This window comes from Pseudomonas sp. 14P5.3.2 (assembly GCF_057799175.1).
In genome coordinates, this window is the sequence record NZ_JBYOKU010000012.1 from 1 (window position 1) to 57,671 (window position 57,671).

The following is a 57,671-nucleotide window of genomic DNA, read 5'->3' on the forward strand; positions in this document are numbered from 1 at the left end:
CTGCAAACTGGCGAGCGCCTGTACCTGATCATCAGCGCAGCGAGCGATGCCGACGCGCTGAAAACCCTGTACCTGACCGAACCCACCGCCCAGCTCCTGCCAATCTGGGGCGGCACGCCCTACTCCACTTGGCAACCAGTGATGCCCTACGTCACCGAACTCAAACCGAACTCGGCATTCCTGCCGTGGATCGCCGAAACCGACGCTCTCGACTGGGGGTGGATGGCGGTCTCACGCGCCGAACCGAACGAGGTGTTCGAACACCTGCGCAGCCTGACACAGGTGAAGATGCCGGACGGGACCGAGGTGTTTTTCCGCTTCTGGGATGGGCGGCATATCTACCCGATTCTAAAGGGGCTTGGGGAGAAGGCTGGGGAAGTACTGCCGGTGTTTGAGCGGTATTTGATTAATGGGCAGACGCTGGAGGTTGGGACACGGGTTTTGCCGAAGGTGAAGGATTGGCCGTGGTGGGAGGTGCCGAAAGAGTTGCTGGATGGCTTAGCCAAAGAGAACCCGACGACACTGATCAGCAACCTGATGCAGTGGCTGGAAGAAGATCGCCCGGACATTTACAACGCTTGGCCTGAGCACAACCTGAAGCTGAAAGTCAGCCGTTTCGTGCGCCGCCCGGATGCGCCGAAAAACCTTAAAGAAGCACTGTTAAACCACCTGATTCTGGAGCAAGGCTGATGGATCGCGTTGCCTTTGTTGACAACCAACTGAACACCTTCAAGGACAGTCTGAAGCTGTATCAGGAACAAACCAAAACCTGGTACGCAAGGGCCGCCGACAAGGCCAGTCGAGCCGCAGACCTGCCCTCCCTGCTAGGCATGGAGCGTGTGATCAAGGTTGGCGACACCAGTAAATCGGTGAGCATGACCGACGGTGATTTCTCCTCGAACGTGGCTCAGTGTCCTCTCAAAGGTCCATTGCTGATCGAAAGTAAATTCGAATCGGTCTACGACATCCCGATTGGCGAGATCGAAGTCGAGATCGTCGCGGTGGAAGGTGGTGCGGTCAGCAAAGTCAAACTCGACGCTCAAGGCAAGGCTGAGTGGACCGGAGGTATTCCCGGCAAGTTCTATCAGATCCGCGTTCACAACGAAGTGACACCGGCGCAGATCGACGCCCTCTTCAGCTCCTACAGCGGCGTGACCGCTGATCTGGAAGGTTTCCTGCGTAGAGAGTGGGCCGGGTTCAAGCCGCAATGGTCGAACCTGTCAGCTTCGGGCACCGCGATGGCCATCGGCAATGGCATTCTTGAAGGTGGCTGGGAGGCCATCAAGGGTGTGTGGGATGGCATCAGTCTAGTGCTCGATATCCTGCAAGACCCGAAGAAATTTGCTAAGGATCTTGGGGCTGGTGCTGATGAGCTGATCAAGGTCGCCAAAAGCTCGCCAGATGTCATGAAAAAGGCCATGTTGCTAGCCAGTGACGAAGCCGCACTGTTCCTGCTGGTGCGCAGTGCAGTGATCTGGCTGGCCGGTTTGCCACCCATGAAGATGGCAGGCGACGTGGCGAAAATGACCACAGCGATCGTCGTCGGCATCGCGATCGACATCGTGATTGGTGTGGTACTGACCATCGCAGCCGAAGGCACCGGGATCATCTATCTCGCTGCCCGACTGAAGAAGTACGGTGAGTTGGTTCTCAACGCCGTCATCGGTTTCGTGAAGTCGTTGTTCAAGATCATCAACGGCTTTATGGAATACGTCGCGAAGTACACAGCGGTTGCGGCGCGGGGTGTGACGGCCAAGGTGAGGAATGGTATTTCAGAGTTGCGTTTTGACGGGAAGAAAAACGCCAAACTCGCGGATGGCAAAATAGCCGACGATGCCTCCAAACAGGCAAAAACGCCCGCCGACAAAAGCGCGGAACCGGCAGCCGACACTTGCACCAACGGATGCCCGGTTTCCATGGTTACCGGCGAAGAGCTGTTGACACTGACTGACGGCCAGCTTGACGGTCTGCTGCCGTTTGAATGGACCCGTCTCTACCGAACCAGTGCAGTGGAAATCGATTGTGGTCTGGGTTATGGCTGGAGCCATGCGCTGGCGCATCGCCTCGAGATCAATGGCGGCGAAGTCATCTGGACCGACCACGAAAACCGTTCGACCCCCTTCCCCCTCCCAAGCGAACAACGTCCGGCAATTACCAACAGCCTCTCGAAGGCCGCAATATTTCTTGGAGACGATCCGTCAGAACTGGTTCTGGCGCAGGCGGGCAAACGCCCATCGTTCTACCACTTCCGCTTCAACAGCAAAGGCACAACTCTGATTGCCATCAGCGACAGCTATGGCAATCGGCTGCACGTCACGCGCGATATTCACGGTCGAATCAAGCGCCTCGATAATGGTGCCGGTCGCGCCCTGCTGCTGCGCTACGACCGCAAACACATTATCGCTGTGGACTATCAACAGTTCCTGCCGGCGGACAACCTGGAAGATGCCTGGAACACCGTTCAAACGCTGGTGACATACAGCTATGACGCACAGCACCGTCTGATCGAAGCGAAGAACGCGGCCGGCGAAGCCGAGCGCTATCGCTACAACGAACAGCACGTGATTCTGGAGCGCCAACTGGCGGGCGGCGCAGCCTTCTATTGGGAGTGGGAGAACGAAGGCAAACTGTCTCGCTGCATCCGTCACTGGGCCAATTTCTCGCAGATGGAAGCGCACTACGCCTGGGACGATAAAGGCAGCGTAACGGTAACCAACGCCGACGGCAGCGAAGAGGTCTACACCCACGACGACCAGGCACGGCTGATCAGCAAGGTCGACCCGGACGGCGCCGAACACCTCAAGGCCTATAACGACAAAGGCCAGTTAATCGCGGAAAAGGATCCGTTGGGTGCCGTCACCGAATACCGGTACGACGACAACGGACTGATGACTGCCGTTATCCCGCCGGAAGACGAAGCCACCACGTATGAATACATCAATGGTTTCGTCAGCGATGTTCATCGCGGCAAAGCCAGTTGGAAGTACCAACGCAACCGTCAGGGCGACATCACCCAGCAAATCGACCCGGACGGCAATGCCACGCTATACAGCTACGACGCCCAAGGTCGCCTGCTGGAGATCCGCCACCCCGACGGCAGCCGCCATCAACTCGGCTGGAACAACCTCGGCCAGTTACTGGAAGAGCGCCTGCCGGACGGCGGTCAACGCAAGTATCGCTACGACGCACTGGGTCGGCAAATCACCCGCCAGGAAGAATCCGGCGCCATCACCCAATACCAATGGGATGCGGCCAACCGCCTTGCACAAGTCACGCTGCCGGGCGGTGCAACACGTGCCTTCACCTACAACGCCTATGGCAACGTCACCGCCGAACGCGACGAACTCGGCCGCATCACTCGCTACGAATACGCCGACAACCTTCACCTGGTCAGCCGCCGCATCAATCCGGATGGCAGCCAACTGCGCTACCGCTACGACAACTCGCGTCTGTTGCTCACCGACATCGAAAACGAGCGCGGCGAGCATTATCAACTCGATTACTACTCGAACGGCCTGGTCCAACAGGAATCCGGCTTCGACGGTCGTCGCACGGCCTACGAATACGACCTCAACGGCCAGTTGCTGAAGAAAACCGAGTTCGGTGATGACGGCAGCGAACTCGTTACCGAATACCAACGCGATGCCGCTGGCCGTTTGCTAGTCAAAACCCTGCCCGACGGCGAAGAAATTCACTACAGCTACGACTCCCTCGGTCGCCTCGTAAACGTTGACGACGGCCACTGGCCGCTCGCCTACAAGTACGACCTGCAAGACCGCCTCATCGAGGAACACCAAGGCTGGGGCACCCTGCGCTACGAGTACGACAGCGTTGGCCAGCTTAGCCACTGCCGCCTCCCGGATGGCAGCAAACTCGACTACCGCCACCTGTCCGGCGGACGCCTGAGCAGCATCGACCTCAACGGCTCACGTCTGACCGCTCACCAGTTCAGCGCCGGTCGCGAACAACAGCGTCAACAAGGCCTGCTGCTCAGCCAATACCAGTACGACGAACAAGGCCGACTGCAAGCACACACCGTCGGCCAGCGTGATAAAAACCTGTTCCAGCGTCGCTACAACTACGACGTCAACGGCAACCTCGCCGGCATTGATGACAGCCGCAAGGGCAATCGCAGCTACCATTACGACCCGCTCGATCGGCTCATCAGCGTACGCGGCACGACACCGGAAAGCTTCGCCCACGACCCGGCGGGTAACCTGCTCGGTCAGAACAACGAAGGCACGGCCAACCTCGCCAACGTCAAAGGCAACCGTCTGCTGATGCAGGGCGACCGTCATTACGACTACGACGCCTATGGCAACCTGATCCGCGAACGTCGCGGCACCGGCCAGAAACTCGTCACTGAATACCGCTACGACTGCCAGCACCGCCTGATCGGCGTCAGCCTGCCGGGCGGCAGCACCGCGTCGTACAAATACGACGCTTTCGGCCGCCGTATCGAGAAGACCGTCGATGGCCAGACCACCGAGTTTCTGTGGCAAGGCGAACGCCTGATCGCTGAAAGCGCCGAAAACCGCTACCGCAGCTACATCTATGAGCCCGGTAGCTTCCGTCCACTGGCGATGCTCGATGGCGAAGGCCCGCGCAAAGCCACGCCGTTTTACTACCAACTCGATCATCTGGGCACACCGCAGGAACTCACCGACTACAGTGGCGAGATCATGTGGTCCGCGAAATACCGCGCCTACGGTAACCTCGCTGCTTTGGACGTCAGCGAGATTGATAACCCGCTGCGCTTCCAGGGTCAGTATTTCGATGCAGAGACGGGCCTACACTACAACCGGCACCGCTACTACAATCCGAGCACTGGGCGGTTTTTGACGCCGGATCCGATCAAGCTTGCAGGCGGTTTGAATAGCTACCAGTACGTGCCTAACCCGACAGGTTGGGTGGATCCATTGGGGTTAAATAGCACTAATTGCCCCAAGAAGGTTGATACAAGCGACTATCAAACACGTAAAGACCTAAGAACAGATGTTTATGATGCAAAGCGCCCAGAAGGTAGGCATGCCACAAAGCACACAAATGCGCAATCGGCAGAACAAGCGAAATCGCTCAGCCTAGGTCAAGGGAGTCGTGACGGAAAACCAGAAGCCTCTTATTTACCGGATATCGCGAATAACGTCAGCGGTTTTGAGAAGCAGGCGGCTTATTCAGCGGTACGCGATGGGAATGTATTTGATCATGGGGGTTCAAGATATATGTTTTATAGATCGGAAACCCCCGTTGGATACAACAATGGCGAACTAACAAACTGGGTTAGGATTGAACTTTCCAAAGCTGGCGAACCTGTCATACACAGTTTCCCGGCCTCACCCGATCAAGTTAAAAAATACATGGGCAATGTAAAATGAGACCAAAACTCAAATATGAACTTCAACCAATTCGAGTGCCAAGCGGTTGGACAGTAACAATCAACAACCTTTTTGAAGTTGAATTAACGCCAGAAACTAGCGACTGGTTCACTTGTTCAGTACTATTGGGCGGAGTGCGTCGAAGTAGCGGGCACTGCTTCGATTCTAGAGTAGAACCAGAGGGCGACCCCAACGGAGAGTTTGTAATTGATTTCCTGAAAATCGATTATGACCAAAAAGGAAAACCAGTTAAAAACTCCGAAGTTTTTCTTGGTGAGTTCAGAACCAAAAGCAAAATTGAATTCATTAAAAAAATAGAATCATTCATGATCGAATCGTGAGATACAGACATTTAAAACCCAGCACTCACCAATACAGCCAAAGCAAATAAAGCAAGAGGGAAAATTTATTTTTCACACCTTACAAAAGACACTGAAAATAAATCCACTCCCTTTTTTTAAAATGCCCTTCTGCTATCCAACCTGAATGGGTAAAGACCTGTAGATACGGCACAACAGATCTTACGACCAAAGGAAATGTGACGCTTTAAACCCCACATTTAATCGGTGGAAATAATGTTAGAAACCAACAAAAAAATAGTACTTAACGGAGAAGATGCTCTCGAAGTCCTTGCAGATATCGAGTTCATATTAATTTCACTGCACAAGATGGGCAGCTATTACTCTGACAAACCAATCGAAGACTACCAAAAAGCCACCACTGACTTCATTGATAACGAAGGAGTCACCCAACGCCTTGCCAGAGTAAGAAAAATTATAAGCAAGAATTTTGATTCGACACTAGGGGATGATGATATGGATGACATTGAGCGCCACATGGAAGGGATTAAATTTTTGAAACCTTAAATAAATTTTCAAACACATAATTCTCAGCAGATTTTTATAGATATAATCCGCAGCGGAGTCCCCATACGCTTATATCTATAATGACAGCGATCAAGGAGACAGATTATTTTCCACAGCACCCATAGATATTGAAAAACAAATCTGTCACAGCTTTAGTCAAAGTATGAAAAATGAAACTTGAACCCAGCCTCGACATACTACCTTCACTGTTATTTCCTATTGACGTAAACAGCGAACAAGATGACACCACAGCAACATTTATAGCGAATATAGACACAAGCAGTGAAAATGAACTAGTCAAACTATTTGACACACTCATTGAGCCAGAATTCAAATGCCGTATAGCGAGTGAACAGCAGTGGTATATCGACACACTCACTTTTTATCTAAATAAAAATGAAAAATTTAACCGAGTACTCTCGGATATCACCACATATCTTGCTGAGGAACCAGCTGATAAGCGCCAATTCATGTCGATTCTTCTAAACTGCCTAAAAAAATACAAAGAAAAAAATTGACGAAAAAACTGGGAGTATTGTTATAAATGGCGTTCGCCCAATTTTCCAAAAACGCCTATACAAATAATGCTGCTGAATGGTGCAACATGCACTCTAGCGACCAAAGGGGACAAGACCAAAGGAATAGATTTATTTTCCGGCTTGCACCTTTTCCTAGCCCAGTTTTTTCAGAAAATAAATCCGTGCCCTTTTTCCCACCGACATTACAGCAATGGGATCACACACTCAAAGGACTGTCCCCTTGAAATACCTGACTCGCCCTCTAACCCTTCTTCTCGCCCTAACCTTCTCACTCAGCGCCACCGCATTATCCCTTCGCTCCGAACAACGCCCAGACGGAACGACGGCCCTGCTACTCACCAATGACCCAGCCCCGGACAGAGCGCCAAAGCTCAACAAGGACCCAGCCATTCGTTCGGCGCTAGTTGATTTCTTTGGCTACCAAACAGGTAGCTACACCAACGACAAAACAATGATCGTGCAACAAGTTCTGGAAGCGCTCGATTCAGAAATGTCGATGTTTGAACAGGGTGTGCCTGCCGGCAGAAAAATGATCACCGCCATGGATGATGGCAACAACGGGTTCGACCGTGGGGCTTTGTTACTGGATGACAAGGGTCAACTGATCGCTGTCGGCTTGGTGAATGGTCATTGCACGGTGAAGTCTCGTGACGAGGCTTTGACCTGTAATGATGCGCCGGACACGGTGCTGACGATCTTCCAGCCGCAAGGCGCGAAAAAAGCTGACGCAGAACCCTTGATTGGCTGGAGCAAGCAGTTGCCACCGCTGTTGGCCATGTGGGCGGAAAGCGATAATCCGGAGCGACGGGCGGCCGCGCAGAAAATTGCGACCATTGAATACGCTGCCACTAACCCGAACCAGGGTTCCTGGACGGCGGCTCAGTTACCCTCCGATTTCCCTAAAGCAATGCTGGCGATGCTGCCGCAACGGGCGCATCTGATCGGTGCGGGTGCTCACGGCGTATTCACCACGCCGGGGATGGAGGGTTCTCCGATTGAGGGTGATTGGGACAAGATTGCCGGACGTCCTCAACATGAGTTTGAGGTCATTCTTCGTACCTTTACCGAATATGCAGATGTCATCGATTTCTATCAGCAGCATGCGAAGGACGCCGAAATCAGCGGCAACCAACAAAAAGCGCTGGTCGAGGGTTACGTCGATGGCGGTACTTACAAAATCGAAATAAGCAATAGAGAAGACGAAGGAACGGTCATCACGCTCTCAGCCTGGAATCAAGAAGTCTGATTCATTCAGTCAGAAGGAGGCGATTTTAATCGCCTCCTTCTTGTATCTCAGAGCTTTTCCAGTTCTTCCTTGGCTCCAGGCGCATAACGACCCACTGCCTTGAGCATCCAGAACTCTGCTTTGGATCGGCTCTTGGGCAGTCCGCCCCGCCCTTGTGCATACATCTTGCCTAATGCCAACTGAGCGTTGCCAAAGTCTGCGTCCGCTGACTGGCGGTAAAGTTTCGCAGCTTCGCGTTCATTGCGTTCAGTTCCACGCCCCTGCTCCAGCATCTGTGCCAATTCATATTGCGAGTACTTGTTACCTTGCAAAGCCGATTTGCGATACCACGCGACAGCGAGCTTTTCATCCTTTTCCACACCGCGCCCGGTGGCCAGCATTTCGGCATAATTGTTTTGACCAGATGCGTCCCCTGCCTCAGCGGCCTTAAGAAACCACCTTGCCGCGGTTACATCGCTCTGTGGAACTTCGTCACCCTCTTCGTAGATGTGAGCCAGTAACATATAGGCCATGACATAACCTCCCTCCGCCGACTGGTTGTAGTACGCCAACGCTTTGTCCATATCCTTGAGATTTTTGATTGATCGGCCGCCGCGATGGTAGATCTGCGCCAGACTGAACTGTGCTTTGGCGTTACCCTGCTCCGCCGCTTTCAGATCCCAATAAACACCTGCATCTTCACCCTCAACACTTCGATCCCAACTTAGTTCCTCAGCAAGTCCGACTTGCGCCTCGGCATTTCCTTGCTCTGCTGCCTTGCGAAACCACTCTTCCGGCATGCCAGGCGACCACTGCTCTACCACCCCGCAAAGGTTCTCCTGAATGGCTTTGCCAAACTGCGTCTGCGCTTCGAGATCACCTGCAACCGCTTGCTCATGCAGATGTTCCGAATTCGGTGTGCACTTCCCTGCCTTCATCCCGTCGTAGAGCTCACGTGGTTCTTGTGCCCATGTATTACATGCGATGAACATAGAAAAGAGGGCAGTACCCACTGCACCAATAGTTTTGAAACTGTTGCTCATTTGTTACTTCCTTGTCGCTTAAAAAATCCAAGAAAAACCGGCGGAAAACACTAGGTCGCTTCAATCATCTGATCTGCAACCTCATACTTAACCACCACCCGATTTCGATACAACCTCACCCTCTCCACCAATTCCCCCACCTGCCCCTTCTCCCGCACCTCCCGCCAGATCTCATTCTCCCGATACACCCGCTCCCCCTCCCGCACAAACCGGTGCTTTTCCTGAAACACGTGATACCGATACGCCCGCGCCTGATCGCACAACAACTCCCCCTCCAACTGTGTGTCCCCCACGTTCAACTTCAACTGAAAACTCCGATCCGTCGGGTTGTGCAGTACCAGGTCAACGTAGTTGTAGAAAATCGCCGCGCCGGAACCGAATGGCAGTACTCGCCCCTCGTCCGGGAATGGGTCGAAGCTGTGGTTGGAGCGTTCAACGACTATCAGCGGTGAGTGGATCGCCATCCAGTGGATCAGGTTACTCAGTTGGCAGATTCCTCCGCCGATACCGCGTCGCGCTTCGCCGAAGGACAGTTCCATGCCTTCGACGTAGCCGCGTTTGCGGGTTGGGCGGCCGACGAGGCGGCAGAAGGAGAAGTGTTCGCCGGGGGCGATGATGAGGCCGTCGATGGCGGCGACGGCGAGTTTCAGGTTGATGACTTTGTTGTGTTGCAGGGCGAGGTCGGAGTCGCCGAGTTTGCGGATGAGTTTCGAGGTGTGTTTGAGGTAGCGGAATGGCAGGCGATCAGCGCCGGCAACCAGGCGTGCGTAGCGTTTGCTGGAGCAGTGCCAGGCGATCTGGCGGAACAGTCTTTTTTGCCACACGCGCAGCCAATACAGGGCCGGGTGGTAGAGGGAAAGTGGTTTCATCCGTGAGGCGACGGCAGGTGCCGCTTCTTCCTTGAAGCATCTGAGGGGCGCGCAGTTTAGCCTGTGGGACGGCTTGCGTCGTGCGCGAGATGTCATGCCTCGAAACACCTCGCCTCACCTCCTGAACGGCAAATTAAGCTTCAACTAAGCTTGCGTCGCTAGCATCCCGGCCCGAGAGACACCTGTCGCCGATCAACCGCGGATGAGCTTCCCGAATGAGCCAGTTTGATTTACCAGCCGTTACGCAGCCGAATTTCAGTCTTGTATTGGTAAATTACAAAACCCCGGACATCACCCGGATGTGCCTGGAGTTGTTGCGTCAGCACGTTCAGGCGCAGCGCATTCCGGTTTGGGTGGTGGACAATGATTCGGCGGATGCCAGTCTGGATTATTTGCGTTCGCTGGACTGGATCAATCTGATCGAACGTCCCTCCCCCGGCAAAGAAGCGGGACATATTGCGCATGGCAAGGCGCTGGATCTGGCGCTGGAAAAAGTTGAAACCGACTATCTGTTTCTGCTGCACACCGACACCTTTGTCTACGACAAGGAAGTCTTTGCAATGATGCTGCGTGAGTGCATAAAGTCTGCGGACGTCGCCGCAGTCGGGTGTGTCGAACAAATCAATCGTGGGATTGTGAGAGACACCTGGCGGTTAACTTCGCGATTTTGCAAACACTATATTCGCCGAGCGAAAACTGCGTTGGGTTTGCGCAGTAAAGAGCCGAAACCTTATCGGGAAACTCACCTCAAGAGTTTCTGCACTTTGTGGAACGCCAAGTTGATGAAGTCTCGCGGACTGCACTTTTGCATGGATGACCGGGTGCCCGGTTATACCCTGCAGGATCGAATGACAGCGTTGGGCTACGGCATCAATCTGTTGGCGCCGCGCAAGATTTTCCGCTATCTGGATCACATCCAGGCAGGAACCGTCGCAGCCGCTGGAACCTACGGCAAAAACCACCGCCGCACCAAGATGTATGAAGCCACCCTCAAACGCTTTGAGGGGCAGGCATCGGCATAATCGCGAACACAAAAAAGGGCGACTTGAAAGTCGCCCTTTTTTATCTGAAATTGTATACATCCGCTCCGAGGAGGTGTTCGCCCAGTGTAATGGCCTGGCAATCCATGCACCGGTAAAGAGCCCTGACACTGGGCGAACGGGAAGGATTTTAATAGAAGTTGGCGGATATGTCGTCATACATAAAGGTAAATTTTATGTACGAAAAAGTTAATAGATATTTATCGACGAAATCCTTTCACGAAACTTTCAAAGCACGGCTCAACTCCTTTTAGATGATTGTTCTCATACAATAATCTGTACAAGAACAACCATCTTGTAGAGTTAATGCTCAGCTTTCATGCTGACTGGTCACTTTTAATACATCGGTATAAGTGACAACTACGCTCTGCCCGACTTTCAGATCTTTCAGCTTGGCTTGAATTTCAGGCTTTTTAACGTCGAGGACTTTCGACTGGCCCGCCGGATTTTCCAGCGTCACCTGATTTTGCTTCAAATCAATTTTGGTGATTTTCAATTGCACCTGAATCTGCCGGTAGGCTTCGCCGCCCGGGTTTTCAGTGCCTGGAGCGTTGCGCAGCTCGCCGCTACGCTCGACCGTGCCAGGCAGACCTTTATCCACATCGGTATCGAGGTAGGCCGCCACGGAACGCTGCACTTCGACTTTTACCAGATCACCGACCTTGAGGTTGGCGAGGTTTTCCGCCTTGTCGCTGAGCTGAACATGGACTTGACGACCTTCCGCGCCTTCCAGCACGACCTGGTGGTTGGCCGCATCGACGGCCAGCACTTTGGTCGTGACTTGATCGGCCTCGACAGTGGCAGACAGCGGAATATCGGCCGCCATTGCGCCGAAGCTGGTGGCGGACAGAACGGTTGCGAGGGTGATGGCCTTGGCCAGAGCGTGGAGCTTCATAAGCGGTACTTTCCCTGTAATGAATGGCAGCACCCGGCGCCGACAAGTGGTTGACGGCGGATGTGCCACTGAGCATAGACGCTGTTCAGGGCTTGGCTGTTGTTTGTGACGGTTCGTCAGGCTTCGGGGTCATCCAGTTCATTGGCGACGTTCACGGCTGGCGAATTCTTATGCAGGTCATCGGCCTTGGCGCGCAGGATCTGCCACTGCTCCAGATCGATCGCGCCCTGGGCGAGCAGGTCGTCGGCGATGTGTTGCAGGTCGAGGTAGTGAGCGTCGGGGGATTGCTGCCAGTAGGTCTGATCGTCGAACAGGCGCTGCCACGTGGTGAGGTCGGGGGGTTGCAGGTCGTCGCTCATGGGAGGAGTCCTCGCCGGGGCCTCGAAATGGGCCGGGATTGATCGGTAGAGGATGGTAGACGGGGCGGAGTTCCGGGCAATTGCTCTGCGGGTGACTGTACCGGCGCCTTCGCGGGCAAGCCCGCTCCCACAGGGGTTTGTGTACGAAACTCAGTACCCGGTCATCTCCAGATAGCCGCGCCCGCCATGGCTGCCGTTGATCCGCACCGGCCCTTCCCAGTAAGGGATGCGCAGGTTCATCCAGGCATTGGGATTGAGTGCGTCGAGGCTGATGTCGAGGTGTTTGTCCGGTATGCTGATCGACCAGCGCACCGGCATCTTGCGTCCGGCGACTTTGGCGGTGTCCTGCGCGGTCAGTTTGATCTGCTCGCCGTGCAGGGTTTCGGTCTGCCCGTCGGCGCTGATCCAGGTGCCGGTCAGATAGGGCGCACCATCGGTTTGCCGGGTGCGAAACAGCATCAGCGATTCACCGCTGTCCAGGTGCAGGGAAAACCAGTCCCAGCCGGTCTGATTGGCTGCCAGCGGCTGACTACTCCACTCACGATCCAGCCACGCCGGGCCGCTGACGGTGTAGGTCTGGCCGTCGATTTGCAGGGTGCCGTTGGCCTGAAAAAACGGCTGACTGTAGTAGTACGAGGCCTGGCCCTGTTCGGATTTGCGGCTGAAACCGTTGTCACCTTGCAACACCAGCGGACGACTGGAGGTGAGGTGCAGTTGATAGCTGAAATCTTTATCTCGGGCACTGAGTTGCAGATCCGTCAGCGGATCCTGCGTCTGACTGGCGAAGCGCCAATCATCGATCCACGCCTCGAACGGCGCGACGTTCACCCCGGCCTGCCCCACTCCGCCTCGGGCATAGCGCTCGGCGGCATGATGCGCGGTGGCTGAAGTCACTGCGGCGTGCCCGAGCCAGATCGTCTGGTTGGCCCAGCCCGATTGTTGCGCCACCGGTTTCAAGGCGCTGCGAAACAACGTCCATTGCACGCCGAAATCGTGGCCCTGCTGATCCTTGAGATTGGCGGTAACGTACCACCATTCGATGCGAAAACCTTCGTGCGCGCCGTGATCCGCCGGGAAGCTGAATACCCGCCCCGGCACCACCGGTGTGAACTGCGCGGCCTGATCGCCGAGCCCGGCAAAACCCTTCTGCGCAGGCACAGGCTGATCGCAACCGCCCAATAGCAACAGCGCGAACAGCAGCGCAACCAGGTTAATCCTCATGGGCAAACGTCCTCAACAGATCCGCCGGTTGCGTGCGGTACAACGAATACAGCGGCCACGCCGAGGCCAATAGCGTCGCCAGCAACGCCAGCCCGAGCAACTGCAGCAGTTGCAGCGGAAAGATCCGCAACGGCAAGCGCCAGCCGAACGCCTGCACGTTGATCACCGCATCCAGACACCACGCCAGCGCGATCCCCAACGGCAACGCCAGCACCAGCGTCAGCACCGCCAGCAGCCAGGTCTGGCCGAGGTTAAGCAGCATCAACTGACGGCGCGTCACACCCAGCGCCCACAGCGGCGCCAGTTGCCCGAGGCGGCTCTGGCTCTGGGTCAGCAAGCTGATGAACAGCGCCACACCGGCCACCGCCAGGGTCAGGCTGTTCAGTGCGGCGGTGGCGGCGAAAGTGCGCTCGAATACTTGCACCGACCAACCCTTGAGCCGCGCCTGATCGACGATGCGGCTGTCATCGAGTTGAAAGCGCGTTTGCAGTGCGCGCAAAAACGGCGGGATGTCGGGCGGCGCGATGCGCAAGTTGAAACGGTTCGGCGTCAGTGACGGCCATAACCGCAGCAAATGATTGCTGTTGACCAGCAGGTGGCCCTTGGGATTGCCGTAGTCGGCGTAGATCCCGACGATTCGCGGTGACCACGCACCGCCCGGTGTCGGCAGGCTCAGGTGATCCCCTGCGCGAACCTTCAGGCGTCGCGCCAGTTGTTCGCTGAGCATCACCGCATCGTCCGTCGCCAGATGCGCCCACGGATCGCCGGCAATCGCCTCGAGCAACGGCCAGTGTTGGCGATAATAGGGATGATCGATCACCCCGAATACATCCGTCGGCCACCCCTGCAGGGTCACCGCCACTTGCCAGTTGGGCAGCACCGCGCTGACGCTCGGCTGTTGTTTGAGCCAGGCGTACATTTCGCGGGACTGCGCCGGATTGACCGGGTTGAGGTATAGCTCGGCACTGAGACGTTGTTCGAGCCAGTCGTCGAAGGTCTGGCGAAAACCGGCGGTCATGCTGCCAGCACCGATGTTTGCCGACAGCGCCAGCAGCAACGCCATCAGCGCCAGACTGAGTGCCGGCAGTTGCTGGCGGCAATCGGCGAGAAACCACTGACCGAGCACCGAGCGACTACGCCCGAGCAAAGGAGTAAGCACTGCGCTGAGCACCACCGGCAACGCCAGCGCAGCGCCGAGCAGCAACCCGGCCATCAACACAAAACCACTGCTCAGACTGTCGCCCCAGACCAGCGCCAGCAGCGCGATCAGTCCCAGCACCGCCGCCAGCCAACCCTGACGGCGCAACCAGCGCGCATGTTGCTGATGCCAGGCCTGCGGATCCGCCACCGCCAACAGCGGCAAGCGTGCCGCACGCAGCAGACTGTTGGCACCGGCCAGCAACGCGCCGAACAGGCTCAAACCAATACCGCTGAACCACCACCACGGGCTCAGGCGCAGCTGGCCCGCCACTTCCGCGCCGTACAGACCGCGCAGACTGGCGGCGACATCCGGCAGCAACGCGCTCGCCAGCCAGTATCCGCTGATGACCCCGAACACCCCGCCAACCAACGCCAGCACACCGAGTTCGACGATCAGACAGCCGATCAACATCCGCGCACTGACCCCGCAGGCGCGCAACGTGCGCAGCAGACCACGACGCTGTTCCAGCGCCAGACCGATGGCCGCGTGCACGATGAACAGCCCGACCAGAAACGAGAGAAAGCCCAAGGCATCGAGGTTGAGGTGAAAACTCTCGGTCAGGCGCGAAAGATTGTTTTCCTCGGCGCTGCTTTTAAGCTGCAACCGACCAATGAACGCGGCCGGCAGTTCGGCATGAAAATCCTTGGGCAATAACAGGCGTGACAGTTGCCCGGGCTGTTCGAGCAGGGTTTGCGCGACACCGATGTCCACCAGCAGCACGCCCGGCGCCATGTCCTTTTGTGCGTGCAGCGGCGGCAGGGTCTGACCGTTGGCGGTTTGCGGCGTGGCGCCTTCGCTGAGGTTCAAGGCCTGTAAAGTTTCCGGGGAAATCCACGTGCTGCCCGGCGGTGAGAAGAACTCGACGATGCGCTCGATCGGCATCGCCTGCCCGGCCACCGCAGCGTCCGTCGGCAGCGACACCGGTTCGATGCCCATCAGTTGCAGCCGCTGATCCGGGTGATCCTTGAGCATCAGCCGGCCTTGCAGCAGCGGCGAGACTGGCCAGCCCGCGCGGCGTAGATCAATGAACCACTGCTGGGTAAACGTCGCCCCACTGGGCGCAACAAGACTGGCCTGCGGTTCGCCTCCAATCATCTGACTGGCCCGGGCGTAACTGTCGCGGGCCTGACTGTTCAGCGCTTCGACCCCGGTCAACAGACTTGTAGCCAGCCACAACCCGGTCAGCACACTGAAAAACTGCACCGGGTGCCGCCGCCAATGACTGAGCAGCGCGCGCAGGGTTTGCCAGAAAACGTTCACGTCAGATGGCCGTTGGACAACACCACGCGCCGCGCCAGGCGTGCCGCCACGCGTGGGCTGTGCGTGACCATCAGCAGCGTGGTCGGCGTGTCATCAAGCAGCTCCAGCAACAGACGCAGCACTTCATCACTGGTGGCTTCGTCGAGACTGCCGGTGGGTTCGTCGGCGAGCAGCAATTTTGGCCGTGATGCCAAGGCCCGGGCCAGCGCAACCCGCTGCTGCTGGCCGCCCGACAACTGCTCGGGATAACGCGTGAGCAAATCGCCCAGACCCAGACGCTGCACCAGATGCGCCTGCCAGCGCGGCTCATGCCGTCCGGCCAGACGCGCCTGAAACGCCAGATTGTCCTCGACCCGCAGACTGCCGATCAGGTTGAACTGCTGGAACACCAGGCCGATTTCAGTGCGCCGCCAGTCGGCCAGTTGCGCCTCGTTCATCTGCTCCAGCCGATGCTCGCCGCTGTGGATGCTGCCGCGATCGACCTTGTCGAGGCCGGCGATCAGGTGCAGCAAGGTGCTTTTGCCGCTGCCGGATTCGCCCATCAGCGCCAGACTGCTGCCGGGTTCGAGCGTCAGGTCGACGCCTTGCAGCACCGGGAGCGGGCCTTGGGGGGTGAGGTAACTTTTGAAGACGCCTTGAACCTGAAGCATGCCGCCATCCGTTGGGTCAGTGTGGGGCAAGGATAGCGGATAGCGACCTGATTGGATCAGAGGTGTTCGTACTGGCCTCATCGCTGGCAAGCCAGCTCCCACAGGGATTGAGGTTGCTCGCAGATACTGGACTCACCATCAAACACTGTGGGAAGTATCTTCAGGTCAGTGGTGTTTGAACTGGCCCCATCGCTTGCAGGCAAGCTCCTACAGGGGTTGAGGTTGTCCGCAAATACCGGGTTCACTGAAACACTGTGGGAGCTGGCTTGCCAGCGATGAGGCCATTGAAACCGACACAAATCTCACTCCCCGGTTGCCACACTGGTCGCAGCCTCCCCCGGCGTGACAATCGTCTTCAGATCAATGTGCTTCCACTCAGGCTTGGCCCCCAACCGCGCATTGAAGCGATAGTTGAAGGTGAAATCGTCCGCGGTCGGCAGCGTCAGCGGTTTGCCATACACCGCTTCGATACCCGCCAGGTCGTAACCCATCAACTGCAGCAGCGTCGGGAAGATGTTGTAGTGGCTGGAGCGATCCTTGTTCTGCGCCAATGCCTGCGCCCAGTCCGGGCCGTGCACCTGATCGCCCTGAATCACCACCAGCGGCACCAGCCCTTCTTCCTCGACCGGATCGCCGCCGCAGTGGGTGTTGAGCCCGGGATTGCCGCGCTCATGCAGGTCCTGGCCGTGATCGGAGGTGTAGATCAGCAGTGCATTGTGCAAATTGGCCTGGGCAAAGACACGGGCGAAAAACTCGCCGACGTTCCACAGCACGGTGTTTTTGTAGGCGTTGCGGTACAGCACCCAGTCATCCGGCTGGCCGTTGAAACCGTCGCGTTTACCGGTGTCGGCCACTTCGGTGAACTGCCCACGCGGCAAGGTCGGACGATACGCCATGAAGGCGTCGGGGTATTTGTCGTGCACCGGGAAATGCGCGCCGACCTTGTTGATCACCACCAACTCCGGCTGATCATCGTTGAGCAGTTCGATCAGTTTCGCGGCGGCGGCCATGTCGCGATCACGCACACTGGTCTGGTCAAACTGGACGAATTCGTCGATGTCCTTTTTTTCGGTGTCGGTCATCAGATTCTGCAAATTGCCGCCGGTGCGCTGGGCGTCGATGTACACCGTTCGCAACCCGGCTTTTTTCGCGTACTGCCAGATCGACGGCAGCGTGCTGTTGATCCGCATGTAATCGGCGCGGGTACCGCCGTAGCGCAGGGTGACGTTGGTGTCGGCGCTGCAGTTGGCGATGGACGCGGCGTAGCCGTAGTTGAAGATGTCGACACCCGGATGCGCCTGCTTGAGGTTGCTGTGCACCCCGAACGGCGCGTTGATGTCGAGGTAATTGCCGGAAATGCTTTCGTCGATGATCAGCACGATGTCGTGATTGATCGCCACGGTGTTGCGCGCCAACGTCACCGGCTCACGCGGGCCGACCGTGTTGTGCAGCGCTTCATAGGCAAACAGGTTCAGATAGGCCAGCGGCGTGTACATGATCGGCAAGCCGCGCGCGCCCTCGCCCGCCCGCAGGAACAACACCGTACTCAACAGCAACACGCCACATACCGGCGCTGCCACGCGCAACGCATTGGGCACCACCAGTGCATGACGCGGCTTGAGACCGATACCGAACAGCAACAGCAGCCCGCTGAGCGCGCCATGAATGATCGCATCGCGATACTGGTAGGCGGCTTCCTGGATGAAGCCGCCAGAGTACACCAGCGACACAAAGCTGCTGTAGCTCAGGTAATCCGCGGTGACCCGGGTATAGACATCAAAAAATACGGCTGAGACAAACAGTGTTATTGCGAACAAGTGGCGAATGAGAGCCTGACGAATATAAGCCGTTAGATATAACGCTAAAGTAAGCGCCAAAAACATCGCGCCAAAAAGAAGTACAGCAAAACCGACACCGATAGCATTTAACCGCTCAATGTAATATTCGGAATAAAGCAGCAAATAAACAATCAAAAGTAATTCTTTGGCATATCTGAACATGGCGATACCGCTCGTGCAAAACGGCAGAGAGTCAAAGGTTTGTCGGTCAGAACCTGACACTAGCACCCAGCCATCAAAGCGCAAGAATTGACTGTTTTCTTTAGAAAGCGTCAAAAAACCGGTGACTCAAATCTGACACACGCAAAACGCTAGAAGCCTTTAAATTAAAGACTTACAACCGTTTATCGCTTATTTTAAATCTGAACAAATCTGCAGAAAAACAACAAATCCAATCGCAGCAATGACTTGATGGCCAATCGCCAAAAAGCGCTCAAGTGTTATACAGGTGCAACATGTCATTTTGCTGACACGCTTTCCAAACCCTGCGCTATACCCCTTTTACAGTCTTCTTCCGAACTTCTTCTTTTCGCTCTATCGAGGGTGCGCAGATGGACGTGAGCGTATTTGGCACCGGCTACGTCGGATTAATTCAAGCCGCCGCACTTGCAGATGTAGGGCATCGGGTTTTATGCGTTGATATTGACCCCAACAAGATTAAACAACTGCAACAAGCCGTGCCGCCTATTAGTGAGCCGGGGTTATCCGCTGCGCTGGAAGAAAACATCAAGGCCGGGCGTCTGCTGTTCAGTACCCAGGCCAGCGACGCGGTAGAACATGCCGAACTGATTTTCATCGCCGTGGGCACGCCGGCCGATGAGGACGGTTCCGCCGACCTCAGCCATGTGCTGAACGTGGCCCGGCAGATCGCCTCGCACATGGAGGCTGATCGCACCCTGATCATCAAGTCCACGGTGCCGGTCGGCACGGCGGACCAGGTTGCCGCCAAGGCCAACGAAGAGCTGCAACGTCGTAGCCGCAGCAGCCTGAAGGTACGGGTGGTGTCCAACCCCGAATTCCTCAAGGAAGGCAGCGCCCTCGCCGATTGCATGCGTCCGGACCGGATCATCGTCGGCACCCGCGATGACGCAGCCCGCGAGCAGATGAGCGAGCTGTACGCGCCGTTCTGCCGCAACCACGAAAAACTGATGTTCATGGACAACCGCAGCGCCGAGCTGACCAAGTACGCGGCCAATGCAATGCTCGCCACGCGTATCAGCTTCATGAACGAACTGGCCAACCTCACCGAACTGCTGGGCGCCGACATCGAGGCTGTGCGCAAAGGCATCGGCTCCGACCCGCGCATCGGCTACCACTTCATCTACCCCGGTTGCGGCTTCGGCGGTTCGTGCTTCCCCAAGGATCTGCGTGCCCTGTTGCACACCGCCGAACACAACGGCATGCCGCTGAAATTGCTGCGCAGCGTCACCGACGTCAATGACAGTCAGCGGCACATTCTGTTCAGCAAACTCAAGGCGCAGTTTCCGCAGGGTCTGGCCGGCAAGTCGATCGCGATCTGGGGCCTGGCGTTCAAACCCAATACCGATGACATGCGCGAAGCGCCCAGCCGCTACCTGATGGACGCACTGTGGGCCGAAGGCGCCAGCGTGCAGGCCTACGATCCGGAAGCCATGTCCGAATGCCGGCGCCTCTACGGCTATCGCAACGACCTGCATCTGTGCGCCACTCGCGACGACACCCTGGAGGATGCCGATGCGCTGGTGATCTGCACCGAGTGGAAGAACTTTCGCGTAGTGGATTTCGAGTTGCTGGCGAGCAAGCTGCGTTCGAAGGTGATCGTCGACGGTCGCAATCTCTACAACCCGGAACACGTAGCGGCGGCCGGCCTGCATTACAGCGGTATCGGCCTGCGCCACATTACGCCGGAAGGATTGCGCCCATGAAAATCCTGGTCACCGGCGCAGCCGGCTTCATTGGCGCCCATTGCGTGTTGCGGCTGATGCGCGACGGGCATGCGGTGGTCGGCCTGGATAACTTCAACGGCTACTACGACCCGCAGCTGAAACACGATCGGGTGCAATGGATACGTAATCAGGTCGGGCATTTCCCGATCGCGCGGATTGATCTGGCCGATGCCGCGGCGATTGAAGCGCTGTTTGTCCGCGAGCAACCGCAAGTGGTGATCCACCTCGCGGCGCAGGCCGGCGTACGCTACTCGCTGGAAAACCCAAAGGCCTACCTCGACAGCAACCTCAGCGGTTTCCTGAATATTCTCGAAGGCTGCCGGCACCATCCGGTGGAGCACCTGATCTATGCCTCGTCGAGCTCGGTCTACGGCGCCAACCAGCACACGCCTTATTCGGTGCATGACGGTGTGAATCACCCACTGTCGCTGTACGCCGCGACCAAAAAAGCCAACGAGCTGATGGCTCACAGCTACAGCCATCTGTTCGGCATCCCGAGCACCGGCCTGCGCTTTTTCACCGTGTACGGGCCATGGGGTCGGCCAGACATGTCGCCGATTCAGTTCGCCCGGGCGATCACCGATGGCACCCCGCTGAAACTGTTCAACTACGGCGAGCACCAGCGCGATTTCACCTACATCGACGACATCGTCGAAAGCATCGCCCGGCTCACCGACCATCCGCCGCACAACCACCCGGAGTGGGATCGCGAACACCCCGATGCCGGCAGCAGCATGGCCCCGTGGTGCCTGTTCAACATCGGCGGCCACCACCCGGTGGAACTGAAAACCTACCTGGCGTTGATGGAAAAACACCTCGGCCAGAAAGCCATTGTCGAGCTCTTGCCCCTGCAACCGGGCGATGTGCTCAACACCTGTGCCGAAACCGATGATCTGGCCCAGGCCACCGGGTTCCAGCCCCGGATCGAGCTGGATGAAGGCCTGGGGCGTTTCATCGCCTGGTTTCGCGACTACTACCCCACTGCCTGTCGCCCACGCGCCGCTCGCGGCTGAACTTCAGCGGAGGTTCTCATGACTGGACATGAACAAGGTGTACCGATCAATCAGATGCGTCGTGACAAGCGCATGGATCCCGAACACCGAATGCGCCTGGATACCGCCATCCACAGGCAGGGTCGTGGCTGGTTGACCGGTCGCGACGGTGGCCGGCCATGGACGCTGTCACGCACCAACCGGGTGCTGGCCTGCTTCGGTGCGCTGATGATCCTGGTGGTGTTTTCGCCGCTGCTGCTGGGCCTGGCACTGACCATCAAATTCACCAGCCCGGGACCGGTGATGTTCGTGCAAAAACGCACCGGCTATCGCGGCCGCACGTTCGGCATGTACAAGTTCCGCACCATGGTCTGCAACGCCGAAGAACTGAAGGAATCGCTGCGCCACCTCAACAAGCACGGGGTCGACGCCATCGATTTCAAGATCGACAAGGACCCGCGCATCACCGGGATCGGCGGTTTCCTGCGGCGCACCAGCCTCGACGAACTGCCCAATCTGTTCAATGTGGTGAGCGGTGACATGCGCCTGGTCGGCCCGCGTCCGACCTCGTTCAACGCCTACCGCTACAAGGACCGCCACCTCGCTCGCCTGAGCATCTACCCCGGCATGACCGGCCTGTGGCAGATCTCCGGGCGCAGCAACATCGACTTCGACCAGCGCGTTGAGTTGGACCTCAGCTACATCGCCGAGCAAAGCCTTTTGCTTGATCTGAAGATCCTGTTGAAAACCCCCTTCAAAGTATTCAGCGGCCACGGAGCAAGCTAATGGACGGTTCAACCAACAAAAGCCTGAGCATTGCCAACCCCAGCGAATCGAACCTGATTTCGACCGTGCTGGATCTGGATCTGCGGATCCTGTTCCTGACCGCCGCCAACCCTGGTGCCGGCACCACCACCAGTGCGCTGGCGCTGGCCAGCCAACTGGCGCAGATGAGCAGCGGCCAGGTGCTGCTGGTCGACGCCAGCCAGTCGGCGAGCAACCTCACCCAACAGTTGAACCTGAGCAAGGAGCGCGGCCTGCGCGATCTGCTGTTCAACCCGGACAACCCGCCGCTGTTGCAGGACTGCGTGGTGCAGGTGTCGAGCCTGCCGTTCCATGTCCTGCCCAACGGTCGGCCGATCCGCACGCTGGAGCACCTGACTGCCGAGCGCCTGAGCCCGTTGCTCGATCAACTGGGCAGCCAGTACCGCTTTGTGGTGATCGACGGTGACGCGGTGTACTCCGCCGCCGACACGCTGGTACTCGCCACTCAGGTCGATGGCGTGGTGTTCGTGGTACGCGCCGAGGACACGCGCTGGGAAGTCGCCCAGGCCGCCGTGCAACGCCTGACGCAGGCCGGGGCAAAAGTGGTTGGCAGCGTCTTCAACCGGCGCAAGTACTACATGCCCAAATGGCTTTACAAAAACCTGTAAGCAAACGCGAAGGATGACGCCATGAACGCCAAGATACTTGTTCTGCTGATGCTGCCGCTTGCAGGCTGCTCCAGCAATTCCGAGACCCAGACCATGCCGGTGAATATTCTCACCGCCACCCCGGCCAACGCCCAGGCCACCGATATGCCGAAGATCGAGCAGACGTTGCGCCCGCAAGACGTGCTGGACGTGATCTTCCACATCAGCACCAGCGGTTCGGACGCCTACCGCGTGCAATCGGGTGACCAGATCGGCCTGAACTTCACCGCGGCCAGCCAGCTCAACGGCAACCAGTTGGTGCTGCCTGACGGCACCATCAACCTGCCGGGCGCCAACACCTCGGTGAAAATCGCCGGGCTGACCGGCGACGAAGCGCGCGAAGAAATCCAGCGTGCCTACCAGCGCAAACAGCTGTTCCAGCCCAACCGCAATCAGCTGACGGTGCAGGTCATCAGTCCGCTGACCAATGAGCAGAACCTCAAAAGTGCCCTCAACCATCCCGCCACCGGTATGAGCCGTGAGATCACCGTGGGCAACGACGGTTATGCGAGTTTTCCGGAAATCGGCGCGGTGCCACTGCAAGGCATGACCATCAACCAGCTGGAAACCTTCCTCAACCAGAAGTACGCACAACTGCCAGGTCGGATGAGCGTCGATGTGATGCTCAAATCCACCGCCGGCAACGAGATCTATGTGCTGGGTGAAGTCGGCCAGCCGGGTTCCTATCCGATTCGTCGCCCGGTCTCGGTACTTGAAGCATTGACCCTGGCCCGTGGCACCAACATCAAGGCGCGCCTCGACTCGGTGGTGATCATGCGCCGCAACGGCAATCAGGTGCAGGCGGTGCATTACGACGTCGAGAAAGCCCTGTCCGGCGACGCTTCGCAAATCGCCTATCTGCAACCGGACGACATGCTCTACGTGCCCAAAACCAAACTGGCCAGTGCCGGCGAGCTCGCGCGGCAATTGGCGGACGTGGTGCTGTTCCAGGGCGTGGGCATGAGTTTCAGCTATCGCCTCGACAACAAGAACGACAACAGCAGCAACTAACCGACTCTCAGGTGACCGATCATGAATCCAAAGGAAAACTACCTGCATGAGTTCTTCAGGATCTTCTTCGCCAACAAGCAACTGGTGAAACGCGTCTTCCTGATCTTTGCAGTCATCGCGTTGGTACTGCCGCTGGTGCTCAAACAGAGCTTCGATATCACCGCCCAGGTGATCGTGCAGTCGAAAAAACTCTCCCAGGGTGACGCCACCACGTCACTGACGGTCGATAACGCCACCTTCATTCCGCCGTCGCTGGCGGACATGGAAACCGAGAGCAATATCCTGCGCTCGCCCGCGTTGATCCGGCAGACCATCAGTGAGTTGCGCGACAAGGGCGAATACAGCCCACCGGTCGGCATGTTCGCCAAACTGGTCGGCGATCCGTTCCGCCGTTATGTCACCTCACCCCTGCGCCAATACGTGATCAACCCGCTGCGCAACATGCTCGGGCTGGAGACCGATCCGGTGCGCGACACCGTGCTCGACGGCCTCACTCAACAGGCCCTCGACAGCCTGAAGATCGAGACCCTGCCCGGCTCCAACGTGATCTCGATCGTCTACAGCTTCCCCGATCCGCATCAAGGCACGACGTTTGTCGCCACCTTGCTGCAGAACTATCTGGTGAGCCGTCAGGCGCTGCAATCGATCGACCTGCCGCAATCCTTCTACGAAACCAAGAAGCACCTGTATCAGGTGCGTCTCGATGGACTGGAGGGCAATCGCCAGGCGCTGCTGGAAAGCGTCGGCTCGTCCGATCCGAAGGAAGAAATCACCTTTCGCCTGAACGCGATCAACACCGAAGAACAAGCGCTGAACCTGTACCAGGATCGCCTGTTGCAGAGCCAGCGCTGGCTTGAATACCTGAAAACCGCATTGGCCGCCGCCAGCACCAACAAACTCAACGACTACACCTTCCCCTACACCTTCACCACCACCGTCGACAACGTGGCGTTCGAGGATCGGGAAGTCAAACAGTTGGGCGAGCAACTGACCACTCAGGTCAGCCGCTACATGAATGACCTCGCGGTGTTTCAGCCCGGCAGCGAGCCGATGCTGCTGACCCGCGAGCAGATCGCCCGCACCCGTCAGCAGTTCCTCAAAGTGGTGAGCAACCGCATTCAGGAACGCACCAACGACCTGGCCGTGGTGCAACAGGTGATCGATCAGAAAACCGCGCGCATCGCCGACTTCAAGAACCGCATCCACACCTTGCAGCAGACCCAGAGCAAGCTGCGGCAGATGGACACTGAAATCGACGCACTGCACACGGCGTTCTCGACCTACGCGCAACGCTTTGCCGAAAGCAGCACCGCCGGTTCACTCAACGATGACCTGTCGAACGCCAAGGTGCTGAGCCCGCCGTTCGAACCGACCGAGCCGGCGTTCCCCAAACCGCTGCTGATCATCCCGTTCGGCTTGTTCACCGGGCTGCTGCTGGCGATTGCCCTGGTGTATGTGCGTGAGTTCTTCGATCACCGCTTCAAGCATCCGGCGCAAATCACCCACGAACTGGGTCTGCCGGTGTTGCTGGTGATCAACGACGAAAACGTTCTGCCACGCAATCCGCACAAGAACTGGACCGTGCCAAGCTTCGTGCACTGGGTGCGCAATTGAACACGCCGTCCACCCCGAATGCCGCGCTGCCGATCATTCATTTGCTCAGCAGCGGCGGCTTCTATGGGGCCGAGCGCATGTTGCTCGATCACTGCCTGGCGACACCGGGGCAGCACCAGGTGCTGTGTCTCGATGCACCACCCGCATTGATCGCGCGCTTTCGCGAGGCCGGGGTGGACTGTCGTGGCTGCTCCGGGCTGGGCGAGTTGATGCGCCATCTACGTGCCCGGCGCAGCGAGCAACCGCTGATCAACACCCACAACTTCAAAGGGCTGTTGTTCGGTTGGGTCGGGGCGACGCTGTTGCGTCTGCCACTGGTCATCACCCAACACGGCTTCACCCCGCGCAGCCGCAAGCAGAAGTTCTACACCTGGCTGAGTCTGCAGTTGTGCCGCACCGCTTCGGTGGACCGGGTGGTGTGCGTGGCCGAGAGCATCGCCGTGCTGCATCGTCAGGCCAGCGTGCAGGCGGAAAAACTGCAAGTGATCCCCAACGGTTTACCGGCCGCCGCCGCGCTGGTCAGCACCGTTGACCGCCAGCGCTGGCTCGCCGGTTACGTCGGGCGTTTGAGCAGCGAGAAAGGCCCGGATCTGTTTCTCGATGCACTGATTCCGCTGTGTCACCAGCACCCGCAACTGGACGCGGTGATGCTCGGCGACGGCCCTGAACGTGAAGCGCTGCAAACACGCATCGACGCCGCCGGATTGACCCAACGGATTCGCCTGCCCGGTTACCAGACCGCCATGCAACCGTGGTGGCAGCAACTGGATGCGCTGGTGATCAGCTCGCGCACCGAAGGCACACCGATGATTCTGCTGGAAGCGATGCAGGCCGGCGTGCCGGTGGTGGCTTTCGCAGTCGGCGGCATTCCCGATGTGCTCGAACACCGCAATAACGGCCTGCTGGCGGCACCCGCCGACAGCTCTGCCCTCGCCCGCCAGCTCGACAACCTGCTGAGCGAGCCGAAGCTGGCCCGGCATTTGTGCGACAACGCAAAGCGTACGCAACAGGATCGCTACGACCTCAAGGCTTTGGCCGAACGCTGGTCGCAGCTGTACATCCGCACGGCACGGGAGGCACGCGCATGATTTTCCCGCTCTCGATCGTCACGCTGCTCGGTCTGGTGTGCATCGGTCTGCTCGCCAGCCCTTATCCGTTTCTGGCACCGGGCGCCGTCATTGCTCTGGTGGGTTTCTCGGTGTTGTACCGCAAGCCGACCTGGGGCCTGCTGGGCATCGCCGCGCTGGTGCCGTTCGAAGGTTTCTTCAAGGACAGCTCGCTGTCCGGGAGCAAACTGATCGGTGCCTCGCTGGCGGTGATCCTGATGCTGCAACTGGCCATGCATCAGATTCCCTCCGAGCGCCTGCGCAGCAATATCTGGCGGTTTCTGCTGTGGTTTCTGGTCCTGTATTTCCTCAGCCTGCTCAATACCGATGACATGGGTATGTCGCTGGGGCATCTGCGTGAGCTGAGCGTCGGCCTGATCCTGTTTGTCATCACCCTGCTGATCGGTCGCGAATTGAACCTCGACCTGTTTTCCAGACTGGTGACCCTGAGCGTCAGCGCCACCTGCGCCATGGCGATGTTTTCGACCAAATTCCAGGATCAGGGCCGCGCCGCCGGGCTGCTCGAAGACCCCAACGCCTTTGCCCTGCTGATCGCCTTCGCCATTCCGCTGGCCCTGCTGCTGGTGATTCGCGGCCCGAACCTGTTGCACCGCTTGTTCTGGGGCGCTTGCTGCGTGCTGCTGCTCGGTGGCATGACCAAGACCGAGTCGCGCTCCGGGCTGGTGGTGGTGGCCTTGAGTCTGTTGATCGGCTGCTGGCACTACCGCGCGCAACTCACCCGGATTCGTCCACGGCACCTGGGTTTCGCCATGCTCGGCGCAGCGATCGTGATTCCGCTGGCGATCTACGCGATGCCCGCCGGTTACATCGCGCGCATTCAGTCCCTAAGCGTGTTGAGCGCCGGGGCCAAGGGCCACGACGACGAATCCCTCGGCCGTCGCGCCTCGTACATCGTGGTCGGCGGGCAGATGATCCGCGAGAGTCCGCTGCTCGGCTCCGGCCCCGGCACCTTCCCGCTGCACTACGCGACCACCGGCTATGCCAAGGCGTTTTCCGCCAACCGCAAGATCGGCGACCTGTACCGCCGCGCCCACAACACCTACCTGGAAATCTTCAGTGAACTGGGGATTCCCGCCGGCCTGTTGTTCGTCGGCATGCTCGGCCTGGGCCTGTACAACCTGATCCGCGCCCGCGCCGCGTGGATGCTGCGGCGCGACTGGCAGCAGGCAGACCTGATGACTCACCTCGGTGTGAGTTTCCTGTCGTTGACCCTGTTCCTGATGTTCCTCAGCGCACCGAACCAGAAGTACGTGTGGATCATGCTTGCGCTGACCAGCGTCCTGCGCCTCAAGGCCGAGCAAGCGCCACTGACCGAGGCCAGAACATGAGCCGCATCAGCATCATCATCCCGATGTACAACGAGGCCCGGCACATCGGCCGCACACTGCTGGCGGCGCAGAAAGCCGCGCACGCAGCCAATGTCGAGTGCGAGCTGATCGTGGTCGACAACGGCTCGAGCGATGACGGCCCGCACATCGCCCGCCAGTTCGGTGCGCAGGTGCTGGTGCTGCCTGGGCTGCTGATCGGTGCGCTGCGTAATCGCGGTGTCCTGCTGGCAAGCGGCGAGTGGATCGCGTTCATTGATGCCGACGTTGAAATGCCCGAAGACTGGCTCAGGCCACTGTTCGAACTGGAGGAAAGTGGTCAGGCCGATGTGTTTGGTCTGGATCTGCATACTCCCGCCGCTGCGCCGTGGTACGCGACGGCCTGGCAACGGCGCACGCTGCGCACTTCCGGGCAGGCGTCGCACACAGTGGACTGGCTGCCCAGCTCCAACTTGCTGATGCGCCGGCGCTGGTTCGAGAAGGTCGGCGGCTTCGACGAACACCTGCGCACCGGCGAGGACAAGGAATTCACCCTGCGCCTGAACGAGCAAGGCGCGCGCCTGTTGTCGGTGAACAACAACGTGGCCCTGCACTGGGGCTACGAGATGAACTGGCGTGAGTGGATGGGCAAGGAAATGTGGCGTCAGGGCAGTCATCTGCAACTGCTGCGCACCCACGGTTTCAGCCTGCGTCTGCTGCGCTTTCCGCTGCTGTCGCTGATGGCATGGCTGCTGGACTTGCTGGCGATTTCCGCGCTGCTCAACGGCTTTCCGCATCACGCAGCGGTCATGGTGATGCTGACCCTGATTCCGGCGCTGGTGCTGAGCATTCGCCAGAGTTCACGCCATCACGACATTGGCCTGACCCTGCAACTGTGGGGCCTGCACTGGGTGCGTCTGCACCTGGCCGGGGCGGCGCTCATTCTCAGTGTGTGTCATTGGAACGCCAGGAGGCCTGCCCGTGGCTGAATTCATTTTCTGGCTGTGCCTGCTGCTGCCGGTGTACGCCTACCTCGGCTACCCGCTGCTGCTGACGGTGCTGGCGCCGCTGTTCCCGGCCTGGCGTCACAGCCCGGCGCCGCCGTTGAACATCAGCATCGTGATCGCCGCGCACAACGAGGCGCGGCACATCGAGCACAAGTTGCGCACGCTGCTGGCGCAGGACTATCAGCCGGCCACGCTGCAGATCATTCTCGCCAGCGACGGTTCGACCGACGACACCGTGGCCTGCGCGCACAAAGTGATCGATTCGCGCATCACCGTGCTCGATCTGCCGCGCCTGGGTAAAGCGGCGACGCTGAATGCCGGCGTGGCCCTGGCCACTGGCGATATTCTGGTGTTCACCGATGCCGACAACCAGTGGTCGCGGGAAACCCTCGGCTACCTGCTCGCGCCACTCAGTGACCCGAATGTCGGCGCCTGCGCCGGGCACATGGTGATTCCGGTGACGGGCGGTGGCCTGAGCGTCGGCGACAGTCTGTACCGCCACTACGAAGGCTGGCTGCGCCGGGTGGAGAACCGCACTGGCTGCATGGTCTCGGCCGACGGCGCCCTGCTCGCCCTGCGCCGCGAGCTGTTCCAGAGCGTGCCGGCGGAGGTCAATGACGACTTCTTTCTCAGCACCTGTGCACCGGTGGCATTCAAGCGCATTGTGTACGTGCCCGAGGCGCAAGTGATCGACCACGGTGTCGACGAAGCGGACAAACAATTCCGCCGGCGTCAACGCGTCACCGTCGGTGGCCTGCAAAGCCTCGCCCAGCGCAGTGAGCTGCTCAACCCACTCAAACATGGCCTGTATTCGATTGCGCTGATCAGCCACAAGCTGATCCGGCGTCTGGCACCGATCCTCCTGCTGCCGTTGCTGCTGAGCAACTTCTGGCTGTGGGACGACCACGGTTTCTATCGACTGGCCCTGATCGCCCAACTGTTCGGCTACGCCGTGGCGATTGCCGGACTGCTGGATTCACAACACCGGTTACCCAAACCGTTCCGCCTTGCGGCATTCCTGCTGGTGACGCTGGCAGGCATGAGCATCGGCCTGTGGCAATTCCTGCGCGGCCACCGTTACGCCCAGTGGAACCCTGAACAAAACCGTTGAGAGGACCGAAGCCATGGCGATCAAACAATTGATAAAACGTACCAGCGGCTGGCTTTACCTCAACTCGCCCGTAGGACGAAACCAGTTGCACGGTGCCGGGGTGATCCTGATGTTGCACCGGGTGCTGGACAACGACCGCGCCGCCGACCTGCCGCACCGCAATGAACTGTGCGTCGGCCCCAAGGCGTTCGATCACCTGCTGGTGTGGCTGCGTCGGCATTTCGATTGTGTACCGCTGATGGATATCCTGACGCCCGGCTCAGCGCGCGACGAGCGCCCACGGGTGGCGTTGACCTTCGACGACGGCTGGCGCGACAACGCAGTCAACGCCTTCCCGCTGCTGCAGAAGCATCAGGTGCCGGCGAGCATTTTCCTCTCCACCGATTTCATCGGCAGCCGTCAGCGCTTCTGGTGGGAAAGCCTCGGCGAAACCCTGTGGGGCAGCCATGGCGAAAAGACCCGCCTGCACTTGATCGAATGCCTGCACGCGATCCATCACCCGGTGCCGGTGCTGGTCGACGACATTGACGTCGATCGCCGCAGCCTGTCGCTGCTGCATTACCTGCAAAGCCTGAAGAGCCTCGAACCGCAGATGCTCGAACGCCTGACTGACGAATGTCCGCCGGAATCGTTGCCGCAAGCGCTGGACTGGCATCAGGTACGCGCGCTGGAGGCCTCGGGACTGGTGCGCTTCGGCCCGCACGGCGCCAGCCATAAAATCCTCACCGAACTGGACGATGTGCGCCTGAGCGAAGAAATCAGCCGCAGCCGTGAAGCCTTGAACAACGGCTGCAACCGGCCGCTGCCGGTGTACTGCTACCCCAACGGTAACAACGACGAACGGGTGCGCAAGCAGATTGCCGCGCACGACTATCCGTTCGCCCTCGGCACCGGCACCGGCATCTATCGCGGCGAAGGCGATCCGCTGAACCTGCCGCGTTTCGGTGTCAGCCAGCGCACCGCGCGTAATCCTGAGCTGCTGTCGTGGCGCATCTTTCGTGGCAACCGGCCATGAGCCGCAGCCACTATCTCAGGCATCTGGCACTGAGCATGGGCACCAAACTGGCGATGATCGCCCTGCGTCTGCTGCGCAACGTGTTGCTGGCGCGGATCCTCGGGCCGAGTGAACGGGGGCTGTTTGCGCTGCTCAGCACCTTGCCCGACCTGATCAGCGCCGCCACCAGTGGCGGGTTGAATTCAGCCGTGGGTTATCAGGCCGCCAAGCAACGGCCGATGGGGCTGCTGCTGAGTCAGGTGCTGGTCTTCGGTTGCTTGCTCGCCGGTCTGCTGACCTTGCTGGTGGTGGCGCTGGTGCGTGAGTTCGGCAGTGAGCTGGATGTGACTGTGCAGCTCGGCCTGCTGGCCTGGCTGTTGCTGCTGGCGGTGCCGCTGACCGTGCTGAAAAGCGGCCTGCTGACCCTGCACAACGCCTCCGGCGGCGTGGTCGCGTTCAACGCCTTGCGCCTGACCGAATCGCTGGCGCCGTTGCTGCTGTTTCTCGCGCTGTTCTGGATGTGGAAAAGCGCGGCGCTGGAAGCCGCGCTGATCAGTTGGCTGGCCGGGATCAGCCTGGTGGTGCTGGCCGGTTGGGTCTGGCTCAAACGCGCGCAACCGCTGCAGTTGCAATGGGATCGCGCCAGCCAGAACGAACTGCTGCGCTACAGCGCGCGCAGCCATCCGGATCTGCTGTTCCAGCAAGTGATTCTGCGCTCGGACTACCTGTTCATCGGCGCCCTGCTCGGCAGCACCGCGCTGGGTCATTACGCGATGGCCAGCGCCGCCGCCGAACTGCTGCTGATCGTCCCGGAAGCGGTGACCACGCCGCTGATGAAGCGCCTGCTGCAACAGGACGAAGGCATGGACAAGGTCACCCCGCTGGCCCTGCGCCTGACCGCCACGGTGATGCTCGCTGCGTGCCTGAGCATGGCAGTGATCGGCAACTGGCTGATCGTCACCCTGTTCGGCATCGCCTACCAACCGGCGTATCCGGCGCTGCTGGCGTTGCTGCCGGGGCTGCTCGGCCTGTGCTACGCGAGCATCCTGCGTCTGGACCTGCTGGGGAAAAACCGCCCCGGATCGGTATCGCTGCTGATGGGCCTCGGTGCCCTGCTCAATCTGGCGCTGAACCTCGTGTTGATTCCGGCCTACGGGATCGTCGGCGCGGCGGCGGCTTCGTCCATTGCCTATCTCGCCGTCACCGTGGCGATGCTGGTGCTGTACTGCCGTTTGAGCGGCGTGGCGTTCTGGCAAACCCTGATCATCCTGCCCAGCGACATCACGCCGATGTTGCAAATGCTGCAACGGAAGGCCGCATGAAAGGCCTGGTCCTGCTGCTCGGTCTCGGCCTGTCGCTGGACGCCCTTGCCGCGTCGATGCGCTGGGGCGAGATCCGCGACGGCAGCCTGTACCTGCAAACCGATCGCCCGGACACCGTGACCGTGCGCTGGACACCCGCGTGGCAGGCCGACGCCAACGAAGAACATCTGTACCTGCTCGACGGCCAGGGCAAATTGCAGGGCGAACGCTTGATCAAGGCCAGCGAAACCCGCGGCACCCAGAGCTGGGCGTTGCTGCCGGGTGCCGCCAGCTATCGCCTGGAAATTCCCGGCTACAGCTTCCGCAATTACCGGGTCGAGCACGACGATCGCACCGTCGCGCTGTTCGAGCCGGCCAAGGTGCATTTCAGCGCGCAGACGCAGAATGGCGACGAGTTATATTTCAAAGTCGCGCCGGGGGAACACGCGGTGCTTGCCGGCAAGTTTCATGGCGGGGTCAACGCGCTGCAGGTACAACGGGTTGGCGATGATCAGCCACTGACGCTGGCGCTCAAACCCTATCGCGCCTATTGGCAGTTCGATCAACTGGCGCTGCCGGTCAGCGCGCGCGAACAGGTCTGGCGCCTGCGCCTGCAAGGCAGCGGCAAAGCGGCGTTCTGGCTCGACGGCACGGCCAATCGGTTTGCGCAGACTCCGCAGCAACTCAAACCCGTGCGCGAAGAGACCGGCCAGATCCACCTGGCCCTGCACGACAAAATCCTCGGACGCACCCCGGATCTGGGCATCGCCCTGCCCTACGTGATGCCGCCCGCCGCCAGCCATGCCGCGCTGGATGCGCTGAAACCGACCGCCGCCAGTTACTACAGTTTTGTCGATGTCACGGCGAAGAATCCGCACTTCGAAGACGCGTTCCGCGAGGTTTATCAGGAGCGCTTCGGCATCCGTCAGGACATCACCCTGCTCGCCGGTAGCCAGCGTCAGGCCGATCTGCGCGCCGATGTGCAAAGCAATGGCGGGCTCGACGCCTGGCTCGCCGGCACCCGCGCCTTGGGCGGCAAAGGCACGCACTACATCGGTTTTGCCGACGAGCCGAACCTCAACTATTCGAGTTTCGAGCAATACCGGGCGATATTCACCAGCATGGCCAGACAGGTGCGCAGCGATCCGGCGAATGCCAAGGCCGGCGTGCGCATCGCCATGCCGGCCAGTTCACGGCTGATCAACGGGCCGTTCGCCGACAACGCGGCCGACAAGCGCGGCATCGACTGGGCGCGGCGCTTGCTCGGCGAGTCCGCCGAGCAGATCGACGCGCTGGCGTGGCACGAATGGATGATCCGCGACCTGCTCGCCACCCGGGTCTACCGCGACAGCGTGCGCCGCGCCGCCGAACTGGTCGGCCTCGACGCCCATGGCCAGCCGCGCAAGGCCTTGCTGCTGGATCAGACCAATCTGTCCAGCGGCTCCAGCCTCAGCCCTTACGATCAGGAAACCCACTACGCCTCGCTGTGGTGGGCCTCGGTGGTGATCAACGCCTCGCAGGACGGCTTGCTGACGATGCTTAACTGGTTTCAGGCCGCCGACGAGCCGCAATACCCCAAGGGCATGATCCGGGTCTTGGGCGCTGAGCGTTTCGAGCTGAAACCGGTGGGGCTGGCCCAGCAATTCATCGCGCAACACTGGCTGCACAAGGTGCTGTGGCTGGAGAACGATGGCTTTGAAGTCGATGTGCTGGCGATGGCCGGCGACGACCAGCGTGGCCTGCTCGGTGTGAACAAGGGCACGCGTCTGCAGCGTGTCGACCTGAGCGGCGCCAGATGCCCGCTGAACAGCGGCGCGTTGCGTTACTTCGGCGCGGACAACCGCAGCCGCGACGCGCCGTTTGCCTGTCACGCCGGACGCGTCAGCTTCGAGTTGCCTGGGGAAACCCTGTTCGCCCTGAGCTGGAGCGCGTCATGAACCCGAATTTCAGACAATGCATGGCGAAAACAAAATTGTGGCGAGGGAGCTTGCTCCCGCTGGGCTGCGAAGCGGCCCCAATACTTGCGACCCCATTGGCGACTGCTGCGCAGCCGAGCGGGAGCAAGCTCCCTCGCCACAGTCGTTCGCCCTGCGATAACGCCGGAGTACAGAACATGGGTACCGTCAGCAAACTCAGCGAACACATCAAACAAAAAGGCCTGCGCGCCACCCTCGGCAAGGCGTGGAAGCACTACGTGTTTTTCCATCAGGAACTGCTGTGGATGGAGCGCGATCTGGTCAGTCCGGTGCCACCGCACAGCCTCAAACCGTATCCGCCACTGCGAGTGGTAAAAATCACCGCCGACAACGCCAGCGCCTTCGCCCGCTACTTCGGCGACCGCGTCGGGACCATGGCCGAGCTGGCCAACGAAGGGCATACCGGGCACATGCACCTGGACGATCAGGGCGATGCCGTGGCGTTCATCTGGGGCAGCGCGCGGGACTACTTCGACCGGCATTACTACGGCTGCCTGTTCCCGGTGAAACCCGGCGAGTTCTTCGAATTCGGCGGCGAGCTGACTCGCTCCTACTGGGGCACCGAACTGTCGGTGGACCTGCAACTGGAACTGTGGAAAGCCATGGCGGCCCAGGGCTGCGACAAGGTGGTGGACGTTTGCGAGTTCCACAACATCCCGGCGCTGAAACTGCACCTGCGCATGGGGTACACCGAGCAAGGCCGGATCATGAACGTCTATACCCTGTTCGGTCGCTGGCGCTTCTACCGCGAAACCCGCTACAGCGGTTCGCGACTGGATGCGCTGCGCAAACCGTCCCGTCCACCTGTCACAGCCACGGCGGTCTGAGCCTATGCCGGCGCGATTCGAATGGCGCACTTCGCTGTGCGCCGCCGACTTCCCGGCAGCCGCCTATGAAGCGCTGCGCCTGCAAGTGACGGACCACACGCCGTTCAACCACCTGGGCTGGTTGTGCGCGGCCGAGCAGGCACTCGACGAGAGTGAGCGCCTGCACATCCTGCTCGGTTGGGAAGCGGAAGAATTGCGTCTGTGCCTGCCGCTGGTGGCGGGCCGCGAGCGTTTTGCCGGAGTGCCGTTCCGCGTGCTGCACCACTTGGGCCATCCGCTGGCGGACCGGCTGGCGCTGTTGTCATTGCTCAAGGGCGAGGACATGCGCGAAGCCTTGCGCCTGATCCACCGACAGCTGCCGCACGCGCTGCTGCAACTCAACGAATTGTCCGAGCCTGCGGGTGAAGAAAGCGTGCTCACCGAATGGATGGCCCACAGTTCTACAGGCGAACGCCGTCTCAGTTGCCGGGTGCCGGTGCATCTGATCAGCGACGCCGATCATCAGGAAGTCTCCGGCGACCCGCGTTACAAGCTGCGGCGGGCGCGGAAACGGATTGCCGCGTGTGGCGCCCAGGTACGGCGCATCACTCCCGACGCGCTGAGCATGGGTCCGCTGTTGCAGGCGATCAGCGAAGTCGAAGCGGTGAGCTGGAAAGGCGACGAAGGCGTGGGGATTTTCGCCAGCGAACGCAGTCGGCAATGGATCGAACGCGCCTTCACCGCCCTCGCCGGCCAGGGATTGGTGCGAGTGGTGACGCTGGAACTCAACGGACGTTGCATCAGCTATCGCCTCGGCCTGCTCGAACAGGACCGACTCTACGATTACAACCTCGCGTTCCTGCCGCAATACGCCGATCTGGGCAGCGGCCGGGTGCTGCTGGAGGAGTGGATTCGCTGGGGGCTGGACGAGCATTGGCGCTGGATCGATGCCTCGCGGGTCAGTCTGGAAAACTCCAGCCACCAACTGCACGAACGCATGACCGGACAACTGGAACACTGGCGCTGGAGTTTCTATTCCTGGCGCCCCAGCGGGATGTTGCTGGGGCTGGGGTTGCGGCTCTGGCATCGATTGAAACCGACGGTGCAGCAATGGCGAGCTCGGCGTGCAGCCAAACCGGCATCGCCCACCCCACCTGTCGTCATCACCACGGAGGGCGATCATGCCTCGCCAAGTCATAGTCAACGCTGACGATTTCGGGTTGAGCCCGAACGAAAACGCGACGATCTTCGCGGCGTTTCAGGCCGGGGTCATCAGCTCGGCCACAGCCATGGCCAACATGCCGGCGTTCGAAGCAGCCTGCGCGATGGCCCGGCATCCGACGCTGCAAGGTCGGGTCGGGTTGCACTTCAACCTGACGTACGGCCGGCCGTTAAGCACTTCGATCCTGCGCAGTCGTACCTTCTGCGATGGCCACGGCGTGTTCGATCTGAGCCTGCCGCGCCACAGTCTGTGGCTGAGTCGCGAAGATCGCGATGCGGTGCGTGAGGAGTTGCACGCGCAGTGGCAGCGCTGTGTCGAACATGGCGTGCGGCCGAGCCACATCGACTCGCATCAGCACGTGCACAACATCTGGCCGATCGGCGAAATCGTCGCCCGGTTTGCCGCCCGGCAAGGCGTGCCGATTCGCCTGGCACGCAACCTGGGGCAGAACCTCAGTCTGCCGAAACGCCTGTTCAAAGGTTTGCTCAACTGGCGCTTGCAGACTCTGGCCGGGGCCACGGCGGACTACGTGTGTACCCCGGTGGATCTGCGCAACGACCCCGCGCCGACCGACGGCGTGCTGGAAATCGTTGCCCACCCGAATCAGCTCGGGAGCGATTTCGGTGATGCCTATCTCAACCCCGGAGAATCCCTGAGCCGCGTGCTAGAGCAGCGACTGCCGGGCGTTCCCCGGGTTTCTTATGCCGATCTGAACAAGGATTTTCTACGCGGTGCCGCGGCACTCGATCGACCTACATAACTTGCAATACTTTCGAAGATGGCGCTTCGAAACGGCATTGCAGGTGTGATCTATACCCACAAAAGCAACATCCACTACACCGGGCCTCGGCCACGGAGGGCAACATGAGTGTTATCGAAAAACTGCGCGAACGCATTCGTCAAAAAGGCCTCGGCCGTGTCTTCGCCACCCTGTGGAAACGCTACGTGTTCTTCCACTGGGAGCTGCTGTGGATGGAGCGCGATCTGGTCTCCCCGGTACCGCCACACAAGCTGCGCCCGTACGAAGGCTTGCGCAAAGTCGATATCACGCCGCACAACACCGGGGCCTTCGCCAAACACTTCGGCGACCGCGTCGAGACCATGGCCGAACTCGCCGCCGAGGGTCATACCGGGCACATGTACCTTGATGCCGACGGTCACGCGGTGGCGTTCATCTGGGGCAGTATTCGCGACTACCACGACCGCCACTATTACGGCTGCTGGTTCCCGGTCAAACCCGGTGAGTTCTTCGAATTCGGCGGCGAAATGGCCCGGCCGTATTTCGGCACCAGCCTGTCGGTGGACGTACAAGTCGCCCTCTGGGAAGCCATGGCCGCCCAGGGCTGCCACACCGTCGTGGACACCTGCGAAACCCGCAACATCCCGGCGATGAAGCTGCACCTCCGCATGGGCTACCACGAACAGGGGCGCATCACCCACGTCTACGGCCTGTTCGGCCGCTGGCGCTTCTACCGCGAAACCCGCTATCAAGGCTCACGCCTGGAACCACTGCGCAAACCGGAACGGCCGGTGGTGAGTGCGACGGCGCAGGCTTGATTCAATCGTAAAAGCGATGGTGGCCATTCGGCCTCATCGCGAGCAGGCTCACTCCTACAGTGGATTTGTGTACGACACCATTCAACTGTAGGAGTGAGCCTGCTCGCGATGAGGCCGGCGGATTCAACATATTCTTCGGCTAAAAATCTCAGGCCTTGCTGGCGACCAGGGTGAAGCACAGCGGCATCTGCGCTGGCTGATTCAGGTACTGGTCATACACTTCTTCCCGATTCGAATGCGGGTATTCCTTGAAGTGCGCGATGTTCAGCCCGGCCGCGATGGCACCGCTGAAGATGGCGCCGAGGGTGTGCACGAACCAGTAGGACTTGGCAGCCTGCTGCTCGACCTTGCCCACGTAGACGATCGGCTCTTCCTGCACGAATGGCTCGGCGCGGAAGTAGGAGCTGGCGAGGCGGTACGGGTCTTCGCCTGCAGGATCGACCATTTCCAGAAACGGATGGGTTTCGTAGATCACCAGTTTGCCGCCCGGTTTGAGAGTCAGCGCGACATGGCGGAAGAACTCGCCGATGTCGGGCATCCAGTTCAGCACACCGATGGTGATCAGCGCCACGTCGAAGCGGCTGTGCAGCGCGGCCGGCAGGTGATGGATATCGCTTTCGATGAATTCGCCGTTGTGTGGCGAGCGCTGGTTCAACTCGCGGGCCTGTTCGAGAAACGCCTCCGATTGATCGACGCCGACCACACTGCGCGCGCCGAGGGCAAACAGCGACAGGCTTTCGCGGCCGTTGTTGCAACCGAGTTGAATCACCTCTTTACCGTCGACGCCGACCTGCTCCAGCAAGCCGCGCAAGGTATCGTCGAGGCAAGAGAAATCAGCCTGGGACACGTCGTTCAACAGCGCTTGCCATTCGGCCGACTCACGGTGATGACGAGCCGAATCGTTCCACGCCTGTCGATTGCTGTCGATGGCGGTTTTATTGTTGGGCACTTCCATGGCGCACTCCGGGCGATGCTCGTGATTGAGCGGCCACGAGTCTAGAACAGCTCGGCAATTCGGGTTGTTGCGAACTTGTAAGCCAACCCACAGTGCCATTGTGGGAGCGGGCTTGCTCGCGAAGGCGGTGTATCCGTCAACATGGATATCGACTGACACGACCTCTTCGCGAGCAAGCCCGCTCCCACACTTTTGGCGTGGTCACATTTGGTTGAGACGTTCACGCAGGAATTCGACCAGCGCCTGCACCGGTCGCGAAGCCTGGCGATGTTGCGGATACACCGCCGACAAGGTCAGCGGTTCAGTGCGGTAATCGTCGAGGACCGGCACCAGTCGCCCATCCTTCAGCGCCGCGCCAACGATGAACGTCGGCAGATAGGTAATCCCCATCCCCTGCACCGCCGCATCACGCAGCAGCTCGCCATTGTTCACTCGCATGCGCCCGGTGACGTTGACCAGCAGCGGCTTGCCCTGCCCCGCATTGAAGCGCCACTGCACCGAACGACCGTGGCCGTACGGCAGGCAGTCGTGTCTGTGCAGGTCTTCGGGATTGAGCGGTGTGCCGCGTTCGGCCAGATACGCGGGACTGGCGCAGTACACCCGTTCGATGGCGGCGATGCGCCGGGCGATCAGCGTCGAGTCTTCCAGCACACCGATGCGCAGCGCCAGGTCGTAGCCTTCGCCGAGCAGGTCCACCGGGCGATCGCTCAAATCCACCTCCACGGTGACCTCGCGATAGCGCTGCAGGAACAGCGGCAGCAGGCATCCCAGATGCGCCACGGCAAACGACAGCGGTGCACTGACGCGAATCGTACCGCGCGGCTCGGCGGTCTGCCCGGCGATGCCCTGCTCGACCTGTTCCACTTCGCCCAGCAGACGCAGCGCCGATTCGTAGTAGCTCTGGCCCAGTGGCGTGACATCGAGGCGTCGGGTGGAACGGTTCAACAAGCGCACACCGAGGCGCTCTTCGAGCTGCATCAAACGGCGGCTGACGAACTGCTTGGACAGGCCCAACTGATCGGCCGCGGCGGTGAAGCTGCCGGAGTCCATGACCTGGCAAAAAATACGCATGTCTTCGAACGGGTTCATTGTCACTCTCTGGTAGACAGTCAAACGCTTTATAGCCGCTTTTTCACTTTTCGACAGCTCATTAATCTGTGTTCACGGTTTGAGAACAGCCCGACACAACACCAAAAACTTTCGAAAAAGGAATTGAGCATGAACATCAAAAAGACCCTGACCGCATCCCTTCTCGCCCTCTCCGTCGGCAACGCTTTCGCCGCTGGCAGCCCGGGTGTCGAACACACCACCCAGGCCTTCCTCGAAGCCCTCGCCGCCGGCGGTGGCAAACCGCTGGAGCAACTGAGCCCGAAGGATGCCCGTGCAGTGCTGACTGGCGCTCAGGCGTCGGTGAAAGTCGACCTGTCCGGGGTTGAAGTCAGCGACAAGGCGATCACCGTCGATGGCCAGACGATCCACCTCAAAGTGGTGCGTCCAGCCAAGGTCAAAGGCGAGTTGCCGGTGTTCATGTTCTTCCACGGTGGCGGTTGGGTGTTGGGCGATTACCCGACGCACCAACGCTTGATTCGCGATTTGGTGGTCGGTTCTGGAGCGGTCGCGGTGTACGTCGATTACACGCCTTCGCCGGAAGCGCAGTACCCGACAGCGATCAACCAGGCCTACGCGGCGACCCAATGGGTGGCTGAGCATGGCAAGGACATTGGCGTCGACGGCAAGCGTCTGGCGGTGGCCGGCAACAGCGTTGGCGGCAACATGGCGGCGGTCGTGGCGCTGATGGCCAAAGAAAAGCAGAGCCCGGCCCTGCGCTTCCAGCTGCTGATGTGGCCGGTGACCAACGCGCAGTTCGACGACGGCTCGTACCAGCAGTTTGCCGAGGGCCACTTCCTCACCAAGGGCATGATGCAATGGTTCTGGGACAACTACACCACCAACCCGGCCGAGCGTGCGCAGATCCACGCCTCGCCGCTGAACGCCAGCAGCGACCAGCTCAAGGGCCTGCCCGCCGCGCTGGTGCAGACCGCCGAATTCGACGTGTTGCGGGATGAAGGCGAAGGCTACGCGCGGCATCTGGATGCGGCCGGTGTGGCGGTGACCGCGGTGCGTTACAACGGGATGATTCATGACTTTGGCTTGCTCAATCCGCTGAGTCAGATTCCGGAAGTGAAAGCGGCCGTGCGGCAGGCGGCGGCGGAGTTGAAGACGCATCTGAACTGAGGCCCCCTCACTCGCCACACCTGACGGTGTGGCGAGTTTTTTGCCTGACCACATTCCGTGGCGAGGGAGCTTGCTCCCGCTGGGCTGCGCAGCGGCCCCAAAATTGTGTGAGCGCTGCGCACTCAAGCGGGAGCAAGCTCCCTCGCCACAACAGCGCTCATCATCGTGGAGCACATCATGTCCATCCTCCTCACCCACCCACTATCCTGGAGCGCCGCCCTGCTGCTGCTCGACGCATTGCTCTGGCACCTCGCCCTGTTCCAGCATCGCGCACCGAGAGTCGGTATTCGCCTGGCGCTGTTCCTTGGTTTCAGCGCACTGATCATCAACGCCGAGATCAGCCCGTTGCAGGCGCCGCTGTTCGCCGATGACCGGGTGATGCAACTGGGCGCGACGGCGCTGGGGATTGTCTGGTGGCTGTACGCCGCGCGTGTATTGACCGAAGTGATCGGTCTGGCGCTGATGCGGCGCATCGGGCACAGCGGTCGGCTGTTGCAGGACGTGATCGGCGCGCTGGTGTTTCTGGCAGCGATCGTCGCGGCCGCCGGTTACGTGCTGGAGCTGCCGGTCAAAGGTTTGCTGGCGACCTCCGGGGTGGTGGCGATCGTCGTCGGTCTGGCGCTGCAAAGCACCTTGAGCGACGTGTTTTCGGGGATCGTGCTCAACACCACCAAACCGTATCAGGTCGACGACTTCGTGGTGATCGACGGCGTCGAGGGCAAGGTGCTCGACATCGACTGGCGCGCCACGCATCTGCTGACCAGCACCGGCACCCTGGCGGTAGTGCCGAACTCGGTGGCAGCCAAGGCGAAGATCGTCAATCTCAGTCGTCCGAGCAACCTGCACGGCGTCTCGATCAGCCTCAAGGTACCGAATCACATTCGCCCGCGGCGGGTGCTCGACGCTCTCGACCGCACCCTGCAGGGCAGCAGCAGCCTGCTGCTCAATCCGCCGCCCAAAGCCGTGTTGAAAGAGGCCGGTGAGGAGATGTCGGAGTATGTCGCCAGCGGTTTCATCAGTGAACTGAGCAACAAAGGCGAAGTGCGCAATCAACTGTTCGACCTCGCCCATCGGCATCTCGAAGCCGCAGGTATTTCCCGGCATCCGGATGGCGTGATCGAACCCTCGACCCGCGCCCGCGCGTTGCTCGATGAAGTGAAAGTCTTTCGCTCGCTGAGCCATGAAGAACGTGATCGCCTCGCCGAATCGATGGTCGCGCAGCAGTACGCGGCCGGTCAGGTGGTGCTGGATCTGAATGAAGTCCCCGACAGTCTGTTTGTCATCGCCACCGGCGTGGTCAGTGCGACCGTGCCCGATGGCAACGGCCAGACCGAGGCTGGGCGCATGGGGCCGAGCGAGGTCATGGGCGAACAGAGCATCCTCGCCGATACGCCGTCGCAAGCCACGTTCACCGCGCTGACCTCGAGCATCGTCTACCGCCTCGACAAAACCCTGGCGCGCCAATGCATGGCGCAGCGCAGCGAAGTCGGCCAGGCGCTGAACAAATTGCAGGCCGTGCGACAGCAGAGCAGTCGGCTGGCGTTGATGGCCAAACCGGTGGCGGTGCGCAAGGGTGGTTTTTTGGGTTGGCTGCAAAAGCGCTAGCCCTATCAAACAGGTGAACGCCAAACCTTGTGGCGAGGGAGCTTGCTCCCGCTTGAGTGCGCAGCGCTCACAAGATTTCGGGGACTGCTGCGCAGCCCAGCGGGAGCAAGCTCCCTCGCCACAGGAGGTGGTGGATTGCGCCTCTTTTTACTGCACATGAAAATGCCCGCAATCAAGCGGGCACTTTCAGTTCAGGCAATTACTTGGCCGTGAACTTGGTGTAGCTGTTGATCAGGTTGCGGTAGTTCGGCAGGCGCTCGGACAGCAGATGCGCCAGGCCTTCCATGTCGTTGCGCCAGTCACCCTGCAGCTCGCAAGCCACCGAGAACCAGTTCAGCAGGTGGGCACCGGCCGCCGACATCCGCGCCCACGCCGCTTGCTGCACAGTGGTGTTGAAAGTGCCGGACGAGTCGGTGACCACGAACACTTCATAACCTTCGGCAATGGCTGACAAGGTCGGGAACGCCACGCACACGTCGGTCACCACACCGGCGATGATCAGTTGCTTGCGGCCGGTAGCCTTGATCGCTTTGACGAAGTCTTCGTTGTCCCAGGCATTGATCTGGCCTGGACGCTGAATGAACGGCGCGTCCGGGAACTGCTCGCGCAGCTCAGGCACGATCGGGCCGTTCGGACCGGCGTCAAAACTGGTGGTGAGGATGGTCGGCAGCTTGAAGAACTTGGCGATGTCGCCCAGTGCCAGCACGTTGTTCTTGAATTCGTTGGGGGTGAAGTCCTGCACCAGCGAGATCAGACCGGTCTGGTGATCGACCAGCAGCACGACCGCATCATCTTTGTTCAGACGCTTGTAGGGAACGCTCATGGGAAACTCCTTGGGTGGATGTTGCAAGAAGCGCCGTGCCGGTTGGCCGGCGCTTTTTTGTAGGGATCAGAAAGCGAAACAGGAACAGCCGAACGCGCCCCAGAAACCGGCGAAGTCGCTGACCGGTGCGTTCGACAGTCGAGCCTTTTCATGGCTGTGCGAGTGCACCGCGCAGGCACCGACGCACTGGTGCACTTGCGCCTGCAACGGCGAGTTCGGCCGCCAGTGGCCCGGCACCTTGACCACCGGCGACCAGTCCGGCAGCACGGGGATCGAGCGGGGGCCGAGGTCTTCGAAATCGCCGGCGGCGTAAACGATCTTGCCGCCGACCACGGTCAGCACCGACTCGATCCACTTGATTGCGTCTTCCTCGACATGGAAAAAGTCCGCGCTCAGCGCCGCCAGATCCGCCAGTTGCCCGACCTTGATCTGGCCCTTGTTGCCCTGCTCGGAGGAGAACCAGGCGCTGCCGTGAGTGAACAGTTCCAGTGCGGTGGTGCGCGGCAGACCTTCTTCGTACAAGGCCAGACCGCCGACGGTGCGGCCGCTGACCATCCAGTACAGCGAGGTCCACGGGTTGTAGCTGGACACCCGCGTCGCATCGGTGCCGGCGCCTACTGGCACGCCTTCGGCGAGCATGCGTTTGATCGGCGGCGTGGCTTCGGCGGCTTTCGCGCCGTAGCGGTCGACGAAGTATTCGCCCTGGAACGCCATGCGATCCTGAATCGCGATGCCGCCGCCCAGCGCCCTCACCCGCTCGATGTTCTGCGGGGTGATGGTTTCGGCGTGGTCGAAGAACCACGGCAGACCATTGAATGGAATGTCGCGATTGACCTTCTCGAACACGTCGAGCATGCGGCTGATCGATTCGTTGTAAGTGGCGTGCAAGCGGAACGGCCAGCGCTGCTCGACCAGATGGCGCACCACCGGTTCCAGCTCCTGCTCCATGGTCTGCGGCAGGTCCGGGCGCGGTTCGAGGAAGTCTTCGAAGTCGGCCGCGGAGAACACCAGCATCTCGCCGGCGCCGTTGTGCCGCAGGTAATCGTCGCCCTGATGCAACTTGACGCTGCCGGTCCAGTTCTGGAAATCGCTGAGTTCTTCTTTCGGTTTCTGGGTGAACAGGTTGTAGGCGATGCGCACGGTCAACTGGTCGTCCTTGGCCAGTTGCTCGATCACCTGATAGTCATCGGGATAGTTCTGGAAACCACCGCCGGCATCGATCGCACTGGTCAGGCCGAGGCGATTGAGTTCGCGCATGAACTGACGGGTCGAGTTGACCTGATATTCCAGCGGCAGCTTCGGCCCCTTGGCCAGCGTCGAGTACAGAATCATCGCGTTGGGTTTTGCCACCAGCATGCCGGTCGGGTTGCCGTTGGCATCGCGGACGATCTCGCCACCCGGCGGGTTCGGCGTGTCACGGGTGTAACCGGCGACGCGCAGCGCGGCACGGTTGAGCAGCGCGCGGTCATACAGGTGCAGGACGAATACCGGGGTGTCCGGTGCCGCCTGGTTGAGTTCTTCGAGGGTCGGCATGCGTTTTTCGGCGAACTGGAATTCGTTCCAGCCACCCACCACGCGCACCCATTGCGGAGTCGGCGTGCGGTCGGCCTGCTCCTTGAGCATGCGCAGCGCATCGGCCAGCGACGGCACGCCTTCCCAACGCAGTTCGAGGTTGTAATTCAGGCCGCCACGGATCAGGTGCAGGTGCGAGTCGTTGAGGCCGGGGATCACGCAGCGCCCGTGCAGGTCGATCACTTGCGTGGCCGAACCACGCAGGGCCATGGCCTGGGTGTCGTTACCGACGACGACAAAGCGGCCGTCCTTGATCGCCACCGCACTGGCCAGCGGCTTGCTGCGGTCTACGGTATGAAATTGGCCATTGAACAGAATCAGATCGGCGTTCATCGCAGTTCCTTTCGAGAGAAATGAATGGGGTTCAGCGTGACGGCTGTTTCGCGGGCTCGACGTGAGCATGGGCCTGACCGGCTTCCAGCCACGGCGCGAACAACCGGGTCACGCGGGGCATGAACACGTACACCACCGACAGGACGATGGTCAGGGTGATCAGGAACGTGGCGACCACGTAGTTGGAAAGCAGCGGATGCAGCTTGAGCAGAGGCCCCCAGATCAGCGGCACCAGCAGCGTGTGCGGCAGAATCACCAGCAGGGTGATCACCGCTTGTTTCCAGCGCGGTGGCGGCCTGGCGGCATCGGCCAGTGGTGCGAACCAGAATTCGTTGACCGGCGCGACTTCGGTCTGGTCGCCATCGGCGAGCATCGGCGCTGCTTCATCCACCAGCGCCTGACGCTGCGGCGACTCCAGCCACAGCTGCATGGCCTCGGTGGAGCAAAAGCGCAGGACGCAGGTGTAGGTGTCGAGGCCTTTGAGCTTGCCGCGCACCACATCGACCCCGAGGTGGCCGTCGCGCTGCCCGGCGACCCTGACGATGTTGCGCAACCACGCCTCGTAAGGCTGTTCAAACCCGGCCTTGACCCGATGCTTGACGATCAGGGTCACGGTCTCACCGACCCCCGGTGCTTTTGGACTCAAGGCTTCAGGCATAACGCAGCACTCCGGGCAGACGGACATTGAGCGCCAGGCGTCCCGGCCCGGCGATAAACACAGTGGCGAACAGGATCAACAGCAACCAGCCGAATTGCCCCTCGGCCACACTCCATTGCGGATGCACGACCAGCAGCGCCACCAGCAGAACAAAAAGAATAGGCAAGCAGGCCAATCGCGCCAGCACTCCGGCGACGATCAGTAGCGGGCAGAGCACTTCGGCGAAAATCGCCAGGCTGAGGGTCAGGTGCGCCCCTAGATGAAACGGGTCTTCGATCTGCTGCAATTGCGCATTGAAATTCAACAGCTTGGGCAAGCCGTGCACCCACAGCAGAAACAATCCGCCGCTGACCCGCAGAAACAGCAAACCGGCGTCGCGCGCCCGTTCATCCCTTTGCAAAGCGTTCATGACCCCACCCTTTATTTCTTATCGGGGTGAATCATGCTCGGTGCGGGCGGTGGAAAATTGAATGGATGTGCTCTCTTTCAGGCCATCCGGACTTCTGTAAGAGTGAGCCTGCTCGCGATGCGGTGTGTCAGGCGCCAACAATGGTGACTGTGGAGGTATCTTCGCGAGCAGGCTCACTCCTACAGGGGTTTTGCGGTGTGTTCAAGCAAGCGGGATATCCAGCGGCGCCGCCATGAACTGGCTGATCCGCGAGCGCAGCCAGCGCTCGGCCGGGTCGTTGTCGTGCACCCCGCTCCAGGCCATCGACAGTTGCGCGGCGTCGATCGGAAACGGTGGATCTTCAGCGCGCAGGTTGCAGCCTTCGACCAGCGCACACGCGGCATAGTCCGGCACGGTGGCTATCATTTCAGTGCCGGCGAGCAACGCGCGCAAACCGCTGAACTGCGGCACACCGAGCACCACGCGCCGCCGCCGGCCGAGCTTGGCCAGATCCAGGTCGATATTGCCGCTCAGGTCGCCGGAGAACGACACCATCGCGTGCGGGCGCTCGCAGTATTCGTCCAGTGTCAGCGGCCCGGGACGGTCATCGCCGCGCAGCACTTTGCAGGGAATATCGCGCAGCTTCTTGCGCTTGGCATTAGCCGGCAGATCGGTGGTGTAACTGACCCCGACCGAGATTTCCCCGGACGCCAGCAGCGCCGGCATCAACAGATAGTTGGCACGGCGCACCACCACGACAATCCCGGGTGCCTCTTGCTGGAGCTGTCGCAGCAGCGGCGGAAACAGACCGAACTCGGCGTCATCCGACAGGCCGATGCGGAACACGTCGCAACTGCTCGCCGGGTCGAACTCCTTGGCCCGGCTGACCGCGCCGGAGATCACATCCATCGCTGGTTGCAGTTCCTGCAGAATCGCCAGCGCGCGGGCGGTCGGCTCCATGCTGCGACCGTTGCGCAGCAGCAACGGATCATCGAACAGGTCGCGCAAACGTCCCAGCGCCGCGCTCACTGCCGGCTGGCCCATGAACAGTTTTTCGGCGACGCGGGTCAGGTTCTTTTCGAACATCAGCGCTTCGAAAATCACCAGCAGGTTCATGTCGACGCGACGCAGATCGTTACGGTTCATGGGCGGCAATTCCTTCTATGACCAGTCGCAAGTGCTGAGCACTTTACCCGATCAACGGCGGTTTGCATCCGGGTCAGGCCTGCGAATTAACAACGATTAACTCGTCAGCCTGCCTCTCGCGTCTTAACAATGCAGGCCTCTGCGCAGCGTTGTTTTTGCCCCCACGACACGGACTTTGGCCATGGCTCTTTTACAGCAATCAGTCGCCCTCGCCCCTGCCAGCGAACCCCGCAAGCCGCTCATCGGCGGCCTCAGCCCGCAACGGGAGCGGCAGGTCAAACAACTGATCCTCGAACGCCTCGGAGAAAGCCTGGAAGTGGCCGAGCTGGCACGCGCCTGCTCGCTGTCGCGCAGCCATTTCTCCCGGGCGTTCAAGGCCAGCACCGGCCAGGCACCCCAGGACTGGATCCGCGAACAGCGCATCGCCCGCGCCAAGCTGTTGATCCGCCACACGGGCCTGAGCCTGACGCAGATCAGCCTGGAATGCGGCTTCTGCGATCAGGCACATTTCTGTCACATGTTTACTCGCAGCGAAGGGATCAATCCGTTCGCCTGGCGCTGTCAGGTCATGCGTGAAAACCAGGACACCCGGACCCGGCCCATGACCTTTTGAGCGTTGCGCAGGAGCCCGACGTTGCACTGATGGCCAAACCTGAGGAATATGCTGCGATACCTTGCACTCGACGATCTGCGTCCTCACGCAGCGTTCATTTGCCAGGATCGCCGCATCACCGCAGGAGTGTGCTGTTGAGTCTTTCCCCGAATCAGGCCATCGGCTTCGGCCCCTATCGGATCTACACCGGGCAGCGGCTGGTCATGGAAGGTGACCAGCCGCTGCGCCTGGGTCGGCGCGCCATGGACATTCTGCTGATGCTGCTGGCGCATGCCGGTGAAGTGGTGAGCAAGCAGCAACTGCTCGCTGGCGTGTGGCCGGACAGTGTCGTCGAAGACATCAATCTGCGAGTACACATGGCCGCCCTGCGCAAGGCGCTGGGCGATGGTCAGGCCGGCCAGCGCTACATCGTCACCGTGGCCCAGCGCGGCTACAGTTTCGTTGCCCCGCTGACGGTGCAAGTCAGCGGACAACGGCTGCTGGAGGCAGCACCCGGACGCCATAATTTGCCGTTGCGCCATACCCGGATGATCGGCCGCCAGCCGCTGGTGGACAATCTGATGCAGCAACTGCCGCGACAGCGTTGCATCACCCTGGTCGGCCCCGGCGGAATCGGCAAGACCACCGTCGCCCTGCGCGTCGCCGAGCAGTTGCTCGGACGCTATCGCGACGGCATCCGCCTGCTGGATCTGGCACCGCTCAACGACCCGACGCTGATCGCCTCGCAACTGGCAACCCTGCTTGATCTGCCAGTGCACGACGGCGAGCCGCTGGCGGGTGTGATCAACGATTTGCGCGAGCGCCAGATGCTGCTGGTGATCGACAATTGCGAGCACCTGATCGATGCCGTGGCGCTGCTCGTCGAGAGCCTCCTGAGCGGCGCGCCGCAGGTGCACATTCTGGCCACCAGCCGTGAAAGCCTGCGCGCTGAAGGCGAGTTCGTGCAGCGTCTGGAATCCCTCGATTGCCCGCCAGCGATGGCCGTTCTCGATCGCCAGCAGGCGATGGGTTTTGCTGCCCTGCAACTGTTCGTCGAACGGGCCATGGGCGCCCATGAACACTTTGAACTGAGCGACGCCGACGTACCGCTGGCCATGGAAATCTGTCGGCGCCTGGACGGTATTCCGCTGGCCCTGGAGCTGGCGGCAGCGCAGGTCGAGAGCCTGGGCCTGAACGGCTTGCTGGAGCAATGGCAGGGCCATCTGCACCCGCTGGCGGCGGGCAACCACCCGCGCCATGCGCGGCACCAGACATTGCACGCCACACTGGACTGGAGCTTCAACCTGCTCAGCCCCTGCGAGCAGACCTGTCTGCGCCGCCTCGGGGTCTTTCGCGGCAGCTTCAGCCTGGCATCGGCCGCGGCGGTGATCGTCGGTCAGCACATCGATCCGACGCAGGTACTCGCGTCGGTCACGCAACTGGTGGGTAAATCGCTGTTGAATGTGGATGTTGGCGATGAAGAAGTGTTTTATCGCCTGCTCGACACGACCCGCCATTACGCCCTGGAAAAACTCGAATACAGCGGCGAGCACGAAACCCTGCGCGAACGCCACGCCGAACGCTGTCTGGCATTGATGGAGCAGGCGCAGACCGAATGGGAAAGCACTCCGAGCACGCAGTGGATCGAGCGCTATGCCCGAAGCCTGGAAGACCTGCGCGCCGCCCTCGACTGGAGTTTGCACGGCAACGGCTCGCGCCATCTCGGCATCCGTTTGACGGCGACGTCAGCCGCGTTGTGGCAAGAGCTGTCCTTGCTCAAGGAATATGGCGACCATGTGCGCCAGGCACTGACCTTGCTCGGCGGTGCCGAGCAACCCTGCCCACGTCTGGAGATTGCTCTGCAACTGGCACTCGGCAGCGCCTGCTACCACACCTGGGGCGGTTCGCCGGAGACTGTCGACGCCTTCACTCAAGCCAACGCATTGGCGCAACAGCAAAACGATGTCGCCGGACAGTTGCGTGCCATCTCCGGGCACCTGGCGGTCAATCTCAGTTGCGGGCATTACCAGGCGGCATTGCTGCAAAGCGAACAGTTCGATCGTCTCGGCGGCCACGACGAGCCACTGCTGTCGTTGAGCATTCACCGCTTGCGCGTCCTCGCCCTGCACTTCGCCGGCGACCAGCCGCAAGCGCGGGTCAGTGCCGAGCAAGTGATCCAGCGCATGGCCCACAGTGGCTATCGCAACCGCTTCACCCACGGTTTCGGCGTGCAGTACGACCAAAGCGTGGCTTCGCTGACCATTCTTGCCCGGGTGCTGTGGCTGCAGGGGTTTCCCGAACAGGCTTGGCGCACCGCTCGGCAGGCGCTGGACATCGCGGTGCAGATCAATCACGGCACTTCGATCTGCTACACCCTGGCGCTGGCCAGCTGTCTGATCGCGCATTACAACGGCGACGACAAGAACGCTCGCGCGCTGTTGCAACTGCTGTTGGAGCAGGCGCAGAAGCACTCGGTGCTGCTGTTCTATCGCTGGGGCCGGCACTATGCGCAGGTGATCGATAAGCATCTGGCCCAGCCCGACGCGCCGGCGGATAACGGGCTGATCAAGGAGCTGATGGTCACGCTCGATGCTCGCCATATCGATGATGCGTTGCTGGAGCGGGCGCACAGCGGTGCGGCAGGCTGGAGCACCGCAGAAGTGTTGCGGGCCGAGGCTGAGCGGTTATTGGCGGATGAGGCGGGTTGTGCGCAGGGACGCCTCAGCGAGCAGGCAGAACAACTCCTGCAAAACGCTCTCGCCATCGCCCGTTCCCAAGGCGCGCTGGCCTGGGAGCTACGCAGCGCCACGTCTTTGGCTCAACTGTGGCAGCGTCAATCACGCCATCGCGAGGCACTGGATCTGCTGACCCCGATCTACCAGCGCTTCACCGAAGGCTATGCCACCCCGGACCTGCGCAAAGTGCGCTCATTGCTCGACGCGTTGCGTGGCCAGTTGTCCGCCCGCGCTTGATCGATTTCGTCCGCTGTACAGGACATGACGCTGCAGGTTTTCCATCCGTTCAGCGCTGGTTTCCAGCTGTTCGCGGACATAACAGCGAAGGGTGTTGAGCATCCGATACCGCGTCGAATCTCCACCGCGCTCCATCGTCAGCCATGACTTGGCGGCCAGGCGTTCAATCACCGCCCGCAGATGCGCACCGTCAATGACCCGCAGCGCAGCGTCCGCGGTGAAGGCCATGTTGAACACCGACAGGCGCTGCAATACCCGTCGTTCACAGGGACGCAGATCCTGATAACTCCAGTCCAGCGCGGCGCTCATGGATTGATGCCGGGGCATCGCGGTGCGTCGGCCATGACTGAGCAGGCGCAGACCGTTGTCCAGTTGCGCTAACAGCCCCACCAGCGCCAGCGCATCGATTTGCGCAGCCGCCAGTTCGATGGCCAGCGGCAAACCGTCCAGGCGCCGACAGATCGCGCACACGGTGTGCAGATCCTGCTCGCGCAGGCGGAAATCGTGCTGACGGGCACGCGCACGGCTGACCAGCAATTGCACCGCCGAATAGCCCATGAGCTCGTCGACACTGGCCGGCGCCAACGCCTTGGGGAAGGTCAATGGCGCAATCGGTTGCAGGGTCTCTAGATGGGCTTGCAGCGGTTCGCGACTGGTGACCAGTAGCGCCAGCCGTGGCGCCGCCAACAGCAATCGTTCCACCAGCGCCCGGCATGATTCGCGACGCCGCTCGCCGTTATCCAGGATCAGCAAGGCATGCCGCGACGCTAACGTATCGAACGAGGTATCCAGAATGTGCAGCAGACAGTCGAGCAACGACGGCGCATCATCGGCAATGGACAGGTCGATGTACCAGACACCGTCGCGATAATGCTGCAACAGCAACTCGGCCACCCGCAGCGCCACCGTGGATTTGCCGATGCCCGCCGGGCCCGTCAACGTCATCAGCCGGCATAGCGGCATTTGTCGCACCAGGCTGCCGACCAGCGAATCGCGGCCGATGACCGGGGTCAAGCGTGCGGGCAGGTTATGTTGCGGCGCCTGCAGGGTTTCGAATACCACTTGCGCGACACTGTCGCCGTGCACCGGGGCGATAAAGCTGTAACCACATTGCGGCACGTTGACGATATAACGCTGGCCGTTCTCACCATCGCCCAGCGCCCGGCGCAACGCAGCGATGTGCACCCGCAGGTTGATCTCTTCGACCACACTGTCCGGCCACACCCAGGCGATCAACTGCTCCTTGCGCACCACTCGACCAGCGTGCTCGACCAGCACCTGCAAAATATCGAGGGCGCGCCCGCCCATGCGCAACTGTCGATCCCCTTCGAGGATCAACCGTTGGCGCAGATGAAAGGCGTATGGCCCGAAATGCAAGACCGATGCCGCAGGTAAATCATTGTGGCTGTTCATGCCGTTTTTCAGCGCCAGCGCCTGCGGGCAGCATGCCCTCGGCGTCCAGTGCCTCTCCCTCCCAAGCGTTGCCGTTTATCTTGGCAGGCGCCGGTAACGGCACAACCTCCGTACGGGGCGCAACACGGACATCCGGATGCACCGGACGGACACAACCGCTCTAGCTGAACTGTTCGCGGTATTGCGCCGGGGTCAGACCAAGCTTTTCAGTGAACAGAAAACGCATGTGCCGCACACTGCCGAAACCACTTTTATAGGCGACGGTCTTCAACGGCAGCTCGGTGGTCTCCAGAAGATTACGCGCGCAATCGATCCGGGCGTTTTGCAGAAACTCCATCGGCGTCATGCTCACATCCCGCGCGAACAGCCGCGCAAAGTGCCGGGTACTCATGTTCGCCAGACCCGCCATGCGCTCGACCGTGAAGGCTTCTTCGAGGTGTTCCAGGACATGGTTCTGCACCCGCGTGATCGCGGTTTCCTGGGGGGATACTGCCGCCATCAACGGACTGAACTGTGCTTGTCCGCCCTGTCGTTTCATCACCACCAGCAGCACCTTGGCCACGTCCTGAGCGACTTTTTTCCCATGATCCCGGGCGACCACGGCCAGCGCCAGATCGATACCGGCGGTCACGCCCCCCGAGGTAATCAGATTGCGGTCTTCCGTGTAGATCCGGTCGGTCTCCACCTGCGCCTCGGGGAAGGCCTTGATCAGTCGTTCGGTGTAGTTCCAGTGCGTGGTCACGCGATAACCGTCGAGCAGACCGGCATGCCCGAGCACAAAAGCCCCGGTGCAGATCGAACCGTAGCAACCAGCCTGCCTCACCGCGCGCCGCAGCCAGGCGAGCAGCGCCGGGTGCCTTTCGTTATAGGCACCCGGCCCACCCGGTACCAGCAACAGGTCGAAGGCCTGGGTCGGGTCGTCGATATGGCGGTCGGTCTGCACCTGCACGCCATTGGACGCCCGCAGCATCCCGCGCTCGGTGCCCAGGGTAATCAGTTGATAGTGATCTTCGGGCTTCAAGTAGCGATTGGCGACCGAAAACACCTCCATGGGACCGGCCATGTCGAGCAGAAGAAAGTCGGGAAACAGCACCATTGCCACGGTTTTCATGGGTGAACATCACTGAAATCAAGGAAAAGGAAGCAAGCCTCGCATTATGGCCAAGTGCGTAGAGAGCGGCGAAAAGAATGCGTGATCGACTGCGCAAAACTGTCAACCTGAGAAGGACAGTATTTCAATTTCCATCTACTTATTGCATCCATCGTTTAACAGTAACCTTCTCCTCACTCGGACGAATCAACGTCCCGCAAGGAGAATCCATCATGCTGACCCTTCGCAAAGCTTCCGACCGTGGCCTCGCCAATCATGGCTGGCTGAAGTCCTTCCACACCTTTTCCTTTGCCAGTTACCGCGATCCACGCGAACAGGGTTTTTCCGACCTGCTGGTGATCAACGATGACCGCGTGGCGGCCGGCAAGGGTTTCGGCCAGCACCCACATCGCGACATGGAGATCTTTTCCTACGTGCTTGAAGGTGCGCTGGAGCACAAGGACACCCTGGGCACCGGTTCGGTGATCCGCCCTGGTGATGTGCAACTGATGAGCGCCGGCAGCGGCGTGGCCCACAGCGAGTTCAACCATTCGGTCACCCGGCCTGTGCACTTTCTGCAGATCTGGATCGTGCCGGAAGTGGCCGGTGCCAAGCCGCGCTACCAGCAAGAGCACTTCAGTGCGCAGAAAAAACGCGGCCGCCTGCAACTGATCATCTCGCCGGACGGCGCTGATGGTTCGCTGAAAGTACGTCAGGACGCACGGGTCTACGCCGGCCTGTTCGACGGCCAGGAAAGCGCAACGCTGAAACTGCCGGCCAACCGTTATGCCTACGTGCATGTGGCGCGTGGCAGCGTGGAGCTCAACGGCGTGCAGTTGCAGGAAGGCGACGGTGTGAGGGTTCGTGAAGAACAGGCCCTGACCTTGAGCAACGGCGTGGATGCCGAAGTGCTGGTGTTTGATCTGCGGCCGCAGGAGTTGCCGCAAATGCCATGAGCCACGGGTTTAACGCCTGCAAAAACGGCCTTCATTTGAAGGCCGTTTTTTATTGCGGTGGCAGTGGCGTTGGCAACTCCGGCGATTTGAGTGTGTGGGCATCCTTGCCCGCCTGGACCGCCGCGAAGGTGGTTTGTATCGCTACGTACATGTTGGCTTGGTTGGCGTAATAGGCCCCAACGACGATGGCGACTATTCCAAGTAACTGGACAGCCGTTGCTGCCCAGACGTTGGCCTTGACGGTGGCGCCTTGCCTTGCTGCGTCCTGCGCGCCGTCGGCAATTCTGCGCATCTCTTGCGTAATCAAGTCGTAGCGTTTGTCTCGTTCGACTTGAGTTTTGTCCCGTTCTCCCTGAACAGATAAAAACCCGTCAATTTTCATTGATACCGCGTCCAGTCGAGCATCCATTCGTGTCTCGATGGTCTCGATCCTGGCGTTGAACTCTTCTCGACTGATGGCGCCCATGACTTGCGTACTCTGACCGTTACCCGTTATGTCACTGCTTTGAAAGTGACTGAATTCCCTGGCTTCCAATTCGACACCTTTATCGGGCTACCGATACCGTCCGTGGTATGTCACTCCAGTGCAAGCGTGCGGCCTCGCACCAGCCTTTGGGTACGATAGCCCCCGGTCCTTCGGCCTACAAGCCAGCGGATTCTGCGTCCGGCGTAGGCCATTTCGTCAGACCTTGTGAGTTCGCCGAGAAAACGCGCCTTACTCGTTTTCCGACGCAAACACCTCGACGATCTGCTCGATCACTGCCCTCACCCGCGCGGTATGACGCAGGTCCGCATGGGTCACCAGCCACACCTCATACGGCTGCGGCCGGGTACGCTGCGGCCAGAGCCGCACCAGACCGTCGCGCTCGCCCATGTACAGCGGGATTTCTCCTACACCAATACCCGCCGCAATCGAGCGACGCATCAACAGGCTGGAACCGAGGCTGGCGACGATTCGTCCGCGGCTGATCGGCTCCCCCACCAGGTTCAGGTCCCGGTTGCTCTGCAGATACGGTTGATAAACCACCAGATCATGCCCGGCGAAAGCACTGCCGGGTTCAGGTTCTCCGTGGGCGTCAACGTAAGCTTTTGAGGCGAACAATCCCGTTGGCCAGCGCGCGATGCGCCGGGCGATCAGGTCCGGATTGTCGGGCCGGGTGTTGCGTACGGCGATATCCGCCTCGCGCTTGGCCAGACTGAGGATCTGCGTGGAGGCGTCCAACTGCACGCGTACGTCCGGATGCAGTTCATGCAGGCGGGCGATGGCCGGGATCAGGAAGTCGATGGCCAGCGAATCGGTGGTGCTGACCCGCACCGTGCCGGTCAGGCGATCATCCAGCCCCTGGATCTGCCGCTCCAGCTCCAGCGCCGAATGCTCCATTTTCTCCACGGACCTGAGCGCCGCTTCACCGACGGCGGTCAGCGCATAGCCGTCAGACGTGCGCAGGAACAACGTTGCGCTGAGGGACTTTTCCAGTGCGGTAATCCGCCGTCCGACGGTGGCTTGATCCACACCCAACACCCGTGCCGCGCCGCGCAGTGTCGACTCGCGACAGACCGCGAGAAATACCCGTGCGTCATCCCAATTCATCTGTTCCCCCGTTGATGCAGATTTGCATCACCGTGCCGCCAAAACGCTGCGTTAAAGCAGCAACAATAGCCGATATCCTCACCCCTGTTCTCAAGCTTGAAATGCTTTTGCAGGGAATCATTGGCGCTCCTCTGAACTCCCACCTACAGACCACCTACGCAACAGGACCGGATATGACACTGCCCAGCGAAATGACCCGTATCGAAATCACCCAACCTGGTGGCCCCGAAGTCTTGCAGGCCAAACATGTGCCGCTGCCCATCGCCGCAGCCGGTGAAGTGCTGATTCGCGTGCATGCCGCCGGGATCAACCGCCCCGACGCCCTGCAACGTGCCGGCAAATACCCGATGAAGCCCGGAATGAATCCGATCCCCGGCCTGGAAGTGGCCGGCGAAGTCGTGACGCTGGGCGCCGGCGTCAGCGAGTTTGCCGTGGGCGACAAGGTCTGCGCGCTGACCAACGGTGGCGGTTACGCCGAGTACTGCACCGTCCCGGCCGGGCAAACCCTGCCGATCCCCGATGGTCTGGATTGGGTGCAGGCCGCCGCCATCCCGGAAACCTTTTTTACGGTGTGGGCCAACCTGTTCGGCCTCGGCGACGCCCAGCGTGGTCAGCGCGTGTTGATCCACGGCGGCACCAGCGGCATCGGTACCACCGCGTTGATGCTATGCCGCGAGTTTGGCATCGAAGCCTTTGCCACTGCCGGCAGCGCGGATAAATGCGCGGCCATCAGCGAACTGGGTGGCCAGCCGATCAATTATCGCGAGCAAGACTTCGCCGCGGTCATCGCCGAAAAGACTGCAGGCCAAGGGGTAAACGCGGTTCTCGATATCATGGGTGCCTCGTACCTCAATGGTAATGTCAGCGCATTGGCAATGGATGGCCGGCTGGTAATGCTCGGCTTTCTCGGCGGCGGACGGGCCAACGACGTCGACCTGCTGGCGATCATGGCCAAACGCGCGGTGATCACGGGTTCGTTGCTGCGTGCGCGTACCTCGGAGGAAAAGGCCGCAATTGCCGAGCAACTGCGCGAACACGTGTGGCCGGTGCTGGCCGCCGGGCGCTGCCTGCCGATCATCGACAAGGTCTACTCACTGAACGATGCGGCCCAGGCGCATGCGCGCATGGAAGGTGGCGATCACATTGGCAAAATTGTGCTGCGGGTGGACTGAGCCGCAGCATTTTGTAATCGTTGCAAGCACACGGCGGTCGAAAAAGTCACGCGCAGGCGGAGGCTTCTGGTAAAAAGCCTTCTTTGTCTGCGTTGTGGTGAACCGTTTAATGTTCCTGTCCTTCATGACTCGTTTGCGTCGTCGCCGTCTGGCGTTCGCCTGCATGGCTGCGCTGATCATTGGCGTGCCGACGAGTTGTGCGGTGCTCGAACACACCGAGCGCAAACTGCTGTTTCGCATCGAACCGGGCACGGCCGGCTGGTATCACGGCTTGCCGGGCAGCGTGCAGGAACTCGACTTGCAGCCCAAGAGCTTCAAGGCCGGGCAGAATATTCATGCCTGGTGGTGGCCGGCGGAAAAAGCCAATGCA

At 60.4% G+C, this 57,671-nt stretch carries 50 protein-coding genes (1 of these 50 running past the window's edge); 31 read left to right on the top strand and 19 right to left on the bottom strand.

What is annotated here, in order from left to right:
• The 6 genes from AC27VU_RS12050 to AC27VU_RS12075 all read left to right on the top strand — a co-directional run.
• On the top strand, nucleotides 1–690 hold a 690-nt coding region (locus tag AC27VU_RS12050), incomplete at its 5' end, for a DUF4123 domain-containing protein (protein WP_488724139.1).
• Entirely contained in the window at nucleotides 690–5,375 is a 4,686-nt protein-coding gene (locus AC27VU_RS12055) for an RHS repeat-associated core domain-containing protein (protein WP_488724140.1), read from the top strand. The genes AC27VU_RS12050 and AC27VU_RS12055, both read left to right, overlap by 1 nt.
• Nucleotides 5,372–5,716, top strand: a complete 345-nt coding sequence (locus AC27VU_RS12060) for a hypothetical protein (protein WP_146188728.1) — start codon at nucleotides 5,372–5,374, stop codon at nucleotides 5,714–5,716. Before AC27VU_RS12055 ends, AC27VU_RS12060 begins: the two co-directional genes overlap by 4 nt.
• Nucleotides 5,717–5,950: 234 nt before the next feature.
• On the top strand, nucleotides 5,951–6,241 hold the full coding sequence (locus AC27VU_RS12065; RefSeq protein ID WP_262143039.1) for a hypothetical protein: 291 nt from the start codon (nucleotides 5,951–5,953) through the stop codon (nucleotides 6,239–6,241).
• 170 nt (nucleotides 6,242–6,411) lie between these two features.
• Complete coding sequence (locus AC27VU_RS12070) at nucleotides 6,412–6,759, top strand: hypothetical protein (RefSeq protein ID WP_488724141.1); 348 nt, start codon at nucleotides 6,412–6,414, stop codon at nucleotides 6,757–6,759.
• Nucleotides 6,760–7,000: 241 nt separating this feature from the next.
• On the top strand, nucleotides 7,001–8,026 hold the full coding sequence (locus AC27VU_RS12075) for a hypothetical protein (protein ID WP_262143038.1): 1,026 nt from the start codon (nucleotides 7,001–7,003) through the stop codon (nucleotides 8,024–8,026).
• Between the two features lie 47 nt (nucleotides 8,027–8,073).
• On the opposite strand, the gene AC27VU_RS12080 is transcribed toward AC27VU_RS12075, so the two are convergent.
• The gene (locus AC27VU_RS12080) at nucleotides 8,074–9,048 is read right to left on the bottom strand and encodes a tetratricopeptide repeat protein (protein ID WP_262143037.1); all 975 of its coding nucleotides are present in this window, start codon (nucleotides 9,046–9,048) and stop codon (nucleotides 8,074–8,076) included.
• Nucleotides 9,049–9,098: 50 nt separating this feature from the next.
• Entirely contained in the window at nucleotides 9,099–9,917 is an 819-nt protein-coding gene (locus tag AC27VU_RS12085; protein WP_488724142.1) for a VanW family protein, read from the bottom strand.
• A gap of 215 nt (nucleotides 9,918–10,132) precedes the next feature.
• Here AC27VU_RS12085 and AC27VU_RS12090 point away from each other — a divergent pair, with 215 nt between their 5' ends.
• Nucleotides 10,133–10,939, top strand: a complete 807-nt coding sequence (locus tag AC27VU_RS12090) for a glycosyltransferase family 2 protein (protein ID WP_488724143.1) — start codon at nucleotides 10,133–10,135, stop codon at nucleotides 10,937–10,939.
• A gap of 328 nt (nucleotides 10,940–11,267) precedes the next feature.
• Here AC27VU_RS12090 and AC27VU_RS12095 read toward each other — a convergent pair whose 3' ends face one another.
• The 6 genes from AC27VU_RS12095 to AC27VU_RS12120 all read right to left on the bottom strand — a co-directional run bounded on the left by AC27VU_RS12095 (nucleotide 11,268) and on the right by AC27VU_RS12120 (nucleotide 18,543).
• On the bottom strand, nucleotides 11,268–11,852 hold the full coding sequence (locus AC27VU_RS12095) for a hypothetical protein (protein ID WP_488724144.1): 585 nt from the start codon (nucleotides 11,850–11,852) through the stop codon (nucleotides 11,268–11,270).
• Nucleotides 11,853–11,968: 116 nt separating this feature from the next.
• Nucleotides 11,969–12,211, bottom strand: a complete 243-nt coding sequence (locus AC27VU_RS12100) for a hypothetical protein (RefSeq protein ID WP_103483573.1) — start codon at nucleotides 12,209–12,211, stop codon at nucleotides 11,969–11,971.
• Nucleotides 12,212–12,361: 150 nt separating this feature from the next.
• Entirely contained in the window at nucleotides 12,362–13,432 is a 1,071-nt protein-coding gene (locus AC27VU_RS12105; RefSeq protein WP_488724145.1) for a lipocalin-like domain-containing protein, read from the bottom strand.
• Nucleotides 13,422–15,893, bottom strand: coding sequence for an ABC transporter permease (locus AC27VU_RS12110; protein WP_488724146.1), 2,472 nt, complete (start codon nucleotides 15,891–15,893; stop codon nucleotides 13,422–13,424). Before AC27VU_RS12110 ends, AC27VU_RS12105 begins: the two co-directional genes overlap by 11 nt.
• Entirely contained in the window at nucleotides 15,890–16,543 is a 654-nt protein-coding gene (locus AC27VU_RS12115; protein ID WP_003226276.1) for an ABC transporter ATP-binding protein, read from the bottom strand. Before AC27VU_RS12115 ends, AC27VU_RS12110 begins: the two co-directional genes overlap by 4 nt.
• A gap of 302 nt (nucleotides 16,544–16,845) precedes the next feature.
• Entirely contained in the window at nucleotides 16,846–18,543 is a 1,698-nt protein-coding gene (locus AC27VU_RS12120) for a sulfatase-like hydrolase/transferase (protein ID WP_488724147.1), read from the bottom strand.
• A gap of 389 nt (nucleotides 18,544–18,932) precedes the next feature.
• On the opposite strand from AC27VU_RS12120, the gene AC27VU_RS12125 reads away from it, so the two are divergent.
• The 17 genes from AC27VU_RS12125 to AC27VU_RS12205 all read left to right on the top strand — a co-directional run bounded on the left by AC27VU_RS12125 (nucleotide 18,933) and on the right by AC27VU_RS12205 (nucleotide 37,800).
• The gene (locus tag AC27VU_RS12125; protein WP_488724148.1) at nucleotides 18,933–20,285 is read left to right on the top strand and encodes a UDP-glucose dehydrogenase family protein; all 1,353 of its coding nucleotides are present in this window, start codon (nucleotides 18,933–18,935) and stop codon (nucleotides 20,283–20,285) included.
• Nucleotides 20,282–21,319: an NAD-dependent epimerase gene (locus AC27VU_RS12130; RefSeq protein WP_003226284.1), complete on the top strand. Its 1,038-nt coding sequence runs from the start codon at nucleotides 20,282–20,284 to the stop codon at nucleotides 21,317–21,319. Before AC27VU_RS12125 ends, AC27VU_RS12130 begins: the two co-directional genes overlap by 4 nt.
• 18 nt (nucleotides 21,320–21,337) lie before the next feature.
• Nucleotides 21,338–22,084, top strand: coding sequence for a sugar transferase (locus tag AC27VU_RS12135; RefSeq protein ID WP_003226286.1), 747 nt, complete (start codon nucleotides 21,338–21,340; stop codon nucleotides 22,082–22,084).
• Nucleotides 22,084–22,731 carry a CpsD/CapB family tyrosine-protein kinase gene (locus AC27VU_RS12140; RefSeq protein WP_003226287.1) on the top strand — a complete coding sequence of 216 codons (648 nt, stop codon included), beginning with the start codon at nucleotides 22,084–22,086 and terminating at the stop codon, nucleotides 22,729–22,731. Before AC27VU_RS12135 ends, AC27VU_RS12140 begins: the two co-directional genes overlap by 1 nt.
• Before the next feature lie 21 nt (nucleotides 22,732–22,752).
• Nucleotides 22,753–23,781 (top strand): polysaccharide biosynthesis/export family protein, encoded by a 1,029-nt coding sequence (locus tag AC27VU_RS12145; RefSeq protein ID WP_003226289.1) that lies wholly within the window; start codon nucleotides 22,753–22,755, stop codon nucleotides 23,779–23,781.
• A 21-nt stretch (nucleotides 23,782–23,802) separates the two neighbouring features.
• Nucleotides 23,803–25,395, top strand: a complete 1,593-nt coding sequence (locus AC27VU_RS12150) for a GumC family protein (protein WP_262143031.1) — start codon at nucleotides 23,803–23,805, stop codon at nucleotides 25,393–25,395.
• Nucleotides 25,392–26,483, top strand: coding sequence for a glycosyltransferase family 4 protein (locus AC27VU_RS12155; RefSeq protein ID WP_201137184.1), 1,092 nt, complete (start codon nucleotides 25,392–25,394; stop codon nucleotides 26,481–26,483). The genes AC27VU_RS12150 and AC27VU_RS12155 overlap by 4 nt, the downstream gene beginning before the upstream one ends.
• Entirely contained in the window at nucleotides 26,480–27,850 is a 1,371-nt protein-coding gene (locus tag AC27VU_RS12160; protein WP_473017577.1) for an O-antigen ligase family protein, read from the top strand. The genes AC27VU_RS12155 and AC27VU_RS12160 overlap by 4 nt, the downstream gene beginning before the upstream one ends.
• Complete coding sequence (locus AC27VU_RS12165; RefSeq protein ID WP_262143029.1) at nucleotides 27,847–28,815, top strand: glycosyltransferase; 969 nt, start codon at nucleotides 27,847–27,849, stop codon at nucleotides 28,813–28,815. Before AC27VU_RS12160 ends, AC27VU_RS12165 begins: the two co-directional genes overlap by 4 nt.
• On the top strand, nucleotides 28,808–29,944 hold the full coding sequence (locus AC27VU_RS12170) for a glycosyltransferase family 2 protein (protein ID WP_488724149.1): 1,137 nt from the start codon (nucleotides 28,808–28,810) through the stop codon (nucleotides 29,942–29,944). The genes AC27VU_RS12165 and AC27VU_RS12170 overlap by 8 nt, the downstream gene beginning before the upstream one ends.
• 13 nt (nucleotides 29,945–29,957) lie before the next feature.
• Complete coding sequence (locus tag AC27VU_RS12175) at nucleotides 29,958–30,959, top strand: polysaccharide deacetylase family protein (RefSeq protein WP_103520028.1); 1,002 nt, start codon at nucleotides 29,958–29,960, stop codon at nucleotides 30,957–30,959.
• Nucleotides 30,956–32,260, top strand: a complete 1,305-nt coding sequence (locus tag AC27VU_RS12180; protein WP_488724150.1) for a lipopolysaccharide biosynthesis protein — start codon at nucleotides 30,956–30,958, stop codon at nucleotides 32,258–32,260. Before AC27VU_RS12175 ends, AC27VU_RS12180 begins: the two co-directional genes overlap by 4 nt.
• Complete coding sequence (locus AC27VU_RS12185) at nucleotides 32,257–34,176, top strand: hypothetical protein (RefSeq protein ID WP_488724151.1); 1,920 nt, start codon at nucleotides 32,257–32,259, stop codon at nucleotides 34,174–34,176. The genes AC27VU_RS12180 and AC27VU_RS12185 overlap by 4 nt, the downstream gene beginning before the upstream one ends.
• Before the next feature lie 176 nt (nucleotides 34,177–34,352).
• Nucleotides 34,353–35,042: a GNAT family N-acetyltransferase gene (locus AC27VU_RS12190; RefSeq protein ID WP_226500073.1), complete on the top strand. Its 690-nt coding sequence runs from the start codon at nucleotides 34,353–34,355 to the stop codon at nucleotides 35,040–35,042.
• 4 nt (nucleotides 35,043–35,046) lie between these two features.
• Nucleotides 35,047–36,231 carry a GNAT family N-acetyltransferase gene (locus AC27VU_RS12195; RefSeq protein ID WP_103520024.1) on the top strand — a complete coding sequence of 395 codons (1,185 nt, stop codon included), beginning with the start codon at nucleotides 35,047–35,049 and terminating at the stop codon, nucleotides 36,229–36,231.
• Nucleotides 36,203–37,003, top strand: coding sequence for a ChbG/HpnK family deacetylase (locus tag AC27VU_RS12200; RefSeq protein WP_488724152.1), 801 nt, complete (start codon nucleotides 36,203–36,205; stop codon nucleotides 37,001–37,003). The genes AC27VU_RS12195 and AC27VU_RS12200 overlap by 29 nt, the downstream gene beginning before the upstream one ends.
• Before the next feature lie 104 nt (nucleotides 37,004–37,107).
• Nucleotides 37,108–37,800, top strand: a complete 693-nt coding sequence (locus AC27VU_RS12205) for a GNAT family N-acetyltransferase (protein WP_488724153.1) — start codon at nucleotides 37,108–37,110, stop codon at nucleotides 37,798–37,800.
• Nucleotides 37,801–37,948: 148 nt separating this feature from the next.
• On the opposite strand, the gene AC27VU_RS12210 is transcribed toward AC27VU_RS12205, so the two are convergent.
• The gene (locus tag AC27VU_RS12210; RefSeq protein WP_488724154.1) at nucleotides 37,949–38,755 is read right to left on the bottom strand and encodes a class I SAM-dependent methyltransferase; all 807 of its coding nucleotides are present in this window, start codon (nucleotides 38,753–38,755) and stop codon (nucleotides 37,949–37,951) included.
• Nucleotides 38,756–38,956: 201 nt separating this feature from the next.
• Nucleotides 38,957–39,844: a LysR family transcriptional regulator gene (locus AC27VU_RS12215; RefSeq protein ID WP_488724155.1), complete on the bottom strand. Its 888-nt coding sequence runs from the start codon at nucleotides 39,842–39,844 to the stop codon at nucleotides 38,957–38,959.
• Between the two features lie 129 nt (nucleotides 39,845–39,973).
• Here AC27VU_RS12215 and AC27VU_RS12220 point away from each other — a divergent pair, with 129 nt between their 5' ends.
• The gene (locus tag AC27VU_RS12220) at nucleotides 39,974–40,990 is read left to right on the top strand and encodes an alpha/beta hydrolase (RefSeq protein WP_488724156.1); all 1,017 of its coding nucleotides are present in this window, start codon (nucleotides 39,974–39,976) and stop codon (nucleotides 40,988–40,990) included.
• 177 nt (nucleotides 40,991–41,167) lie between these two features.
• Complete coding sequence (locus AC27VU_RS12225; RefSeq protein ID WP_488724157.1) at nucleotides 41,168–42,595, top strand: mechanosensitive ion channel domain-containing protein; 1,428 nt, start codon at nucleotides 41,168–41,170, stop codon at nucleotides 42,593–42,595.
• Between the two features lie 199 nt (nucleotides 42,596–42,794).
• Here AC27VU_RS12225 and ycaC read toward each other — a convergent pair whose 3' ends face one another.
• The 5 genes from ycaC to AC27VU_RS12250 all read right to left on the bottom strand — a co-directional run bounded on the left by ycaC (nucleotide 42,795) and on the right by AC27VU_RS12250 (nucleotide 47,515).
• Nucleotides 42,795–43,418, bottom strand: coding sequence for an isochorismate family cysteine hydrolase YcaC (ycaC, locus tag AC27VU_RS12230; protein ID WP_003226320.1), 624 nt, complete (start codon nucleotides 43,416–43,418; stop codon nucleotides 42,795–42,797).
• 66 nt (nucleotides 43,419–43,484) lie between these two features.
• Nucleotides 43,485–45,323, bottom strand: a complete 1,839-nt coding sequence (locus tag AC27VU_RS12235) for an amidohydrolase (RefSeq protein ID WP_488724158.1) — start codon at nucleotides 45,321–45,323, stop codon at nucleotides 43,485–43,487.
• Between the two features lie 31 nt (nucleotides 45,324–45,354).
• On the bottom strand, nucleotides 45,355–45,981 hold the full coding sequence (locus AC27VU_RS12240) for an antibiotic biosynthesis monooxygenase (RefSeq protein WP_488724159.1): 627 nt from the start codon (nucleotides 45,979–45,981) through the stop codon (nucleotides 45,355–45,357).
• On the bottom strand, nucleotides 45,974–46,390 hold the full coding sequence (locus tag AC27VU_RS12245; RefSeq protein ID WP_103520179.1) for a DoxX family protein: 417 nt from the start codon (nucleotides 46,388–46,390) through the stop codon (nucleotides 45,974–45,976). Before AC27VU_RS12245 ends, AC27VU_RS12240 begins: the two co-directional genes overlap by 8 nt.
• A 201-nt stretch (nucleotides 46,391–46,591) precedes the next feature.
• Nucleotides 46,592–47,515, bottom strand: a complete 924-nt coding sequence (locus AC27VU_RS12250; RefSeq protein ID WP_103483598.1) for a LysR family transcriptional regulator — start codon at nucleotides 47,513–47,515, stop codon at nucleotides 46,592–46,594.
• 181 nt (nucleotides 47,516–47,696) lie between these two features.
• Here AC27VU_RS12250 and AC27VU_RS12255 point away from each other — a divergent pair, with 181 nt between their 5' ends.
• Entirely contained in the window at nucleotides 47,697–48,128 is a 432-nt protein-coding gene (locus AC27VU_RS12255) for a helix-turn-helix domain-containing protein (protein WP_338802470.1), read from the top strand.
• Between the two features lie 134 nt (nucleotides 48,129–48,262).
• Nucleotides 48,263–51,079 carry an ATP-binding protein gene (locus AC27VU_RS12260; protein WP_488724160.1) on the top strand — a complete coding sequence of 939 codons (2,817 nt, stop codon included), beginning with the start codon at nucleotides 48,263–48,265 and terminating at the stop codon, nucleotides 51,077–51,079.
• Here AC27VU_RS12260 and AC27VU_RS12265 read toward each other — a convergent pair.
• A complete protein-coding gene (locus AC27VU_RS12265) occupies nucleotides 51,035–52,492 on the bottom strand; it encodes an ATP-binding protein (RefSeq protein WP_488724161.1) in 1,458 nt (485 codons plus the stop codon). The genes AC27VU_RS12260 and AC27VU_RS12265 overlap by 45 nt on opposite strands.
• A gap of 160 nt (nucleotides 52,493–52,652) precedes the next feature.
• The gene (locus AC27VU_RS12270) at nucleotides 52,653–53,603 is read right to left on the bottom strand and encodes a GlxA family transcriptional regulator (RefSeq protein ID WP_201137167.1); all 951 of its coding nucleotides are present in this window, start codon (nucleotides 53,601–53,603) and stop codon (nucleotides 52,653–52,655) included.
• A 212-nt stretch (nucleotides 53,604–53,815) separates the two neighbouring features.
• Here AC27VU_RS12270 and AC27VU_RS12275 point away from each other — a divergent pair, with 212 nt between their 5' ends.
• On the top strand, nucleotides 53,816–54,538 hold the full coding sequence (locus tag AC27VU_RS12275) for a pirin family protein (RefSeq protein ID WP_488724162.1): 723 nt from the start codon (nucleotides 53,816–53,818) through the stop codon (nucleotides 54,536–54,538).
• Between the two features lie 49 nt (nucleotides 54,539–54,587).
• Here the strand turns inward: AC27VU_RS12275 and AC27VU_RS12280 are convergent, their stop codons facing one another.
• Nucleotides 54,588–55,004, bottom strand: coding sequence for a hypothetical protein (locus AC27VU_RS12280; RefSeq protein WP_103483629.1), 417 nt, complete (start codon nucleotides 55,002–55,004; stop codon nucleotides 54,588–54,590).
• Nucleotides 55,005–55,253: 249 nt separating this feature from the next.
• Nucleotides 55,254–56,129: a LysR family transcriptional regulator gene (locus AC27VU_RS12285; RefSeq protein ID WP_201137165.1), complete on the bottom strand. Its 876-nt coding sequence runs from the start codon at nucleotides 56,127–56,129 to the stop codon at nucleotides 55,254–55,256.
• Between the two features lie 173 nt (nucleotides 56,130–56,302).
• Between AC27VU_RS12285 and AC27VU_RS12290 the strand changes: the two genes are divergently transcribed.
• The gene (locus AC27VU_RS12290; RefSeq protein WP_488724163.1) at nucleotides 56,303–57,301 is read left to right on the top strand and encodes an NAD(P)H-quinone oxidoreductase; all 999 of its coding nucleotides are present in this window, start codon (nucleotides 56,303–56,305) and stop codon (nucleotides 57,299–57,301) included.
• A gap of 109 nt (nucleotides 57,302–57,410) precedes the next feature.
• A protein-coding gene (locus AC27VU_RS12295; RefSeq protein ID WP_400497770.1) for an alpha/beta hydrolase crosses the window boundary here: on the top strand, nucleotides 57,411–57,671 show its start. The gene runs 684 nt beyond the window's last position; only the first 261 of its 945 coding nucleotides appear in the window; it begins with the start codon at nucleotides 57,411–57,413; the stop codon falls past the right edge of the window.

Bases quoted from the DNA above. Each gene is read 5' to 3' on its own strand.
- AC27VU_RS12165 (WP_262143029.1), top strand. From the start codon at position 27,847: ATGAGCCGCATCAGCATCATCATCCCGATGTACAACGAGGCCCGGCAC.
- AC27VU_RS12265 (WP_488724161.1), bottom strand. From the start codon at position 52,492: ATGAACAGCCACAATGATTTACCTGCGGCATCGGTCTTGCATTTCGGG.
- AC27VU_RS12280 (WP_103483629.1), bottom strand. From the start codon at position 55,004: ATGGGCGCCATCAGTCGAGAAGAGTTCAACGCCAGGATCGAGACCATC.
- AC27VU_RS12215 (WP_488724155.1), bottom strand. From the start codon at position 39,844: ATGAACCCGTTCGAAGACATGCGTATTTTTTGCCAGGTCATGGACTCC.
- AC27VU_RS12285 (WP_201137165.1), bottom strand. From the start codon at position 56,129: ATGAATTGGGATGACGCACGGGTATTTCTCGCGGTCTGTCGCGAGTCG.
- AC27VU_RS12100 (WP_103483573.1), bottom strand. From the start codon at position 12,211: ATGAGCGACGACCTGCAACCCCCCGACCTCACCACGTGGCAGCGCCTG.
- AC27VU_RS12290 (WP_488724163.1), top strand. From the start codon at position 56,303: ATGACACTGCCCAGCGAAATGACCCGTATCGAAATCACCCAACCTGGT.
- AC27VU_RS12210 (WP_488724154.1), bottom strand. From the start codon at position 38,755: ATGGAAGTGCCCAACAATAAAACCGCCATCGACAGCAATCGACAGGCG.
- AC27VU_RS12140 (WP_003226287.1), top strand. From the start codon at position 22,084: ATGGACGGTTCAACCAACAAAAGCCTGAGCATTGCCAACCCCAGCGAA.
- AC27VU_RS12220 (WP_488724156.1), top strand. From the start codon at position 39,974: ATGAACATCAAAAAGACCCTGACCGCATCCCTTCTCGCCCTCTCCGTC.
- AC27VU_RS12270 (WP_201137167.1), bottom strand. From the start codon at position 53,603: ATGAAAACCGTGGCAATGGTGCTGTTTCCCGACTTTCTTCTGCTCGAC.
- AC27VU_RS12190 (WP_226500073.1), top strand. From the start codon at position 34,353: ATGGGTACCGTCAGCAAACTCAGCGAACACATCAAACAAAAAGGCCTG.
- AC27VU_RS12080 (WP_262143037.1), bottom strand. From the start codon at position 9,048: ATGAGCAACAGTTTCAAAACTATTGGTGCAGTGGGTACTGCCCTCTTT.
- AC27VU_RS12090 (WP_488724143.1), top strand. From the start codon at position 10,133: ATGAGCCAGTTTGATTTACCAGCCGTTACGCAGCCGAATTTCAGTCTT.
- AC27VU_RS12200 (WP_488724152.1), top strand. From the start codon at position 36,203: ATGCCTCGCCAAGTCATAGTCAACGCTGACGATTTCGGGTTGAGCCCG.
- AC27VU_RS12160 (WP_473017577.1), top strand. From the start codon at position 26,480: ATGATTTTCCCGCTCTCGATCGTCACGCTGCTCGGTCTGGTGTGCATC.
- AC27VU_RS12255 (WP_338802470.1), top strand. From the start codon at position 47,697: ATGGCTCTTTTACAGCAATCAGTCGCCCTCGCCCCTGCCAGCGAACCC.
- AC27VU_RS12145 (WP_003226289.1), top strand. From the start codon at position 22,753: ATGAACGCCAAGATACTTGTTCTGCTGATGCTGCCGCTTGCAGGCTGC.
- AC27VU_RS12095 (WP_488724144.1), bottom strand. From the start codon at position 11,852: ATGAAGCTCCACGCTCTGGCCAAGGCCATCACCCTCGCAACCGTTCTG.
- AC27VU_RS12065 (WP_262143039.1), top strand. From the start codon at position 5,951: ATGTTAGAAACCAACAAAAAAATAGTACTTAACGGAGAAGATGCTCTC.
- AC27VU_RS12195 (WP_103520024.1), top strand. From the start codon at position 35,047: ATGCCGGCGCGATTCGAATGGCGCACTTCGCTGTGCGCCGCCGACTTC.
- AC27VU_RS12060 (WP_146188728.1), top strand. From the start codon at position 5,372: ATGAGACCAAAACTCAAATATGAACTTCAACCAATTCGAGTGCCAAGC.
- AC27VU_RS12105 (WP_488724145.1), bottom strand. From the start codon at position 13,432: ATGAGGATTAACCTGGTTGCGCTGCTGTTCGCGCTGTTGCTATTGGGC.
- AC27VU_RS12245 (WP_103520179.1), bottom strand. From the start codon at position 46,390: ATGAACGCTTTGCAAAGGGATGAACGGGCGCGCGACGCCGGTTTGCTG.
- AC27VU_RS12115 (WP_003226276.1), bottom strand. From the start codon at position 16,543: ATGCTTCAGGTTCAAGGCGTCTTCAAAAGTTACCTCACCCCCCAAGGC.
- AC27VU_RS12150 (WP_262143031.1), top strand. From the start codon at position 23,803: ATGAATCCAAAGGAAAACTACCTGCATGAGTTCTTCAGGATCTTCTTC.
- AC27VU_RS12175 (WP_103520028.1), top strand. From the start codon at position 29,958: ATGGCGATCAAACAATTGATAAAACGTACCAGCGGCTGGCTTTACCTC.
- AC27VU_RS12130 (WP_003226284.1), top strand. From the start codon at position 20,282: ATGAAAATCCTGGTCACCGGCGCAGCCGGCTTCATTGGCGCCCATTGC.
- AC27VU_RS12085 (WP_488724142.1), bottom strand. From the start codon at position 9,917: ATGAAACCACTTTCCCTCTACCACCCGGCCCTGTATTGGCTGCGCGTG.
- AC27VU_RS12250 (WP_103483598.1), bottom strand. From the start codon at position 47,515: ATGAACCGTAACGATCTGCGTCGCGTCGACATGAACCTGCTGGTGATT.
- AC27VU_RS12070 (WP_488724141.1), top strand. From the start codon at position 6,412: ATGAAACTTGAACCCAGCCTCGACATACTACCTTCACTGTTATTTCCT.
- AC27VU_RS12125 (WP_488724148.1), top strand. From the start codon at position 18,933: ATGGACGTGAGCGTATTTGGCACCGGCTACGTCGGATTAATTCAAGCC.
- ycaC (WP_003226320.1), bottom strand. From the start codon at position 43,418: ATGAGCGTTCCCTACAAGCGTCTGAACAAAGATGATGCGGTCGTGCTG.
- AC27VU_RS12120 (WP_488724147.1), bottom strand. From the start codon at position 18,543: ATGTTCAGATATGCCAAAGAATTACTTTTGATTGTTTATTTGCTGCTT.
- AC27VU_RS12240 (WP_488724159.1), bottom strand. From the start codon at position 45,981: ATGCCTGAAGCCTTGAGTCCAAAAGCACCGGGGGTCGGTGAGACCGTG.
- AC27VU_RS12205 (WP_488724153.1), top strand. From the start codon at position 37,108: ATGAGTGTTATCGAAAAACTGCGCGAACGCATTCGTCAAAAAGGCCTC.
- AC27VU_RS12275 (WP_488724162.1), top strand. From the start codon at position 53,816: ATGCTGACCCTTCGCAAAGCTTCCGACCGTGGCCTCGCCAATCATGGC.
- AC27VU_RS12225 (WP_488724157.1), top strand. From the start codon at position 41,168: ATGTCCATCCTCCTCACCCACCCACTATCCTGGAGCGCCGCCCTGCTG.
- AC27VU_RS12135 (WP_003226286.1), top strand. From the start codon at position 21,338: ATGACTGGACATGAACAAGGTGTACCGATCAATCAGATGCGTCGTGAC.
- AC27VU_RS12055 (WP_488724140.1), top strand. From the start codon at position 690: ATGGATCGCGTTGCCTTTGTTGACAACCAACTGAACACCTTCAAGGAC.
- AC27VU_RS12185 (WP_488724151.1), top strand. From the start codon at position 32,257: ATGAAAGGCCTGGTCCTGCTGCTCGGTCTCGGCCTGTCGCTGGACGCC.
- AC27VU_RS12235 (WP_488724158.1), bottom strand. From the start codon at position 45,323: ATGAACGCCGATCTGATTCTGTTCAATGGCCAATTTCATACCGTAGAC.
- AC27VU_RS12180 (WP_488724150.1), top strand. From the start codon at position 30,956: ATGAGCCGCAGCCACTATCTCAGGCATCTGGCACTGAGCATGGGCACC.